This window comes from Streptomyces sp. NPDC007917, from assembly GCF_042959105.1.
In the GTDB taxonomy this organism is placed as follows: Bacteria; Actinomycetota; Actinomycetes; order Streptomycetales; family Streptomycetaceae; genus Streptomyces.
The window spans coordinates 284,151-340,843 of sequence record NZ_JBIBKK010000010.1 but is presented as its reverse complement, the minus strand read 5'-3'; the positions used below and the strand labels follow the sequence as shown (position 1 = coordinate 340,843).

The following is a 56,693-nucleotide window of genomic DNA, read 5'->3' as shown; positions in this document are numbered from 1 at the left end:
GACGGCCCGGCGGCCGTGCGCCCTGCGGTCACGCTCCACGGGCTCAGCCTGGCCTAGACGGTCACACGTCGCGCCGCCCGGTGCCGCGACGTCACTTCATATACGCCAGAACGGCGAGGACCCGCCGGTTGTCGTCGTCCGAGACCGGCAGGTCCAGTTTGGCGAAGATGTTGGAGGTGTGTTTGATGACGGCCCGTTCGGTGATGACCAGCCGCTCGGCGATCGCGGCGTTGGACCGGCCCTCGGCCATGATGCTGAGGACTTCGCGCTCCCGGGCGGTCAGCCGGGCCAGGGGGTCGGCGGCGGAGGACGTGGTGCCGGCGAAGAGGCGGGCGATGACGTCGGGGTCCATGGCGGTGCCCCCGGCGGCCACCCGGCGGACCGCGTCGACGAACTCGTCCGGGTCGAACACGCGGTCCTTGAGCAGATAGCCGATACCGCCGGTGCCGTCGGCCAGCAGCTCCTTGGCGTACAGCTGCTCCACGTACTGGGACAGGACCAGCACCGGGAGGCCGGGGATCTGGCGGCGGGCCTCCAAAGCGGCCTGCAGGCCCTCGTCGGTGAACGTCGGGGGGAGTCGTACATCGACGACTGCCACGTCCGGACGTTTCTCGACGAGGGCCTGCAGGAGATCGGGGCCGGTGTCCACAGCGGCGACGATTTCGAAGTCGTATGCCTCCAGAAGCCTGACTAACCCGTCCCTCAGGAGGAAGAGGTCTTCGGCGAGGACAACACGCACGGCAGCTCCATGGTCAGTGTCGTCGGACCGCCCTGGGGGCTGGTCACGGCAAGGACACCGTCGAAAGTAGCAAGCCGGCGCTCCATTCCGCGCAGTCCCGTGCCCCGGGAGGGGTCCGCGCCGCCCACCCCGTCGTCGGTGACCTGGGCGCGCAGCCGGCCCGTCTCGTACCACAGGTCGACCGTGACCCGCTGGGCCTCGCCGTGCTTGGCCGCGTTGGTCAGGGCCTCGGAGACCGCGAAGTACAGGGCGGACTCGACCGGGGCCTCGGGGCGGCCGGGCAGCTCGGCGTTGACCTCGACCTCCAGGGGGCTGTCCATGCCCAGGGCACGGACGGCGTCGGCCAGGCCGCGGTCGGCGAGCACCGGCGGGTGGATGCCGCGGACCAGGTCGCGCAGCTCGTTCAGGGCGGTGGCGGAGGCCTGGCGGGTGTCGGCGAGGATGGCGCGGGCCGCCTCCGGGTCCTTGGCCAGCAGCCGCTCGGCCACCCCCAGGTTCATGCCCATCGCGACCAGCCGGGCCTGGGCGCCGTCGTGCAGGTCGCGCTCGATGCGGCGCAGCTCGGCGGCCGAGGTGTTGACGGCGTCGCTGCGGGTCTCGGTGAGGTGGCGCACCTGGCGGGACATCTCGGTGGGGGCGAGCAGCGACTTGGCGAACTGGGCGTGCAGCCGGATCAGGTGCGGGCCCGCGGCCAGACCGGCCAGCGCGACGGGGACGCCGAGGGCGGCGGCCATCAGGGCGGAGCCGTCACTGGTCACCTTGATCATCGCGTACCAGTTGTTGCCGCCCGCGTCGGCGATGTCCTCCCAGATCAGCGGCATGATCATCCCGAAGACCCCATAGCCGACCAGCGCCAGCGGCAGCACCGCGATCACCAGCCCGACCACCGGGTTGACCAGGGTCCAGGCAAGGTCCCGCCAGGTCGCCGGGTCGGTGAGAATCCACTGGTTGCGCTGCATTAAGCCCTTGAAGCCCGGCTCGGGGGCCGGCTGCGGCCGGTACGGGGCCTCGATCTCGACCCCCGACCACTGCCCGGCCAGCCGCCGGGTGATCGCCGTGGTCCCCCGCAGGGCCACCGCCAGGGCGGGCACCAGGAACACCCCGAGGCCGACACCCAGCAGCGAGATCGCGGTCACCATCAGGCAGAAGAGCACCACCTCCCACGGGGCGAGGGCGGCCAGCGCAAGACCGCGGCCCATGGCGCGCACTCCGCGGACGGGCCAAGGGCCGCTGCCGCCGACCTGTCGTCCGTCGGTCCTCTCGTCCATCATGATGCTCATCTCGTAACCCCCTCCTCGGGACGGCCCTTCCGCCGCTGTGTGCCATTCAGTCTGCCCGTGGCGAGCCCCTGGGAGCACTGGACTCGGGTGGCGTTTCGGGGGGTGTAGTCAGGTCCCCCACAAGACGCCACACAAGGCCCTCGGCCTCCGCGGACGAACTGAGTTGACTTGTGGTCATACGACGCAAGCCCTCTGTGAGCGAAGGAGCCGGTAAATGAGTGCTCGACGCAGCGTTACCGCGGCGGTGTCCCTGCTGCTCGCCGTCCTCATGACCGTGCTGGCGACGGCCGCCTCGGCCTCCGCCACGCCCGGCTCCCCGCGCCCGCGGAGCCTTGAGGCCCTGATCGACGGCCTCGTCAAGAAGCAGCTGGACGAGTACCGGATTCCGGGGGCCGCGGTGGTCATGGTCTCCGGCGGGCGGCAGGTGCTGGCCAAGGGGTACGGGGTGGCCGACATCGACCGCGGCACCCGGGTGGACGCCCGCCGTACGGGTTTCTTCATGGGCTCGGACGCCAAGGTGTTCACCGCCATGGCGGTGCTCCAGCAGGTCGAGCGGAAGAAGCTGGACCTACGGTCCGACGTCAACCGCTATCTCACCCGCCACAAGGCCCGCTTCACCATCAAGGACAGCTATCCGGGGCGCCCGGTCACCGTACGCGACCTGCTGACGCACACCGCCGGGTTCGACAACAGCATCATCGGCCGCGCCACCGCCCACCCCGAGGACGCCGAACGGCTCGGCGACAGCCTGGCCGAACACCAGCCGAAGCGGGTGCGCCCGCCGGGGAAGGTGTCCAGCTACGACAACTACGGCGTGGCGCTGGCCGGATACCTGGTCGAGCTGGTCTCGGGCGAGTCCTTCGACACATACGTGGGCCGCCACATCCTGCGGCCGCTCGGCATGACCCGCACCTCCTTCGCCCAGCCGCACCCCGCCGCCATCGCCACCGAACGGGCCGGCGGCTACCGCCCCGACGGCAAGCGGCAGGTGCCCGCTGAGGGCCAGTACGGCGCCTGGACCCCGACCGGCGCCGCGGCCGTGACCACCGCCACCGACATGGGGCGGCTGATGCTCGCCCAGCTCGCGGGCGGCAGCCTCGACGGCCACCGGGTGCTCGGCGAGCGGCTGACCCGGGCCATGCAGCACCGCCAGTTCGGCAACGACCCACGGCTGCCCGGGATCGGCTACATCCTGGAGGAGCGCGGTCGGGACGGCCACCGCATGCTCGTCAAGGACGGCGACGTCCCCGGCTTCCACGACAACCTCGCGCTGCTGCCCGACCGGGACACCGGCGTGTACGTCGCGTACAACGGCGACGGCGAGGACGGCAGCGCCTCCTGGGCCGGCCAGGAACTCGTGGGCCGCGTCGCCGACCACATCTTCGGCACCCCGCGCCGCGCCGCCGCCGCCCGCATGGGCGAGACCGGCAAGTTCGCCGGCTTCTACCGCTCCACCCGCACCAGCCACTCCGACCTCACCCGCGCCGCGGCGCTGACCAGCTCGGTCCAGGTCACCGCCGGACCGGACTCCACCCTCACCACCACCGGCCCGCTCAGCCGCGACCCGGGGGTCACCAAACAGCACTGGGTGCGCATCGGCGACGGACTCTTCCAGGAGAAGGGCGGCCAGGAACGGCTCGCCTTCAAGGACGGCAAGCTCTTCCTCGCCTCCGACCCGACCGTCGCCTACGAGCGGCTGCCCTGGTACGAGTCGCCCGTCCTGCACCAGCAACTCCTCCTCGGCTCCCTCGGCGTACTGCTGCTGTCCGTCACCGCCTGGACCATCGGCGCCCTCATCGGCCGCCGCCGCGGCTCCGCCACCGCCGCCCCGGCCGGCGCCCAGCTGGCCCGCCTGCTCGCCTGGACCACCGGCGTCCTCCTCACCGTGGCCACCGCCTGCTTCGCCCTCCTGGTCGCCGACCCCAACTCGCTCAACCAGACGGTGTTCCTCGGCGACTCGCCCATGCTCAAGCTGGTCCCGGTGCTGGTGAAGGCGGCGCTGGCCACCACGGCGGCCGTGCTGGTGTGCGCCGTGATCGCCTGGTGGCGCCGCTGGTGGGGCTGGGCGGCCCGGATCCACTACAGCGCGGTGGCGCTGGCCGCGGTGCTCTTCCTGGCGGTCGCGGGCAACTACCACCTGGTGAGCTGACGCACTCCCCTTCCTTCCGGCGCCTCGTTCCTTCGGATGACGGCCCGCCCGGACCGCCGCGATGAGCGGCGGTCCGGGCGGGCCGTTGCCGACTCCGTTGCCGACCTGCCTTTTCAAGGTTTGCGCAAGCTTTGCGCACGCCTCGTTCGGCACTGTTTCCCGCAGTGCGTTCGGTCCGGAAACGTGCCGGCACTGAATTCGGCTCATGCACCACTGAACAAAGGGGAGACACCCATGAGCATCGGAGCAAAGATCGCCGCGACTCTCGCGGGAAGTGTCCTGGCCCTGAGCGCGGCGGTCGTTCCCGCCGCCGCCTCGTCGTCGACGGCAGCCGCCGCGTCGGCCGGAACGTCGGCCGGTCCGGTGCAGGGTGCCTGGCTCACCGGGCTGCCCGGCACGGCAGTCGAAGCCGACACGCCTGTTTGCTGCTGAAGGCGCGTCGGGGAGCCGATGAGCAGCATCCCTTCGGACGCTTGGCGCGGACGGCGGTACCGGCACGCCTGCCGGTACCGCCTGCCGTCAGGGCCGGACGGGCTTGCCGCGTCCCCAGCCCCAGGCGAGCCGGTCGGCGCCGGACTGGTTGGTGGTGGCCAGCGAGGGCCGGGCGGGGTCGCCGGTCAGGGTCTGCAGCGTGTACGTGTCGTCGGTGCGCAGGCCGGGCCAGTAGACGGACCCCATCTTGAGCTCGCGGAAGGTGTCCGTGACGGCCTGGACGTAGTTGATGTAGTTGTTGGACGGAGCCGGCTTGTTGTAGTTGAGGCCGGTGGTCATCGGCGCGCCGAACTCGTCGGCGACGGTCCGGTTGGCGCAGTCGCCGATGCGCGCCTTGAGGTCGGCCACCCACTGGTCGTAGGTGGCGTAGTCCTTCCAGAACCCGTAGTGGTGCAGCGACAGGTACGTGCCGTCCAGACGCGGGTCGGCGCAGACCGAGGTGACATGGTCGTTGTAGCCGGCGCCGCTGACGAACACCCGGTTGCGCGGGACCGAGGGGTAGGTGGCCAGCCACTTCGCCGCGATGTCGGCCCACTCGGTGTCGGTGTAGCCGTGGGGCTCGTTCATCGGCTCGAAGTAGACCTGCTTGTCGTCCTTGTACGCGTCGACCACGGTGTTCCACATGGGCCAGAAGGTGGCGGGGTCGTCGATGAAGCCGTCCTTGCGGGGGCCCGTGCCCTCCCAGTAGGAGAGGATGACCTTGAAGCCCTTGTCCGAGGCCGCGTCGATGACCCCGCGGTAGGACTTCCAGTAGGCGCCGCCCACCGTGTACGGGTTGATCGGCAGCCGGACGGTGTTGGCGCCGAGGTTCGCGCGGAACCCGGAGATGATCCGGCTCGCCTTGGCGTAGGTCTGGTCATAGCTGTCGGAGGTCGACAGGCCGGACAGCACGACCGGGTCGTCGGCGAAGTTGTCGCGGGGATCGGCCCAGTTCACGCCCCGGAACTGGGTGGTGTCTCCGCTGGGCGCGGCGGAGGCGGCGGAGGCGGGGCTGCCGGCGAGGGTGGTGCCGCCGGCCGCGGCGACCAGGATCGCGACGAAGGCGGCGCGCAGCCGGGGGGTGAAGCGGGCTCTGGAAGGGCTGGCGGGGGATTGGCGCATCGCTTGCTCTTTCGGGGGAGGGCGGCTCAGCGCAGGGCGGAGCCTGCGCGTGGTCGAGCGGCCGTCGGAAGATGTGGTTGGCGCGGCTGCCGTCCCGCTCGTGGGCGGCGGGGCGAGGCGTCGGCGCTGGTGGTGGCGGTGGCGGTGATGTACTCAGCGAAGCCGTAAGGCGTTCGCCCGCGGTGCTGAGCCCACCGTTCCGCTCCTCCCTGCCCCACCAACGAGGCGTTGGCGGGAGCTCACGGCCCGGGCTGACCCGAGGCGATGTTTACGCAAACATGGCGGCGCCCGAATCGTGACACCCGGCACAGCGGCCGTCAAGGTTTCCGTCAGCCAGGACACCCGCGCCGCCGTGCGGCGACTCGGCAGCGCGGGCCCGGGCGGCGACCGGGCCGGCGGGACCTAGGCTGGGCGGCATGTCAGACGCCATTGACGCCCTCATACGGGATCTCTCGGACCGGGACCGCGCGGTGCGCGGGGCCGCGGAGGACGGCCTCGTCGCGTACGGAACGCAGAGCATCGACCGGCTCCTGCCGTACGTCCGCGACACGCGCCGGGGAAGCCCGCGATTCAGCGCCGAGTCCGTGCTGAAGCGGCTGGGTGACCAGGCGCTGCCGCGCCTTCGGGAGATTCGGCGCCATGGCCCCGGGCGGCTGCGCGGAAAGGCCCTGGAGGCGCTGGCCGAGCTGGGTGGCGCGGAGGTGCTCGACGACGCCGACCGGCGTGCCCTGGAACGCCTCGTGCGGATCAAGCTCCTGGACGAACTCCCGGTGGAGCTCCCCTTGGACGCCGGCCGCTGGCTGGCCTTCCCGGCGGACCGGCTCGACGACGCCGTATCCGCCCTCGGCCTGCACGACCTCCGGCCCGTCACCACCGTGCTGGGCGTGGACGCCACCACCCGAGCCGACGACGCCATGGAGTTCGAGGATTCCCAGGGGGAGAAGCAGAAGGGCTACCGGGTCTTCATCACCCCGGAGTTCGAGAGCTGGTACCAGGACCCGCCGATCAAGAACTGGCGCATGGTGTGGGGAAATTCGTTCGTGGACGAATGCGATGGGTTCACCCTCGCCGACACGCTCAGCGAGCGCTGCGGGGAGGCCCACTTCTACGTCATCGACCCCTACCACTCCAGCTCGGTCTGGTATGTCGCGCGCGATGGCCGCAGGGTGCGGAGCTACGGCACCTATGACTACCCGGAGTTCCGGGGCGAGCCACTGCCCTTCGAGATGAGCTTCATCGAAGACGCGGAAAACGGGATCGAAGACGAGGAATACGCCAAGGGTGTGCCTGACGCGGGCACGGCGGCCGACAACCTCTCGGTCCAACCCGGCCCCATGTCCGCGGAGAACACCCACGGCCACGGCTGGCTCGCCACGACCCACCCCGACCTGCCCAACTCCCGCTTCAAGGGCGCCCTGCCGATCTGAACCGGATCGGTCACCGAACGTGAGGCCAACTAAGCTCACGCCCCATGTCCTCGCCGCACACGCCCTCCCCCGCGCCGAACGCCACGGTCATACGCGTTGGCCGCCGCAGCGCCATGACCGGGCTCCCCTGTTCCGTCGCCCTCATGGTGCTCGGCGCCGTCGGCGTCTTCGGCGTCATCCTGGTCGCCACCGGGAAACAGAAGGGAGAGGCCACCGTCACCGGGTTCGTGGGACTCGGGTTCACGGTGGCCCTCGGTGTGCTCGGCGTCATTCTCTTCGTCCCCCTGTGGGCGAACCGCCGCAACAGGATCCTCATCGACCACACGGGCCTGTGGCTCGAAAAGGGAAACCTCCGGAACGTCATCCCCTGGCACTCGCTCGCCGGAGTCGCCCTGTACTGGAGCGAATTCGGGCGCAACGGGAAGATCTACTCCCTGGAGCTGTACCCCAGCGGCCCCATCGACCGGGACGACCCGATCCTGTGGGGCCTGGTCCGCGACGAGGAGCCGGTCCACCCCGGCCTGCCACGCGTACGCCACCGCATCGTCCTGACCGCTCCCCACCAGCGGCCGGTGGTCGAGGCGGTTCACGGTCACGTCCCGCAGATCTGGCTCGGCGAGTACCAGCGCCCGGCGGGCCACATCGGCCGCCCCGACCTCAGGGGCCACCGGGCGCGCACGCGGGGCCGTATCTGAAGAAGCGGCCGGGCAACAGCGGCCATGAGGCGTCCGGCCTCAGCCGGGAAAGGCGCGGGCGAGACCTGCCAGATTGCGCGGGCAGGTCCATATCTCCCGCGTCATCCGCCCCTCGTACCAGGACTGCGCCCCTTCCTCGTCGGGCCAGATCTCCTCATCGGCCAAGGCCGCCTCGTGGTCGGCGTCCCGCTCCGGATGCGCCAGCATCTCCAGGACGTACCGGAAGTTGTCCAGCCCCATCTCGAGCAGCGCGTCGTCACAAGGATGCGCCTCATGCTCACAGGAGGCCTGTCCCAGGGCCCGTTCGACCGCGCCCATCGCCGCCATCACCCGGGCCTCCGCCGCCGCGTCCGGGCGGGCGTAGATCACATAAGGGCCGATCAGCACCAGCCCCAGCGTCCACAGCGCCGTCTCCGACCCCGCGCCGCCGGCCGCCACGCTCGCCTCGAGATGCTTCGCGCACGTCAGCACCGTGCGTCGCGCATCGCCGAGGAAGTAGCCATGGCGCATCTCGTCCCAGTCGGCGATCAGATCGTCCCACTCGGCAGGGGTGGTCGGCCCCGGGGGGAGGGGCATCTCGTCGTCGCGCCGGTCGTCGGCCGTCTCCGCATTGGTCACGGTCCGAGGATGACATGGGGGCCTGACACCGAGGACGCGGGGGCCGCGGCCCGTGCGCGGTGGCGGCGTACCGCGTCGCGGTTGGCGCACCGCTGGGAGCAGTAGCGCTGCCGTCCGGTGCGGGAGGTGTCGGCGAAGATCGTGGTGCACTCCGTCACGGCGCACCGCCGGAGCCGATGCATACCGCGTCCCGCCAGGTGGAGCGCGGTGCCCACGGAGATCAGCGAGAACAGCAGGGAGCCGAGCGGCTGGTGGTCGTCGCGGTAGTGCAGGTGCCAGCCGTCGCCGGCGTGGTCGGTCAGCCGCGGGTGGGCGGCCGCCGCCGCCAGCATCCGGTTGACCAGCTCGGCGCGTGTGCGTTCGTCGGTGGCGTCGACGACCTCCTCCCACGCTTCCACCGCCGCCAGCGCGCGCTCCAGGTCCTGCGGCGTGGCCGGACGTTCCAGCGCCAGCCCGGCGGCGCGGCAGCGGTCCGCCAGCTCCTCGGCGCTCGTCGGGCGCCGGTTGGCCAGATCCGCGGCGAGGTTCACGGCGTCCTCGCCGTAAGGGTTGAGATGCATCAGTCCATTACAGCAGTCTGGTCGGCATGAGACACGACGCCGGACACCCCACCGCCGCACGGCAGGCGACGGAGGACGACATCCCGGAGCTCGTACGCCTGCGGCATCGGCACCCTCGAGCAGCGGCTGCCCGGCCCGCACCTGAGGAACGGCCGGGTCGGACTGGTGCTCGGCGTCGTCACCGACCCGGCGTACCGGCGGCGCGGCCACAGCCGCGCGATCATGCGCGGCCTGCTCGACTGGTTCCGGGAACGTGGGGTCGCCCGGGTGGATCTGCACGCCTCTGCCGAGGGCGAGCCGCTCTACCGCGAACTCGGCTTCGTCAAACACCCCGACCCCGCCCTGTACTGGCGCCCCTGACGGGCACCGGACCCCGGGTACCACGGCTCGCGACGCCGCGGTGAACTCGCCGATGCCCCGAGCAGTGCCGCTATTCCCTGGCCCACGCAGATGTGTCTACCGCACCTGCCTGCGGCCGGATATGCGCGGTCACTCACGGCTGCGCTGCGCTTCGCTGCGCGTTGGCTGCGCAGCGCTGCGCGTGGGCGGCGCTTCGCTTCGCCTGCGCCTGTGCGCCGTCTCGCGGCATTCGGCTTGTGCGGGTGCGGGTTTCGTCTCGGACCCTTCGGGTCCAAAGCGCTGGCGAGAAGGGGGGAGGGGGGCGGCGGGCCCGGTGTCCCGATTCCTGGGCCCGGCGGGTGGCTGGGCTCAAAGAGGCTCCGCTGCGCTCCGCCGCAGCTGCTGCCGCGCGGTGGTTGAGCGAGGAGTCCAGCGGTGCGCTGGGCCGGGGCGCGCGAGCGCGACGGATGGGCGGGCGCCGGGGGACGGGATCGGCTCTCCCTCCACCTGCTCGACGTTTGTAGTGAGTATGGGACAGCGACACGCCGTACCGTCGGCGTGTCGCTGTCCCATACTCACTACGAACCCAGAGCAGGTGGGGGAGAGCCCAACCGGACCGGCGTCCACCGTTTCGGGCGACCATCCGCCGTCCCCCGCCCATAAGCCGGTGACGACCCCTTGGGCAGGACGGCGGCGATGCCCCCGGCCCGCCCCTCTCCTTCCCGCTGTTGGCCGCTGTGCGCCGAAGGCGCGAGACGATGCCCGCACGCGGCAATCGGACCATGCCGTCCAACGACGCTGGCCCGTACGTCACGCTCCCGCGCCCCGGACCAGCGCACCGCTGCTCCCCTCCATCGGCCACCGCGCGGCAGCAGTCGCAGCGGAGCCTCTTTGAGTCCAGCCACCCGCCGGGCCAACGAATCGGAACGCCGGGGCAGCCGACCTCGCCTCGGGCTCACCGGCCCTCGGCGCCGAGGGGATGCGCGGCGGAGGGGCCCACGGGACCATTCAGCGGGCTGGCGCGCCGGGTTCGCCACCAGGGCAGAAGCTGGGCGACACCCCATGCCACCTCCACCACCAAGAAAGCCCACAGGACCCGCGTGACACCGTCGGCCAACGCGTACGCGAGCCACATGGAGAACAGCGTGCGGGCGGCGCCGTCGAACAACCCGTGAATCGGCAGCGGCTTGACGATGCGGAGTAGCGCCCAGACGACCACGACCGAGCCCATCAGATTCGCGTAGAGGGTCTGTACGGGGTCGCCGGCGGGCAGGGCGCCCAGGGAGAGGGCGTCGCCCAGCGAGTTGAGCGCGTCGTGGATCAGCGCATACGTCCACGGCGTCGCGAATCCCGCCGTGACCACGAGGTCGTACCAGGCGCTTGCGCGGACGACGCGGAGATAGGTGTGGCGGGAAGGGGTGAAGAGGCGGTTCATGGTGAGGCTCCTGCTGGGATTTCGGCAGCGACGTGCAGCGACGTGCAGCTACGAGCGGCGACATTCGGCTGCGCGCGGCTGCGGCCTCACGCTAAACAGTGGAGTACGCTCCAAGGTCAAGTCCACCATCGGGCGGGGAGCCATGCGCATCGGGGAGCTGGCCGCGCAAGCGGGCATGAGCAAGGACACCATTCGCTTCTACGAGAAGATCGGTCTCGTCACGGGGCGACGCCTGCCCAACGGCTATCGAGACTTCTCACCGGAGACCGTGACCTGGCTGCATTACGTCCGCACCGCGCAAACACTCGGCTTCTCGCTGGCCGAGATCGGGCGGAACTTCGAGGAACTGCGCGATGCCCCCGACTCCGCCGAGGCGCTGTCCGCGTTGTTCGAGGAGAAGATCCGGGTGATCGACGCGCGGATGGCCGAGCTCGCGGCCCTGCGGGCGGACCTCGGCGCGCGGGTCGGTACGGGGTGTCCGTTGCGTGTGTCGTAAGTCCGGGGCCGCCCATACGTGCCCCTGCGGCGGCACAGCATGAACACGACTGCTGCCACCAGCAGATAGGCGGGCACGAGCAGTACCGCGTCGGGGGACGTCTGGGCCGCCGACCAGCCCGCGTCGCGCCGGTCGCCCTCCAGCGCGACGCGGTTGACGGTGAGAAAGGTCAGGTGGGTGCCGATGGCGGCCCAGAGCGGGGCCTGGCCGACCGCGGTTCGGGCCGCGACGAGGGTCAGCCCGAAGATGGGGAGCAGGATCAGATAGGAGGCGGTGTCCTGTCCCGGTGGCACGATGCCGATGGGGGCGGGCTCGGCGCCGGTCAAGCGTGCGGTGGCTGCGTACGCCACGGTCGACGCACCCGGTACGAGCAGGAAGACGGCGGTCGTGCCGAGTGCCGAGGCGGTGCCGCCGAACCGTTCGCGCAGGGCGGTCCAGGCGTAGCCGCGCAGCGTGGTCTCTTCGGGCAGGGCTTCGAGCAGAAGCGCGATCACCGCGTTGGTTATCAGGAAGCCGGCAAGGGGCAACGGGTCCGGGCGCGACCAGCGCAGCAGGCCCCCGGCCGTCCCGGCGCCGAGGACGAGCACCGCCGACGCCGCCGTCACGCCCACACCGGTGAGGAACGCCCGCAGGCCGGCCCCGGCACCGCCGAGGCCCAGGGCCTTGAGCGATGCGCCGCGCCGCCGTACCGCGAGAGTTACGGGGACGAGGGCCAGCGCGCTGACCAGAACGGCCGGGACCAGCCGGGCCGCCGTCCCGGTGAGGCCGACCCTCTCCGCGGCGGCCGAGCCCGCCGCCGTGCCGATGCCCAGCGCGGCGGCCATGATCAGGCCGCCGGCGAGCGCCCTGACCAGGGCGTTGGGTCGGGAAGTGGCGGATTTCCCGCCCGGGTGCTGCATCGTCATGTGCCCGTCCTGGCTGAGCTGGTGATCGGTCCGCCGTGCTGCTGCCAGTCTCGGTTCCGTTTCGGCCGCGAACCTCGTGACCGCTGATGAGACGCGCGTACATCCTTCGAGGTACTCCGGATGAGCGGTGTTCCGGGTCGGCGGTGTTCCGGGTCGGCGGTGTCCCGGGTCAGCGGACCCCGGGTCAGCGGACCTTGTCGAAGAAGGCGCGCATGTCGGCGGCCATGGCGTCGGGCTGCTCCATGGCCAGGAAGTGGTGGTTGCTGGGGTTGCCCGAGGGCCAGTGGACGATGGTGTTGTGCCGCTCCGCGAGCCGCCGGATTCCGGGAGGGCCGCTGTAGACGCCGGTCGGCACGGCCTTCTGGCCCTCCGGCCAGCCGAAGCCCGTGCTGTCGTACATGGGCCAGGAGGAGGATCCGAAGGTGTCGGTGAGCCAGTAGAGGGTCGTGTTGGTGAGGATCAGATCGCGGTCGATCAGCTCGTCGGGGAGTTTGTCGACGACGGCGAACTCCTTGAACTTCTGGATCATCCAGGCCAGCGCGGCGACGGGGGAGTCGTGCCAGCCGTAGGCGAAGGTCTGCGCGGCGGCGCGCAGCAGGGCGTGGTGGGGGACGCCGTTCATCCAGTCGGCTTGCTGGAGCTGTTCGTAGACCGCGCGTTCGTCGTCGGTCAGCTCGGGCAGGTCGGCTTCGGTGGGGAAGCCGAGCCCGGCGATGACGTAGACGCCGGCCACGTGGTCCGGTGCCGCCTTGGCCATTTCGGGGGCGATGTACGCGCCGAGGTCCCCGCCCTGGACGCCGTAGCGGTCGTAGCCCAGGCGGTGCATCAGCCGCACCCACAGCCCGGCCACCCGGGCGGTGTTCCAGTCGGTTTCGCGGGGCGGCGCGGAGAATCCGTAACCGGGCGGGGACGGGACGACGACGTGGAAGGCCTGGGACGGGTCGCCGCCGTGTGAACGGGGGTCGGTGAGGCGGCCGATGAGGTCGGTGAACTCGATGAAGGAGTTCGGCCAGCCGTGGTTGAGGAGCAGCGGCAGGGCGCCGGGTTCGGCTGAGCGCACGTGCAGGAAGTGGATGTCCTGTCCGTCGATCTCGGTCATGAACTGGGGGAATTCATTCAGGCGCGCCTCCTGCCGGCGCCAGTCGTAGCCTCCCTGCCAGTAGTCGGCCAGCTCCTTGAGGTGGGCCGGCGGCACACCACGGCTCCAGCCCTCGCCGGGGAGCTGCCTCGGCCAGCGGGCGCGGACCAGTCGGTCGTGGAGGTCGTCCAGGTCGGACTGGGGGATGTCGATGCGGAAAGGGCGAATGGGGCAGTTGTCGTCGCTCATGGGGCGCTGGTTCCTCTACTCGGAGGGTCTTGCGGTCGCTGCGACGACAGTAGAGGCCATCTAGGTCGGATCCTGGCCTAGATGGCCGGGCATCATGGACGCCATGAACACCCCATCGGCCCGGCTCCTGACCCTGTTGTCCCTGCTGCAGACCCCGCGCGAATGGCCCGGCAGCGAGCTCGCCGACCGACTGGGGGTGAGCCCGCGCACGGTCCGCCGGGACGTCGACCGGCTGCGCGAGCTGGGGTATCCGGTGGAGGCGACCATGGGGGCCGCCGGGGGATACCGGCTCGCCGCGGGCAAGGCCATGCCGCCGCTGCTGCTCGACGACGAGGAGGCGGTGGCCATCGCGATCGCGCTCAGCACGGCGGTCGGCAAGCCGGTGAGCGGTATCGAGCAGGCGTCCCTGCGCGCCCTGGCCAAGCTGGAGCAGGTGTTGCCGTCCCGGCTGAGGCACCGGGTCGGGGCCTTCCGGGCCGCGACGGAGTCGCTGTTCACCGGGAGCGCCACGCCCGTCGATCCGCATGAGCTCGCAGTGGCCGCCGCGGCCGTGGCCGGCCATGAACGGCTGCGGTTCTCCTACCGGTCGGGGGACGGCAGCACGACCCGCCGGCTGGTCGAGCCGCACCGGCTGGTGCTGGCGCGGCACCGCTGGTACCTGCTGGCGTACGACACCGAGCGCGACGACTGGCGGATCTTCCGCGTCGACCGGATGGCCCGCCTCCAGCCCACCGGCGTACGCGTCCCGCCCCGCGAACTGCCCGAGAAGGACGCGGCCGCCTTCGTCACCCGCAGGATGTACTCACTCGCGCCCACCTACGAGGTGCGGGCGACGCTGTGTCTTCCGGCCGGCCAGGCGGCGCAGCGGCTCGGCGCGGCGCCCGGCGAGGTGCGGCCGATCGACGAGAACAGCTGTGAGCTGCACGGACACGCCGACACCTTGGAGTGGCTTGCGTCCCGGCTGCTCATGCTGGGCTGCGAGTTCCAGGTGCATGAGCCCCCGGAGCTACTGGCCCATCTGCGGACGGTCGGGGCCCGCGCCCTCCGGGCCGCGGCCGTGAACCCGTGACGTTGCGGTGAGTATGGGACAGCGATACGCCAATGCCACGGCGTGTCGCTGTCCCATACTCACCGCGAACTCACGGGGGAGGGGAGAGAGGTGCTCCCCGGCGCGCGGGGTCACGCCGGGGAGCGGGGAGGTGGCTGCCGGGGCAGGGGGGTGGCTACGGGGTGATCAGGAACGGCGGGCGAGCAGCACCCGGTGCATCGGGGTGTCGAGCAGACCGATGCGGCGCAGCCCCGCGTCGGCCAGCCACTGGTCGTAGTCGTGGACGGTGAAGGCGTCGCCGCCGCCGGTGGCCAGCATCGAGGCGGCGAACAGCCGGAAGAACTTGTTCTGGACCGAGCCCTCGCCGCCGTCCTCGTCGACGATGTGGTCGGCGATCGCGATCACCCCGTCCTCGGTAAGCCCCTTGACCGCCTTCAGCAGCAGCTCACGGGCCGACTCGGGGGTCTGCAGGTGGAAGATGTTGACGAACAGCGCGAGGTCGGTGCCGCTGCCCCAGTCCTCGCTCCAGAAGTCCATGGCCTCGCCCTGGAACCGCTCGGCGACCCCCAGCTGCGCGGCCTGCCGGGTGGCGATCGGGATGATCCGCTCGGCGTCCAGGCCGCGGGCGGTCAGCTCCGGGAACTCGCGCAGCAGCAGGTGGCTGTAGATGCCGGTGCCGCAGCCGACGTCCAGGAGGGTCGCGGAGCGGCCGGTGGTCCAGCCGAGTTCGCGCAGGGCGCCGGCGAGCGAGCGGGTGATCGGCGGCGCCCAGAAGTTGATGCCGCGGACCAGCGAGGTGTAGTCCTCCTCCGAGATCTGGTTGAGCTGCTGCGCGCCCTCGGCGGTGCGGGCGCCGGAGCGGACGTTCTCGGCGAGCCGGCGCCAGGCGTTCCAGGCGACGTTGCGATCATGGCCGATCTTCCCGGCGAGGCTGAAGATCCCGTCGGGGGCGAACACGCCGTGCAGCTCGGCCGGGAGGGTGTAGACGGCCTGGCCGTCCTCCCCTCTGGTGCGCTCGACGACGTCGTAGGCGTACAGGCCGTCCAGCAGGACCCGGGTGGCCCGCAGATCGGTGTCCAGGACGTCGGCGAGCTGCGCGGCGGTGGCCGGGCCGACGGTGAGGGCGGCGAAGGCGCCGAGGTCCTGGGCGGCCTCGATGACGCCTGGAGCCCATATGCCGATCAGGTGCTCGTACAGCCGGTGGGCGGCGCGGACCTCGCCGTCCACGGCCTCCGGGAAGGCGGTGGTGTCGACGAGCGGGGTGAGGTTGGCGGAGGCGGTGGTGGCGGGAGTGGTCATGAGGCGTGCTCCTTGGTGAGTCGCGGGGCGGGGACGGGTCTGTGGTGGACGAGGCTGTGCAGGGCGGAGCTGTCGTGGGCCAGGCTGTGGTGGGCGGGGCAGGGACGGACCGGGCCGAGTGCCGTGGGCGGCGGCGGGGGCGTCACAGGACGATTCCGCCGTCGATCTGCAGCACGGAGCCAGTGATGTACGAGGACTTGTCGGAGGCCAGGAAGGACACGGCCTCCGCGACCTCCTCCGCGGTGCCGAACCGGCCCAGCGGGATGGCCGCCACGGCGCGGTCGCGCTGGCCGCCGCTGAGGGCGCCGGTCATATCGGTGTCGATCATTCCGGGGGCCACGGCGTTGGCGCGGATGCCGTACCGGCCGACCTCCTTGGCCAGCGCCCGGGTCATGGCGACCATCCCGGCCTTGGAGGCCGAGTAGTTGCCCTGCCCCGGGTTGCCGTAGACCCCGGACACCGACGAGAGGGTGATGATCGAGCCCGCCTTGCGCTTGACCATCGGGAACAGCACGGCCCGGCAGACGTGGGCCGCCCCGTCCAGGTTGGTGGACACGACCGACCGCCAGTCCTGGTCGGACATCATCAGCATCGGCTTGTCGCGGGTGATGCCCGCGCTGGCCACGGCGACGGCGACGGGCCCCAGGTCGCGTTCGGTGCGCGCGACCCATGCGCGTACGGCCTCGCCGTCGCTGATGTCCAGGCGCTGGGCGAGGGAGCCGACCCCCAGCTCGGCCAGTTCCTTGCCGAGCTGCCGGGCCGCCTCCTCGTCCGAGCGGTAGCAGAAGCTGATCGCGTAGCCGTCCTGGGCCAGCCGCAGCGCGGCCGCCCGGCCGATGCCCCGGGAGCCGCCGCTGACCAGCGCGACCGGCGGGGGCGCGGGGCTCATCGCGCACCGCCCAGCAGCCGCAGCACCCCACAGGCCACCAGGCCCTCGCGGTCCACCGAGGTGATCACGGCGGCCCGCCCGGCCGAGGCCGGGTCGGCGGCCGCCGCGGCCAGGACCGCGGCGAGTTGGAAAGCGGCCTGGGCCGAGGCGGTGTCCCCGATCAGCTCGTGGCACACCGACCGGGTGGCGGCCTCGCGCCCGAACACCTCGGTGAGCAGGGCCTGTTCCCGGTCGCCCGCGTCGCCGCCCAGCCCGCCCCCGGACGCGGCCCACACCTCGTCCGGGCCGACGCCGGACTCGCCGAGGGCGTGGCGCACGCTCTCCCGCAGGGTGCCGGGCAGATCGCCGGTGACGTCCACCCGTACGTCGATCGCCAGGAGTTCGGCGAGCGCCGGCCGGTCCTCGGGGAGGGTGTCGGCGGGTTCGATCAGCAGCACCGCGCAGCCCTCCCCGAGCGGCGCGGTCTGCTCCTCGTCCGCGCCACGGCTGTGGCGCTCCAGCCAGGAACGGGCCCCGGAGTACTCCTCCACCGCCCCCACCAGCGCCCGCTCGGCCCGGCCCGCGGCCAGCAGCCGGCGGGCGTAGGCGAGGGCGAGCAGCGCGGTCGGACGGCCGCCGGCCACGGTGGTGTTGGGGCCCTTGAGGCCGAAGCGGATGGCGCTGGCCCCGGCCGGGCTGTTCATCAGGGTGTTGGGCATCAGCTGGGCCGGCACGTCGTACGGCTTCTCGCCGAGATACGAGGCCCGGCTGAAGTTCTGCTGACTGGCCGCGCTGCCCAAGGTGGTGCCGAGCACGAGCGCGGTCCCGGCCCCGCGGGTCACCGGGCGCTCGTCGGCCTCGGCCTCCTCGATCAGCTCGCGTACGGCGGTGACCGCGAGCCCCATGGCCCGGTCCATGGTGCGGGTGCCCGCCCGGCCGAGGATCTGGCGGATGTCGAAGCCGGGCACCAGGCAGGCGGCGGCGTCCGGTGTCTGCCAGGCCGCCGGGTCCGGTACGGACTCGGTGGGGCGGCGCCCGGTGATCCCCTCGGCGTACGCCGCACGGCCCAGGCCGTACGGGGAGACGGCCGACCAGGCGGTGATGACGGCGCGGTCGGTACGGGCGGGCGGCCGGGCCCCGGTGGTGACCTCCTCGGTGGGTACGGGGGTCATCGCTGGTCCTCCTCGTAGCGGCCGAGGACGACGGAGGCGTTGTTGCCGCCGAAGGCCAGGCCGTTGTTGACCACGATCCGCAGCGGCGCCTGGACGGCGTGGTTGGGCACGCAGTCGATGCCGCACTCGGGATCGGTGGAGCGGTGGTTGACGGTGGGCGGGATGAAGCCGTGGGCCAGGGCGACGGCCGAGGCCGCGGCGCCCAGGGCGCTGGCCGCGCCCATGGAGTGGCCGAGCATGGACTTCAGGGCCACGGTGCGCGGCGGCCGGTCGCCGAACAGCTCGCGGATCGCGCGCGTCTCGGTGATGTCGTTGGTCCTGGTGCCCGTGCCGTGCGCGGACACCAGGTCGACCTCTTCCGGTTTGATCCCGGCGTCGGCGAGCGCGAGGCCCATGCAGCGGGCGACGCTCTCCTGGTCGGGGGCGGTCGGGTGGTGGGCGTCGCAGTTGAGGCCGTAGCCCAGCAGCTCGGCGTAGATCCGGGCGCCGCGCGCCCGCGCCGACTCCAGGGTCTCCAGCAGCAGGACCCCGGCGCCCTCCGCGGTCAGCAGCCCCTCCCGCTCGGCGTCGAACGGCCGGCACCGGTCGGAGGCGACCAGTCCGAGCCGGGAGAAGCCGGCGAAGGTGCGGCGGGCCAGCGCGTCCGACCCGCCGACCAGCGCGTAGTCGGCCTCGCCGAACCGTACGGCGTCGAAGCCGTCGCCGATGGCGTAGTTGCCCGCCGCGCAGGCGGTGCCGAGCACGGAGGGCACCGCCTGCGGGAGCCGCAGTTCCCGGACGACGGCCAGCGCCAGCCGGTGGGCCGGCAGCCGCCGTACCGCGGTCGGGTCCAGGCCCGCCATGCCCACCGTCAGCTCGGACTCGACGAGCTGGTCGAGCTCCCTGGCCTCGCCGTCGGTGGTGCCGATGGTGACCAGGCCGCGCCGGCCGCGCAGCTCGTCCAGGTCGAGCCCCGCGTCCCGGACCGCCAGCCGGGTGGCGGCCACGGAGAACTGGCTGGCCCGGCCGAGCTCGTCGAGCGGGGTGTGGTGGATCCACTCGGCCGCGTCGAAGTCCTTGACCTCGTGGGCCAGTTGGCGGCGGAAGCCGGTGGCGTCGAAGAGAGTGATCTCCCCGGCGCCGCACCGGCCCTCGCGCAGCCCCCTGGTGAACTCGGTGACGCCATTGCCGATGCTGGACAGGACGCCGAGTCCGGTCAGCACCACTCGCTGGGCGGTCATCGCGATTCGGCCCGGGAGAGCACCTCGAGGACGGCCTCGAAGTGGACCATGTTCTCCAGCTCGTCCTGCTCGATGGTGACGCCGAAGGCCACCTCGAGGGCGGACAGCATCTCGATCGCGCACAGCGAGTCGGCCCCGTACTCGTCCACGAACAGCCCGGTGCGGGTCAGCTCCTCGCCGTCCAGATCGAGGGAGTTGGCGAGGATGTCGCGGACCTTGGCCTCGGCCGCGGTGTCGATGGTGATGGCGCTCATTGCGAATTCCTCCGTCGGGAAAGTGATGTGCGATGGGGTGGGGGGTTGGGTGGTGCCCTCGGGCGGACCGGCCCGGGCGGGACCGGTCCGCGTCGGTCGGGTGTCGGTCGGGTGTCGGTCGGGAGTTGGGCGGCCTGGTTCAGGCCGCGTCGATCAGGCTCTTCGGGCGCAGATCGGTCCAGGTGCGCTCGACATAGGCCAGGGCCTCCTCACGGCTGGTTTCGGCGAGTACCGCCGTCCAGCCGGCCGGGACCTCGGCGAACGCGGGCCACAGGGAGTGCTGGCCCTCGTGGTTGACCAGGACCAGAAAGGTTCCGGTCTCGTCGTCGAAGGGGTTTGTCATATCCGGATGCTTTCCTCTCTCGCTGTCTTGTTTCTGGCATGGGCATCCCTCGGAAGAAATTCACCATTCTCTTCGGGAAGTCTTCTCGGCTAGCCGCCGAGCGCTTCGGAAATGACTTTGGCGATATGGGAGGCGGGCTCCGGGCCCAGCATTCCGTCGTGGTCGGCGTCGACCTCGTGGCGGACGATGGCGCCCTCGATGTGCGCCGACCAGAGGTCCTCGGTCGGTGCGGACGGGGCGAGCCCCCGGGTGGCCGCGAAGAAGAGCAGGTCTCCGCGGTAGCGGCGCGGCCGGTGGGCCGAGCCCAGGCCGCTGAGGTGACGGATCACCTCGATGAGATGGCCCAGCTGTGCCTCGTCGAGCTCGGCGAGGGGATTGCCGTCCCGGGCGAGCAGTGCCAGCACCCCGGCGGCGTCCAGCTCGTCCCCGCCCTCGGCGCCGCCCCGCGGATCGAGGCCGCAGCGCAGCAGGATCTGGGCCAGCAGGGCCTGATCGCTCAGGTCCTCCTCCGGGTCGGACTCCGTCGCCGGGAAGCCGTCCAGGTCGGCCAGCAGCGCCACTTCGCGCCCCTGCTCCTGCAATTGGACGGCCATTTCATGGGCGACCAGCGCTCCGAAAGACCATCCAACAATATGGTAAGGGCCGTCCGGTTGGATTTCCAGCAGACTCCGGATGTAATCCGCAGCCATTTCCCTCACGGAGGCGGGCTGCTGAGCCGGTGACAGAATTCCACCCGCCTGGAATCCGTACACGGGAAATTCGGTGAGCGCGCCGGCCAGCTCCAGGAACGGCCAGGAGAGCCCGACCCCGCCGTGTACGCAGAACAGCGGCGGACGCGTCCCCTGGGAGCGGATCGGCAGCACCCGCGCGAACGCGTCGGGCACATCCGGCGCCGAGCCCGCCGCGGTGGCCGCCGTGGCCAGGCCCGCCACCGTCCGGTGCAGGAACACATCGGCGGGGGTGAGCCCGACGCCCAGTTCACGGGCGCGGCCGACCAGCCGGATGGAGCGGATGGAGTCGCCGCCCAGCTCGAAGAAGCTGTCCTCGGCGCCGACCCGGTCCAGGCCCAGTACCTCGGCGAAGGCCTGGCACAGCGTCTGTTCCAGCGGGGTGCGCGGCCCGCGGCCGGTGGCCGCGCGGGGCAGCCCCGGGGCCGGCAGGGCCTTGCGGTCCACCTTCGCGTTGGGCGTCAGCGGCATCCGCTCCAGCTCGGTGAGGAACGCCGGGACCATGTAGTCGGGCAACGCGCCCGCCAGATGGGCCCGCAGCTCCGCGAGGTCCAGACCGGACTCGCCGCGCGGCACGACGTACGCCGAAAGCCGCGGCTGACCAGGCTCGTCCTCGCGGACCGCGACCACCGCTTGTGCCACCCGCGGATGGCTCAGCAGCGTGGCCTCGATCTCGCCCAGCTCGATGCGGAAGCCACGCACCTTGACCTGGTGGTCCGCCCGGCCCAGATAGTCGAGCGTGCCGTCCGGCCGCCGGCGCACCAGGTCGCCGGTGCGGTACATCCGGGCGCCGGGCACCGGGGAGTTGGGGTCGGCGAGGAACCGCTGCGCGGTCAGGCCCGGCCGGTCGTGGTAGCCGCGGGCCGGGGAGGCCCCGCCGAGGTACAGCTCGCCGGTCACCCCGGCCGGCACCGGCCGCAGCGCCGCGTCCAGGACATACGCCCGGTTGCCGGCCAGCGGGCGGCCGATGGGCGGGGTGCCGGTGCCGTCCAGCTCGGCGGCGGTCGACCAGATGGTGGTCTCCGTCGGTCCGTACAGATTGGTCACCTTGCGCGCCGCGCCGTGCAGCGCGGTGGCCAGGTCCTGGCCGATCGCCTCGCCGCCGGTCAGCGCGTGCACCTCGCGCAGCGCCTCCGGGTGCCCGCCGACCAGGGCGTGCCACAGCGTCGGGGTGGCCTGCATCACGGTCGCGCGGGTCTCGACCAGCAGCGCGGCCAGCGCCCGCGGGTCCCGTACGGCCGCGGGCGGGGCCAGCACCAGGGTGGCGCCGGACAGCAGCGGGACGAACAGCTCCAGGTTGGCGATGTCGAAGCCGAAGGTGGTCACCGACACCAGCCGGTCGTCCGGGCCGAGGTCCAGCAGACGCGAGGTCTCGGCCAGGAAGTTGGCGAACGCGCCGAGCGGCACGATCACGCCCTTGGGGCGGCCGGTGGAGCCCGAGGTGTAGATGACGTACGCGGTGTGGCCGGCGGCGGGCGCGGCAAGCCGCTCCTGGGGCCGCAGATCCTCCCCCGGGAGGGCGGCGATCTCCGCCCGTGCCGACGGGTCGTCAAGCAGCAGGTGCGGCGTGGCGGCCGGCCCGGGCACCGCCCGCGCCACCTCGCGGTCGGTCAGGGTGAGCACCGGCCGGGCGTCCTCGACCATGGAGCGGATCCGGTCCGCCGGGTACGCGGGGTCGAGGGGCAGATACGCGGCGCCCGACTTGAGCACCGCGAGCGCCGCCACGACCATCTCGGGGGAGCGCGGCAGCGCGATGGCGACCAGCCGGTCGGGGCCCGCGCCCCGCGCGACCAGGGCCCGCGCCAGCCGGTTGGCCCGCTCGTTCAGCTCGCGGTAGCTCGTGGCCCGCCCCTCGAAGAGCAGCGCGGCATGGTCGGGCGCGGCCGCGGCCCGCGCCTGGAACCGCTCGTACAGCGGAGGCTCGGCGTCGTGGGCGGGCGCGCCGTTCCAGTCCACCAGCAGCCGCTCCCGCTCGCCCGGCAGCAGCGCGTCCGTCTCGGCGAGGCGGCCGTCGGGGGAGGCGGTGAGCCGGTCCAGCAGATGGGCCAGGCGGGCGGCCAGGGTGCGCGCGGTCTCCTCGGTGAACAGATCGGCGCTGTACTCCAGGCGCCCGGCGATCCCGCCCGGCGCCCCGGACCCGGTGTGCTCCTCGGCCAGGTCGAAGGCCAGGTCGAACCGGGCGCTGCCGGTGCGCGCCACCCCGGCCTTCCCCTCCAGACCGGGCAGTTCCAGCTTCGCCGCCGCGTTGTTCTGGAACGCCAGCATCGTCTGGAACAGCGGGTGCCGGGCCATCGACCGGGCCGGGGACAGGGCGTCCACCAGCCGCTCGAACGGCAGGTCCTGGTGGGCGAAGGCGGCCAGCGACGCCGAGCGCACCCGGCCCACCAGCTCCCGGAAGGTCGGATCGCCCGACAGGTCGCCGCGCAGCACCAGGGTGTTGACGAAGAAGCCGACCAGGTCGTCCAGCGCGTCGTCGGTGCGCCCGGCCACCGGCGTGCCGACCGGGATGTCCTCCCCGGCGCCCAGCTTGGACAGCAGCGTGGCCAGCGCGGCCTGCACCACCATGAACAGGCTCGCCCCGCACTCCCTGGCCAGCGCGGCGGCGCGGGCGTGGGTGGCGGCCGGGACGGTGAACTCCACCGTGCCGCCCCGGTAGGAGGGCAGCGCGGGGCGCGGGAAGTCGGTGGGCAGCTCCAGCTCGTCCGGCAGCCCGTCCAGCGTCTCGCGCCAGTAGGCCAGTTGCCTGGCGGCCAGGGACTGGGGGTCGCTCTCCTCGCCCAGCAGCTCGCGCTGCCACAGCGCGTAGTCCGCGTACTGCACCGGCAGCCGGCTCCACCTCGGCTCCTCGCCGCGCAGCCGGGCCGCGTAGGCGCGGCTGAGGTCCCGGGCCAGCGGGGCGTTGGACCAGCCGTCGCCCGCGATGTGGTGGATGACCGTGACCAGTACGTGGTCCTGCTTGCCCAGTGCGAACAGCGCGGCGCGGATGGGGAGTTCCCGCGACAGATCGAAGCCGCGCGAGGCGAACTCGGCGAGAGCGTCGTCCAGTTCGGATTCCGAGACATGGTGCACCGGCAGGGTGATCCGGACCCGGCGGCGGATGCGCTGGTACGGGCCGTCGGCCGCTTCGGGGAAGACCGTGCGCAGCGCCTCGTGGCGCATCACCACATCGCCGAGGGCGGCGCGCAGCGCGGGCCGGTCCAGCTTTCCGGTCAGCCGCAGCGTCCACGGCAGGTTGTAGGTGCCGGACGGGCCCTCGAGCCGCCCCAGGAACCACATGCGCCGCTGGGCGAACGACAGCGGCAGCCGCTTCGGGCGCTTCGCCGGGGTCAGCGCCGGCCGGGCCGCGTCCGCGCCGGTCAGCCGGGCGGCGAGCGCGGCGGGGGTCGGCGCCTCGAAGACCGTACGCAGCGGGACCTCCGCGTCCAGCAGCGACCGCACCCGGCTGATCAGCCGGGTCGCGAGCAGCGAGTGTCCGCCGAGGTCGAAGAAGTCCTCGTCGATGGAGACCCGGTCCAGGCCGAGCACCTCCGCGAAGGCCTGGCACAGCAGTTCCTCGCGCGGGGTGCGCGGGCCGCGCCCGGCCGAGGTGGTGATCTCGGGGGCGGGCAGCGCCTTGCGGTCCACCTTGCCGTTGGCGGTCAGCGGCAACGCGTCCAGCAGCACGAACGCGGACGGCACCATGTACTCCGGCAGCCGGTCGGCGGCCGACGCCCGCGCCGCCGCCGGGTCCGCCGCGCCCGCCAGATAGCCGACCAGCCGGCCCTCGCCCCGGGTGTCCTTCGCGACGTCGACCACCGCGTCGGTGACCTGGGGCACGGTGCGCAGCACGGCCTCGATCTCGCCGAGCTCGATGCGATGGCCGCGGATCTTGACCTGGTGGTCGCGCCGCTCCAGGAATTCGAGCCGCCCGTCGGCCCGCCGCACGACCCGGTCGCCGGTGCGGTACATCCGGGCGCCGGGCACCGGCGAGTACGGGTCGGCGATGAACACGGCGGCGGTGCGCCGCGGGTCGCGCAGATAGCCGCGGCCGACCCCGATCCCGCCGACGTACAGCTCACCGGGCACCCCGGCGGGCACCGGGCGCAGCCCGTCGTCCAGGACGTACAGGCCGGTGTTGCGGACCGCGGACCCGATGGGGGCCCGCACCCCGGGCACCTCGTCGGCGTCCCGGATCACCGCGTGGGTCACATCGTCCGAGCACTCGGTGGGCCCGTACGCGTTGACCAGCGGCACGCCGGGGAAGTACCCGAACCAGCGGCGGCACAGCTCGGCGGGCAGCGCCTCGCCGGTGACCACCAGCCGGCGCAGCCGCGTCAGATCGGGCACCGCCGCGCCCGCGTCCCAGCTGTCCAGGGCCGCCCGCAGCAGCGAGGGCACGACCTCCAGGATGGTGATCCGCTCCGGGCCGACCATCCCGAACAGCTCGGCCGGGTCGGCCGCCGTCCGCTTGGGCACCACCCGCAGCAGACCGCCCACGACCAGGGGGGACAGCATCTGCCACACCGAGATGTCGAAGGTGACGGGCGCGTTGTGCACGACCGTGTCACACGCGGTCAGATCCAGGTCCTCGACCTTGGCCAGCAGGTGGTTGACCATGCCGCGGCGGTGGACCATCGCGCCCTTGGGGCGGCCGGTGGAGCCCGAGGTGAAGATGACATACGCCAGGTCGTCGCCCGCCCCGGCCACCGGTGCCAGGTCGTCGGGCGCGTCGCGGTGGCCGTTCACCGTCAGGGCGGGCAGCGCGCCGCCCACCTCGGCGGCGAGCGCGGAGTGTTCGGCGTCGGTCAGCAGCAGGGCCACCCCCGCGTCCGCGACCAGCGCGGCCGTACGGGCCACCGGCGCCGTGACGTCCAGCGGCACCCACGCCGCGCCCGCGCCCAGCGTGCCGAGCACCGCCGTGACGAACCGGGCCCCGGGCGCGGCGAGCACGCCCACGAGCGAGCCGGGGCCGATGCCCCGCCCGGTCAGCTCCCGGGACAGGGCGCTGCCCCGGCCCACCAGCTCGCGGTAGTTCAGGGTCTCCCGGCCGTCGGTGACCGCCGGCGCCTCCGCCTGCTCTCGGGCCAGCGCCCGCACCCGCTCGACCACGTCCGCGAACGGGTCCTTCGGCGCCGGGTCGGCGGGCAGGTCGAGGACCCGCTCGCGCTCCCCGGGCAGCAGCGCGTCGAGCTGTCCGAAGGGCCGGTCGGGGTGGTCGAGGAGGGTGCGCAGCAGCCCCGTGAGCCGGTGCGACACCGCGGCCGCGTCCTCGGCCGTGTACAGGTCGGGGGCGTAGCCGACGTCCAGCCGCAGCCGCTCGCCGGGCAGCGCCATCAGGCTCAGCGGGTAGTGCGTGGCGTCCTTGGCCTCGAGCCCGGTGACGCGCAGCCCGGGGGCGGGCTCCGCCATCTGCGAGGGGTCCAGCGGATAGTTCTCGAAGACCAGCACGGTGTCGAAGAGTTCCCCGGCGCCGACGGCCTGCTGGATACGGGTGAGGCTCAGGTGCTGGTGCGGCAGCAGGGCGGTCTGCCGGTCCTGGAGCGCGGTGAGGATCTCGGCGAAGGAGCGGGCCGGGTCCAGGTCGACCCGGACCGGCAGGGTGTTGATGAACAGGCCGACCATCGTCTCGACCCCGGGCAGCCCCGGCGGCCGGCCGGAGACCGTGCCGCCGAAGACCACGTCGCGCAGCCCGGTCAGCGTGGAGAGGGTGGCCGCCCAGGCGCCCTGCACCACGGTGTTCAGGGTCAGGCCCCGGCCGCGCGCCCAGGCGGTGAGCTCGGCGGTGAACGCCTGGGGCAGCTCCACCGCGTGGTGTCCGGGCAGCGCCGCCTCACGCCCGGTCGCCGCCGGGGCCACCAGGGTCGGCTCGTCGAGCCCGGCCAGCGCCCCGCGCCACGCCTCCTCGGCCGCGGCCCGGTCCTGCCCGGCCAGATGCGCCAGATACGACTTGTACGGGGCGATGGGGGCGAGAGCCGCCGTGTCCTCGCCGTACAGCGTGAACAGCTCGCGCACGATCAGCGGCATGGACCAGCCGTCGAACAGCATCTGGTGTGCCGTCAGCACCACCCGGTACGACCCCCCGCCCAGGTTCATCACGATGAACCGCAGCAGCGGCGGGCGGTGTACGTCGAACCGCCGCACCCGGTCCTCGTCGGTGAGGCGCCGCGCCTCGGCGGCCCGCTCCTCGGGGGCGAGCGAGCGCAGATCGGTCTCTGTCCACGGCACCTCGACGGTGCGCGGGATCAGCTGCACCGGGTCGCCGTTCTTGCGGTAGCGGAACGCCGCCCGCAGATTCGGGTGGCGCCGCAGCAGGGCGGCGGCCGCGGCCTTGAGGCGGCCCGCGTCCAGCGGGCCCTCCAGGTCCAGCACCAGCTGGATGGCGTACACGTCGAGATCGGCCTGCTGCTCGTACACCGCGTGGAAGAGCAGCCCTTCCTGAAGCGGGGTCAGCGGCAGGACATCACTGAAGTTGGACCGCTTGGCGGTGCGCGCCGGTGCTCGTAGCGCGCCTTCCGGTTGACTCAGGGTTCCGCTCACAGGGACCACTCATCCATCTCGTCTTCGAACTCGTCGATCTCGTCCTGGCTCAGCTCCACCAGGTCGACATCGGAAGGGGTGTGCCCGCCCGAATCCGGGCTCTGGGCGTGCAGGGCCAGGGCCCTCAGCGCGCGGAACCAGCCCTCGGCGACGGCTCGCGCGTCGTCCTCCGCCAGGAGCTCGGCGGCCCACGTCCAGGCGGCCACCAGCCGCGGCCCGTCCGGGCCGTCCTCGGTGAGGGCGTTGAGCCCGAGTACGTGCGGCAGCGGCAGGTCCGGGTCCGCGCCGGCCGCGACCAGCGCCGCCTCCGGGGCGACGGACCAGTCCTCGGCCACCGGGGCGGGCAGCCGCCCCAGGTAGTTGAAGCCCAGCTGCGGCGGGTCGGCCGCGACCAGCTCGGGCGCGGTGTCCGGGGCGAGGCGCCGCAGCAGACCGTGGCCCAGGCCGTGGTCGGGCAGGGCGCGCAGCTGCTCCTTGACCGCCTTGAGGACGAGTCCGGCCGCGGGCCCGCCCGACCAGGCCTCGGCCCAGTCCGAGTTGTGCACGAGGTGCGAGCCCACCTCCAGCCGGACCGGGCAGGTGGTGGTGAACCAGCCGACGGTCCGGCTCAGGTCCACCCCCTCAGCGAACTCCTCCCGCCCGTGGCCCTCCAGCTCCACCAGCACGGCCGAGCTCTCCTCGCCCCTGCGCCGCCGCCAGTCGGCCACGGCCAGCGCCAGACCGGCCAGCAGCACGTCGTTGGCCTCGGTGTGGAAGGCGGCCGGCACCTCGGTCAGCAGCGCCGCCGTGGTGTCGGTGTCCAGGGACAGCCGCAGGGTGCGGGCGGTGGCCGTGGTGTCCCGGGCGCGGTCGAGCGGCCGGGTGCCCAGCGGCGGGTCGCAGGTGGCCGCCACCTCGCGCCAGTAGGGCAGTTCGGCGCCGCGGCGCACCGTGCGCGCCTCGGCCGCCAGCAGCCCCGACCAGTGGCGCAGCGAGGTGCCGACCGGCTGCAGCGCCACCGGTGTGCGGTGGGCGACCGCCTCGTACGCCTGGGCCAGGTCGGGCAGCAGGATGCGCCAGGACACCCCGTCGACGACCAGGTGGTGCATCGTCAGCAGCAGCCGCCCGGTGCGTCCGGGGCCCGCGTCGAACCACACGGCCTGGACCATGGCGCCGGCGCTCGGGTCGAGCCGGGCCTGGGCCGCGGCGGCCGAGCCGGTCACCGCCTCGGCCCAGGACTCCTCGGGCAGCGAGGCGATGCCGACGCGGCTCAGCAGGTCCTTGGCGCGCACCGCGCCCGGCTCGGCGATCCGCAGCGTCCAGCGTCCATCGGCTTCATCCAGCCGCATCCGCAGCGCGTCATGGTGGTCGAGCAGGGCCTGCAGCGCCGCGGCCAGGGTGGCCTGGGTGGCGCCGGCCGGGGTGTGTACGACGACCGCCTGGTGGAACCCGGCGAACTCCGCTCCCCGGGACAGCTCCTGGAGCCAGTGCACGATCGGGGTGGGCGTCAGGGTGCCGACGCCGTCGTCCGTGCCGAGGACCACCTGTTCGGCGGCCGGCTTGGCCGCGGCCGCGAGCGCCGCCGGGGTGCGGTGGGTGAACACGTCCTGGGCGGTGATCAGCAGCCCGGCCTTGCGGGCACGGCCCACCAGCTGGATCGAGACGATCGAGTCGCCGCCCAGGTCGAAGAAGCTGTCGTCGGCGCCCACCCGCTCCAGGCCCAGGACGTCGCCGAAGACCTGGCACAGCGTCTCCTCCTGCGCGGTGACCGGCGCCCGGCCGGTGGCGCGGGCCGTGAAGTCGGGCGCGGGCAGCGCCTTGCGGTCCAGCTTTCCGTTGCCGGTCAGCGGCAGGGCGTCGAGCGTGACGAAGGCGGCGGGGACCATGTAGTCGGGCAGCCGGTCGGCCAGCCGCTCCCGCAGCCGGGCCGCGTCCGGCGCCTCGTCCCCGGCCGGTACGACATATCCGACCAGGCGCTTGTCCCCGGGGCGGTCCGAGCGCACGATGACCGCGGCCTGCGCGATGCCGGGGTCCGCGAGCAGGGCGCTCTCGATCTCCCCGGGCTCGATCCGGAAGCCGCGCAGCTTGACCTGGTCGTCCGAGCGGCCGACGTAGTCCAGCGTCCCGTCGGGCAGCCAGCGCACCAGGTCCCCGGTGCGGTACATCCGCGCCCCCGGCTCCCCGTAGGGGTCGGCGACGAACCGCTCGGCGGTCAGCCGCGCCCGCCCCAGATAGCCGCGGGCAAGGCCGGCGCCCGCCACGTACAGCTCCCCGGTCACCCCGACCGGCACCGGCCGCAGCGCCGAGTCCAGCACCCGCACATGGGTGCCGGCCAGCGGGCGGCCCACGGGCGGCTTGACCGCCCCGGAGAGCGGTTCGCTGAGGGTGGCGCACACGGTGGTCTCGGTGGGCCCGTACGCGTTGATCATCCGGCGCCCGGCCGACCAGCGCTCCACCAGCTCGGGCGGGCAGGCCTCGCCCGCCGTGATGACCGTGATCCCCTCCGGCATGGGCAGGTCCTCGGGCCAGGCGGAGAGCACGGTCGGCGGCAGGCAGACCACGTCGATCCGGGCCTCGGCGATCAGCGCGGCGAGCGGTTCGCCGGGCGCCCGGTCCTCCTCGCCGGCCAGCACCAGCACCGCGCCGGTCAGCAGCGAGGTGCAGACCTCCCAGGCGGCGGCGTCGAAGCTGAACGAGGCGAACTGCAGCACCCGGACGCCCTCCCGCACCCCGAACGGCTCGCCTTGCGCGGCCAGCACCGCCACATTGGCGTGCGGTACGACCACGCCCTTGGGGCGGCCGGTGGAGCCCGAGGTGTAGATGACGTACGCCGGGTGCTGCGGGGTCAGCCGCGACCGCCGGTCGGTGTCCGTCGGGTCGTGCGCGGGGGCCGCGGCAAGCCGGGCGGCGGTCTGAGGCGAGTCCAGCGCGACGATGCCCTCCGTCCGCTGGAACGTTCCCGCTCGCTCCGCCGTGGTGAGCACCGCGGCCGGCCGGGCGTCGTCGACCACATAGTCGACGCGGTCCTGCGGATACGCCGGGTCGACGGGCAGATACGCCGCGCCCGCCTTGAGCACCGCCAGCACCGCCGCCACCGCCTCCACGGTGCGGGGCAGGACCAGCGCGACGGTGTCCTCGGGACCCACGCCGAGCGAGATCAGATGGTGGGCGAGCCGGTTGGCCCGCTCGTCCAGCTCCCCGTACGTGACCGGGCCCACGCCCGTGGCCAGTAGCGCCGTACGGTCCGGGTCCCGCGCCACCCGGGCGGCGAACAGCTCGGGGAGCGTGCCCGCTTCGGGGGCCTGGGCGCCGCCGCCGTCCCAGGTGCCGAGGATGCGCGCGGCCTCCTCGGGCAGCAGGGCGTCCAGCCGGCCCAGCGGCCGGTCCGGCTCGGCGGTGGCCTTGCGCAACAGCTCCACCAGCCGCTCGGCGATCACCGCCGCGCTCGCCTCGGTGAACAGGTCCGCGCTGTACTCCAGCTGTCCGCTGATGCCGCCGGGCGCGCCGGGCGCGTCGTCGGGGGAGCGCTCCTCGGTGAGCTCGAAGGCCAGGTCGAAGCGGGCGGTGCCGGTGGGCACCGGGGCCATCGTGGTGACCAGGCCCGGCAGTCCGAAGTCGGCGGGCGCGGTGTTCTGGAAGGCCAGCATCACCTGGAACAGCGGCTGCCGCGACAGCGAACGGGCCGGGCTGACCGCGTCCACCAGCGCCTCGAAGGGCACGTCCTGGTGGTCGAACGCCGCCAGGTCCGCGGCGCGCGCCCGCCCCACCAGCTCCCGGAACGTCGGGTCGCCGGACACATCGGTGCGCAGCACCAGCGTGTTGACGAGGAAGCCGACAAGACCCTCGAGCGCGGCCTCGCCTCGGCCCGCGACGGGCGTGCCCAGCGGGATGTCCTCCCCGGCGCCCAGCTTGGTCAGCAGCGCCGCCAGCGCGGCCTGCAGCACCATGAACACACTGGCCCCGGACGAGCGGGCCAGCGCCACCACGGCCGCGTGCAGCTCGGGCTCCAGGCGGAAGTCCACCATGCCGCCCCGGTAGGAGGGCAGCGCGGGGCGCGGGAAGTCGGTGGGCAGCTCCAGCTCGTCCGGCAGCCCCTCCAGCGCCTCGCGCCAGTACGCCAGCTGCCGCGCGGCCAGGCTGTCCGGGTCCTTCTCGTCGCCCAGCAGCTCGCGCTGCCACAGCGTGTAGTCCGCGTACTGGACCGGCAGCGGCCGGAACGCGGGCGCCCGGCCGCGCAGCCGCGCCGCGTACGCCTCGCGCAGGTCCTGGGCCAGCGGCAGCACCGACCAGCCGTCCCCGGCGATGTGGTGCAGCACGACCAGGAGTACGTGTTCCTCGTCGGACACCCTGAACAGCTCGGCGCGCAGCGGCAGTTCCGCCGCCAGGTCGAACGGGCGCGCCGCCCGCTCGGCCAGCAGCGACTCCAGCTCGTCCTCGGCAGCCTCGGTCACCGGCAGGCCGGGGCGCGCCACCTCGGCGGCCAGGACGAGCTGCGTGGCGCGCCCGTCCACCTCGGGGAAGACGGTACGCAGGCTCTCGTGCCGGGCGACCACGTCGGCCAGCGCCTCGGCCAGCGCCGCCGGGTCCAGCTCGCCGGACAGCCGCAGCGCGCGGGGCAGGTGGTAGGTGGCGCTGCGGTTGTCCAGGTGGCCGAGGAACCACAGCCGCTGCTGCGCGAAGGACAGCGGCAGTTCGGCGGGGCGGTCCGCCGCGACGAGCGCGGGCCGCGCCACTCCCGCGCCGTCCAGCGCGGCGGCCAGCCGCTCGACGGTGGGCGCGTCGAACAGGGCCTTGATGGGCAGTTCGATGCCGAGCAGCACGCGCAGCCGGCTGACCACCTTGGTGGCGAGCAGCGAGTGGCCGCCGAGCCCGAAGAAGTCGTCGTCGATCGACACCCGCTCCAGGTGCAGCACATCCGCGAACAGCTGGCACAGCACCTCCTCGCGCGGACCCCGCGGGGCGCGGCCCGAACCCGCCGCGGCGGCGGCGAAGTCCGGTTCCGGCAGCGCCTTGCGGTCCACCTTGCCGTTGACGGTCAGCGGCAGGGCGTCCAGCACCACGAACGCCGCGGGCACCATGTAGTCGGGCAGCGCGCCCGCCACCTTGTCGCGCGCGGCGACCACGTCGGCGGTGCCGGACAGGAAGGCCGCCAGCCGGGAGTTGCCCTCGCGGTCCACGGCCACGGTCACCACGGCGTCGACGACGCCGGGCACCTCGCGCAGCACGGCCTCGATCTCGCCGAGCTCGATGCGATGGCCGCGGATCTTGACCTGGTGGTCGACCCGCTCCAGGAACTCCAGCTGCCCGTCCGGCCGGTGCACCACCCGGTCCCCGGTGCGGTACATCCGGGCACCGGCCACCGGCGAGTACGGGTCGGCGACGAACACGGAGGCGGTGCGGCGCGAGTCGTCCAGATAGCCGCGGCCGACCCCGAACCCGCCGACGTACAGCTCACCGGGCACCCCGGCGGGCACCGGGCGCAGCCCGTCGCCGAGGACGTACAGGCTGGTGTTGCGCACCGCCGAGCCGATCGGCGCCCGCACCGGGCCCAGGTCGTCCTCGGAGCGGATGAACGCGTGGGTGACGTCGTCCGAGCACTCGGTGGGTCCGTACGCGTTGACCAGCGGCACACCGGGGTAGTGCGCGAGCCAGCGGCGGCACAGGTCGACCGGCAGGGTCTCCCCGGTGACCACCAGGTGGCGCAGCGCGGACAGTTCGGGCCGGGCCGCCCCGGTGTCCCACTCGTCCAGGGCCACCCGCAGCAGCGAGGGCACCACTTCGAGCACGGTGATCCGCTCGGCGTCGGCCAGCGCGAACAGCGTCTGCGGATCGCCGGCCACCTCGCGGGAGACCACCCGGGTGCGGCCGCCCACGACGAGCGCGGACAGCATCTGCCAGATGGAGATGTCGAAGGTCACGGGCGCGTTGTGGATCACCGAGTCGGCGGCGGTCAGATCCAGGTCCTCGACCTTGGCGAGGAGGTGGTTGACCATGCCGTGGCGGTGGACCATCGCGCCCTTGGGGCGGCCGGTGGAGCCCGAGGTGAAGATCACGTAAGCCAGGTCGTCGCCCTTGCCCGCAACCGGTAGAAGATCCGCCGCAGCATTCCCGGGGCCCTCCGCGCTCGGTTCGGTCGCGTCCAGCTCGATCACCTGCGGCCAGCCGCCGCACGCGGCCAGCACCTGATGGGCGAACTCCTCCTGGTCCCGGCCGAACAGCAGCGCCTGCGCCTCGCTGTCGGCCAGCAGGGCGGCCCCGCGGGCGACGGGGGCCCGTACGTCCAGCGGCACCCACGCGGCCCCCGCGCCCAGCACGCCGAGCACCGCGGTCACGAACGCCGCGCTGGGCCCCGCGGCCAGCGCGACCAGCGAGCCGGTGGTGAGCCCGGAGGCGGTCAGGGTGCGGGAGAGGGCGTCGGCGCGGGCGACCAGCTCGGCGTAGCCCAGCCGGGTCGCGCCGTCGTCGACGGCCACCGCGTGCGGCGCCAGCTCGGCCAGCTCCCGTACCCGCTCCACCACGTCCGTGAAGCCGCCGCCGCGCTCGGTGGCGTTCCAGTCGACCAGCAGCCGCTCCCGCTCCGCGGGCAGTGTGACGTCGACACGGCCCAGCGGAAGGTCGTCGGCGCCGTGGGCGAAGGCCTCGATGGCGGCGAGCAGCCGGTCCTGGTGGGCGGTCAGCTCGGCGTCGGTGTACAGGCTGGGGTTGGCGTCCAGGCGCAGCGTCCAGCCGTCGCCCGGTGCGTCCAGATAGATGATCTGCAGATCGGGCACCGGACCGGTGGACAGGTTGTGCAGCCGGCCGGTGCACCCGGCGCCGAAGGTGAAGTCCGCCCCGGACTCCAGCACATTGACCGTGGGCCCGTAGGTGGTGTCGGCGTCGCCCGTGAAGCCCAGCTCGCGCCGCAGCTCATCGCCCCGGTACCGCTGGTGGCGGACGGTCGCGCGCAGTTCGGCGGCCGTGTGCCGCAGCAGGTCGGCGCGGGTCATCGAGGGGCGCACCGACAGGGCCAGGGGCAGGAAGTTGGCGCGCATCCCGGGCACGGCCCGGGCGGTGGCCCCGGTCCTCGCGGGCACCGGGAGGGTCAGCAGCACCTCCCCGTCGCCACTGGCCCGGGCGGCCCACGCGGCGGTGGCCGCGATCAGCGTGGTGGGCCATGTCACCCGCGCCTCCCAGGCCAGCTCGCCCAGGCGCGCCACGGTGGCCGCGGGCAGCGGGGCGGTGCGGCGCAGGGTGTGGCGGGCGTGCGCCGGGCGCCGCCGGGACAGCCGGGTGGGCTCGGGGGCGGTGTCGGCGTTGAACCGTCCGGCCCAGTACCGGGCGTCGCGGGCGTGGGCCGGCGAGGCGAGGTACGCCTCCTCGTCGGCGAGCAGTTCGGCCAGCGGGGGCAGCGCGTCGGCGGCCGCCGCCTCGCCGTCCTCGTACAGCGCGGCCAGCCGCTGGTAGAACACCGAGCGGCTGTAGCCGTCCATCTGGATGTGGTTGGCCCGGGCGTAGAGCCGGGTGCGCCGCGGGCCGAGCAGATGCAGCTCGCTGTGGAACGCCTCGGGGCCCAGGGACGAGGGGAGCCGCAGGTCCTCGTGCATCCGGTGGCGGGAGGCCGCGTCGGGGTCGGGGGCGGCGCGGAAGTCCCGTACCGCGAGCGTCCGCTCCCCGAGCGGATGGACGCTCTGCACGGGCTCCCCGTCGCGCTCGGTGAACCGGGCCCGCACACACTCCGTTTCGCGGATCAGCTGCCACCAGGCGCGCTCGAACCGCGCCAGGTCCAGCGGCCCGTCCAGGTCGAGATGGTCGGCCATGGTGTAGACGGGGTTGTGGGGGTCGAGCGCTTGCGCGTACCACATCTCCCGTTGCGCACCGGAGAGCGGCAGCTCGAAAAGGTCGGTCTCTCTCATCGTCAGTGCACTCCTGATGTGACGGCGCCCGGACGGGGAGCCGGCTCCAGCGCGTCCAGGCCGTAGACGTCCCTGACCCAGGTGGGCCGGTAGATGGTGTCCAGGTAGCGGTCGCCGAGATCGGGCGAGATGGCCACGGCGGTGACGTCCTGACCGGGGCGGTGCTCGGCCAGCCACTTCACGGCGCCGTTGACGACGGTGCCGGTGGAGCCGCCGAACAGAAAGCCGCCGCGGGCCAGGGTGTGACAGGTGCGGATGGTCTCGATCTCCGGGACCAGCACCATGTCGTCGATGTACCGCTGGTCGAACAGGGCGGGCCGCACTCCGGCGCCGAGCCCCGGGATCATGCGGGGGCCGGCCGGGGCTCCGAAGGTGACCGAGCCGACGCTGTCGATGCCGACGACGGTGACGGGGGAGTTCGGCTGCGCCTTGAAGTAGCGCGCGCAGCCCATCAGGGTGCCCGTGGTGCCCGCCCCGACGAACAGCACTTCCAGGTTGGGGAACTGCTTTTCGATGGCGGGCGCGGTAGTGCGGTAGTGCGCCTTCCAGTTGTTCTGGTTGGCGTGCTGGTTCAGCCAGACGTAACGCGGATCGGTGGTGCAAAGACCGCGTACGAAATCGAGGCGGGCGCCGAGAAAACCGCCGGTGACGGACGGCTCGGTGATGACGTGCACCTCGCTGCCGAGTGATTCGATGACCTGCCGGGTCGACAGGTTGGTCCGTGAGTCCACCACACAGATGAACCGGTAGCCCTTGGCGGCGGCGATCACGCTGAGCGCCATACCGAGGTTTCCCGAAGAGGACTCGACCAGGATCGATTCGGGGCCCAGGAGCCCGCCGCGTTCCGCTGCTTCGATCATGGAAGCGGCGGCCTTGAGCTTCACTGAGCCGGCGAAGTTGAACCCCTCGCACTTCAGGTAGAGCGGATAACCGAACATCTCCCGCAGGTCCACGAAGAGGTCCTCTTCGTTGAACTCCTGCGGCGTCGTGATGATGGGCACGAGACCTTCCCCCTGATCGCCGTATCCGTCCCGCTACTCAGTCCCAGCCCACGTCGCCCGCGTTGTCGGTCTGGGGCTTGCGGTCCCAGCCGACGTCGGGCTTGCCGGCGCCCGGGCTGTCCCAGCCGACGTCCGGGGCGCCGGCCGCCACGTTGTCCCAGCCCACGCCGGGGCCGTGGGCGGGCGCCAGGTCCCAGCCGACCTCGGGGGAGGCGAGGACTTTGTCCCAGCCGACCTCCGGTCCGAACGCGGAGGCTCTGTCCCAGCCGACGCCGCCCGCGGCCCCCGCCGCGGTCGGCGAGGTGGCGAGAATTACGGCTCCGAAAGCGAGCGAGATGAACGCATTCATGCGGGCGGAGGAGTTGTTGAGGGCAGACATGAGTATTCCCTTTTCTCTGGGGATTCGTTACTCTCGAGTTTCGGAACCGGGAATTCCAGAATGGTTTGAATTCCCGTCCGGTGTTATGAGTCTGTACCGCCGTAGACCCGGTGTCATGTGTTTACGCTGTCAGGGTCCTGCGATGGCCGGAGAATGCCAGGGATTATTTGGGATCTCCCTAGACTTCGCCTCGACGGCCTTCCCATTCCCAGCCCCGGAGTTCATCCTGGGCGAGCAGACGGTCCACGATACGGACGGCGGTGGCCTCAGCTCGTTCCGCGGAAGTGGCACACAGAAAGAGGACGGTGCCGGCGCCCTCCAGATCGGTCTCGGCATAGACGTGCTCGAGACCGTCCTCCGGCTCGGCGGCGGCGTACACCAGAGCTCGTAGCTGCCCTGCGTCGACGATCGTACGGCCGCGCAGCATGCGTCCCATGACGATGTACATGGCCACCTCTCACGGTTCGATGCCGGACTGCCGAAGGACAGGTGAATTAATCAACTACCGCGCGGTCGGACCCCGTTCGTGCCGTAACATGCAGTGATCGGGACGTAGGGGTGGGTTTCGATCACGCGCGGGGGCGCGCGGGGGGACGAGGGAGTACACACGTGCTGGAGATCCTCGGTGTCAGTTCCGCGGCCGAGAGCGTCTACCGAGCGATGTTGGGCCGGCCAGAACTGGGCATATCGGGCCTGGCCGGACAACTCGGCTGGAGTGAAGAGCAGGTCAGGAGCGCCCTGGACGAACTGGCCGGGCTCTCCTTGGTGCGCGAGTCCGATCAGCGGCCCGGCGGGCTCTTATTGATCAATCCCGAGATCAGCCTGGTGTCTCTGCTGGCGCGCCAGGAGGTCGAACTGACCCAGCGGCAGCAGGAGATCACCTCCGGCCGGCTCGCGATCAGCAAGATCGTCGCCGAGTACGTCGACTCCGTCCAGAACAAGCGCCGGGTGGACGTCGAGGAGCTGAACGGCATCGACATGGTCCGGGTCCGGCTCGAGGAGCTGGCCCATGACTGCGCCTCCGAGATCATGGAATTCACCACCGGCGGGGGGCAGTCGGCCGAGTCCCGGCAGGCCAGCAGGCCGATCGACCAGGCGCTCCTGGAGCGCGGCGTACGGATGCGCTGCGTCTACCTGGAGAGCGTGATCAACCACCCGCAGACCGTGTCCTACCTGGACTGGCTGACCGGGCTCGGCTGCCAGGTCCGGGTGGTCCCCTCGCTGCCGCTGCGCATGGTCATCTTCGACCGTCAGGCGGCCGTCGTGCCCAGCAACCCCGACGACACCGCCGTCGGGGCGCTGCTGCTGCGCGGCACCGGGCTGGTCTCCGCCCTGTGCGCCCTGTTCGAACACATCTGGGAAGAGGCCCCGCCGTTCGGCTCCACGCGGCGGCGCGACGAGGACACCGGGCTCACCAGCCAGGCCCGCGCCGTGCTGAGCCTGCTGGCCCAGGGCCACACCGACGAGGTGGTGGCCCGCAAGATGGGCATCTCGGTGCGGACCGCCCGCCGGATCACCGCGGAACTGATGACCCAGCTCGGCGCCCGCAGCCGCTTCCAGGCCGGTGTGATCGCCGGCGAGCGGGGCTGGCTGCAGGGCAGCGCGTACGGGGCCTCGGAACCGGACTGACCGGCGAGCGGCCGCCATCGTCAGCGCACGGCGGCCGTGCGGAAGGTCCGCAGGGCCACCGGGATCAGTACGGCGATCAGCGCACCCACCGTGATGACCGAGACCAGCACCGGATGCTCCATCGGCAGGCTCCCGCCCGAAGAGGCGGGGGCGTTGCCCCACAGCACCCGGCAGGCCTCGGACACCGAGCTGACCGGATTCCACTCCACCGCCGTGCGCAGCCAGCCGGGCAGCCCGGACAGCGGCATGAAGGAGTTGGACATGAACGAGAGGATGACCAGGGCCAGGGCCGAGATGCCGTTGATGGCCTCCATGTTGCGCAGCACCATCCCCAGCAGCGCGCCCAGCCACAGCATCGCGTACGCGAAGGCCAGCAGCAGCGCGAAGCCGCCCGCGACGGACAGCGGCCCCGCGTCGGTGCGCCAGCCCACCAGCAGACCGATCCCGCCCACCGCGACCATGCTGATCGCCACCGGGACGAGATCCGCCGCGGTGTGGCTGACCAGCACCGACGACCGGGCCATCGGCAGTGAGCGGAACCGGTCGATCAGGCCCTTGCCCAGGTCCGAGGCCACCCCCAGCGCGGTGATGCCGATGCAGGTGAGCCCGATCTGGGCGAAGACCCCGGCCATGACGTAGTCGTGGTACTCGACCCCGCCGTTGTCCTTGATCGTGATGACGCTGGCGAACAGATAGCCCAGGATCACCACCATGGCCACCGGGGTCAGGGCCACCGCGATCAGCTTCTCGGGTGTTCTGCGCAGATGCCGCAGATGGCGGCCGGTCAGGGCCAGTACGTCTCCGACCGCCGCGAACCGGCCCCCGGCCTGCCCGGCAGCGAGCTCCGCCGGTCCCGTCACGCCGCTCATGACCCGTCCTCCGCCGTGGTTGTGGGGTTCTCACCAGAGGAGTTCCCACCCGGCTTGCTCTCCCCGGTGAGGTGGAAGAACACGTCGTCGAGCGAGGGGCGGCGCAGCGCGAAGTCGACGACATCGGCCCCGCAGCCCTCCAGCGCCGCCGCGGCGGCCGCGATGGAGCCCATCCTGTCCGCCAGTTGGACGGAAATCCGGTGACCCGTCTCGTCCACGGTGGGACTGGCGACGGCCACCGGACCCAGCGCGGCCAGCGCGGCGGGCAGGTCCTCGGCGGTGGCCACGGCCACCTCCAGCCACTCCTCGCCGACCTTCTGCTTGAGCTCGTCCGGAGTGCCCTCGGCCAGGGTGCGGCCGGCGGCGAAGACCATGATCCGGTCGGCCAGGAAGTCTGCCTCCTCCAGGTACTGCGTGGTCAGCAGCACGGTCACCCCCTGGGCGACCTGCTCCCGCACCATCTGCCACAGCACCATCCGGCTGGCCGGGTCGAGCCCGGTCGTCGGCTCGTCGAGGAACAGCACCGTCGGCGAGGCGATCAGACAGGCCGCCAGGTCCAGCCGGCGCCGCATCCCGCCCGAGTACGTGCGCACCGGACGGTCGGCCGCCCCGGTGAGCTCGAACGCCGTCAGCAGCTCCTCGGCCCGCTGTCTGGCCCGGCGCCGGCCAAGACGCAGCAGGGTGCCCAGCAGGGCCAGGTTCTCCCGGCCGGTCAGCAGCTCGTCGACCGCGGCGTACTGGCCCGCCAGGCCGATCCTGCGGCGCACCTCGCGCTGTTCGCGTACGACGTCGAAGCCCGCGACCCGGGCGCTGCCGGAGTCCGGTTCCAGCAGCGTGGCCAGCATGCGGATGGTGGTGGTCTTGCCCGCGCCGTTGTGCCCGAGCAGTCCGAGCACGGTTCCGGCCCGTACTTCGAGATCCACTCCGGCGAGCGCCTGGTGATTTCCATAGCGCTTTCCAAGATTCTCTGCCGCGATGGCGATATCCACGAATCCCCCTCTCCCAGCTTTCCCTTTCGATGGAAATCCGAATTCCCTTCGAAACATGGGAGTTCGGGTATCAAGCTGCTGGGAAATGTAGCAGCGGAATCGCACGCCTGGTGCCCGATATGTCCGGATTCGGGTGGCAGTACTCTGCAGGCGCAGCTTGCTGCAAGCTCCACGGGCTCCATGGCCTCCGCACAGCGCCTAGCGTTTTGGTTAATCCCCCACGGCCTCCGCGGCTACGGGGCAAACGCCGCTGACCGCAGGAGAGGTAATGGCACGTCATCGAAATTTCGCCGCCGCGCTCGGTGACTGGAGCGCCCGCCATCGGAAGACAGCCGTCTTCGGCTGGCTGATCCTGGTCGTCCTGGTCACCGTCGTGGGCGGCGCCGCAGGACAGAAGACCCTGACCAACGCCGACTACGGGACCGGGGACTCCGGCCGGGCCGAGCGTATCCTCCAGGACGCCGATCTGGCGCCGCTCGCCGCGGAGCTGGTCCTGGTCCACAGCGATCGACTCACCGCCGACGACGCCCAGTTCAAGAGCGCCGTCACCGCCACGGTGTCCGCGCTCAAGGGAACCGGGCTGGTCACGAACCTGCACGACCCGAACACCACGCATGTGGTCTCGCAGGACAAGCACTCGGCCCTCATCCAGTACGACGTCAAGGGCGACCCGGACACCGCGGCCGACCGCATCCAGCCCGTCATCGACGCCGTTGAGAAGACCGACAAGGCCCATGAAGCGGTGACGCTCGGCCAGTACGGCGCCGCCACCGGCCTCAAGGGCATCAACGACAGCCTCGGCGAGGACTTCGCACGGGCCGAGATGACCGCGCTCCCGGTCGCCCTCGGCATCCTGCTGGTCGTCTTCGGCGCCTTCGTGGCCGCCGTGCTGCCGGTGCTGCTCGCCGCCACCGCCTGCGTCGGCGCCATGGGCCTGCTGGCCCTGACCAGCCAGGTGGTGCCGGTCGACGGCATGACCAGCTCCGTGATGTTCCTCATGGGCCTGGCCGTCGGCGTCGACTACTGCCTGTTCTATCTGCGCCGGGAGCGGGAGGAGCGGGCCGCCGGGCGGGACAGGGAATCCGCCCTGCACATCGCCGCCGCCACCTCCGGGCACTCGGTGCTGATCTCCGGCATCACCGTGGTGGTCGCCATGGCCGGCATGTTCCTGTCCGGGCTGACCGTGTTCAAGGGCTTCGCCTTCGCCACCATCGAGGTCGTCCTGATCGCGGTCATCGGCTCCATGACCGTACTGCCCGCCATGATGGCGATGCTCGGCGACCGGGTCGAGAAGGGCCGCGTCCCCTTCATCGCCCGCCGCCGCCAGGCCCGCGCCGCGGCCGCCGCGGCCGTCGGCGGCCGCCGCACCAACGCCCTGCTGCGCGGGGTGCTCGCCCGGCCCGGTGTGTTCGCCGTCCTGGGCGCCGCGCTGCTGCTCGCCCTGGCCGCGCCGGCCCTGGGCATGAAGACCGAGAAGCTGGGCACCGACAAGCTGCTGCCCGCCGACAACCCGATGGTGTCCGTTTCGACCCGGATCGGAAAGGAGTTCCCCGGCGCCCCGGCCCCGGCCGGAGTGGTGATCAAGTCCAAGGACATCGACTCCCCGCAGGTCACCCAGGCCATCGCCGACTTCAAGAAGGCGGCGCTCGCCTCCGGACAGACCGGCAGGCAGATCGACGTCACGGTGCACGCCAAGCAGAACATCGCCGAGATCAGCGTCCCGCTGATCGGCAACGGCACCGACGCCACCTCCAAGAAGGCCCTCAAGGAACTGCGCGACACCCTGATCCCCGACACCCTCGGCAAGGTCTCGGACACCACCGCGCTCGTCCGCGGCGACCTGGCCTTCTCCGAGGACTACAACGACCAGCTCAAGTCCAGCATCGTCCCGGTCTTCGCCTTCGTGATGGGCGTGACCTTCCTCCTGATGCTGGTGTCCTTCCGGTCCCCGGTCATCGCGCTGACCTCGATCGTCCTGAACCTGCTGTCGGTGGGTGCCGCGTACGGCGTGATGACCGCCGTCTTCCAGCACGGCTGGGGCGCCTCCCTGGTCGGCACCGAGGCGCCGGGCGCCCTGGAGTCCTGGATGCCGCTGTTCGTCTTCGTGGTGCTCTTCGGACTCTCGATGGACTACCACGTGTTCGTGGTCTCCCGGATCCGTGAGGCCTACGACCGCGGCGCCACCACCCGGGACGCCATCGCCCACGGCATTCGCTCCACCGCCGGGGTGGTCACCAGCGCCGGTCTGATCATGGTCGCCGTGTTCGCGGTCTTCGGCACCCTGGCCATGCAGGACTTCAAGCAGCTGGGCGTGGGCCTGGCGGTGGCCGTCCTGCTCGACGCCACGGTCGTCCGGGCGATCCTGCTGCCCTCCGTGATGGCCCTGCTGGGCCGGGCGAACTGGGCCGCACCCGGCTTCCTCCGCAAGTCCCGCCCCGCCGGGGCCGACCACAGCGGTCCGAGCCATGTGGCGGCGCGGGGGACCCAGGGCGTGCCTGTCACACACTGAGCCACACCCTGCGCGACAGTGACATCGACACATTCGCCACGAGGAAACGTACTGAGGTAACGACAGCGGGCGGGGCCGGCGACACGCCGACCCCGCCCGCCCCCCACGGAGAAACCCGACGCAGCGCAACCATCAGCCCGCTCAACGACCAGCCCGCTCAATGACCGGAAGGACACCCGTGTTCGAGTTCAGCGTGATCGGCGGCAAGACGGCCCGCGACATCATCGGCCGCAGCCGCCGGGAGATCGTGCGGGAGGTGAAGGAAACCTATCTGACCCACGGCGACGGCGACTCCGTCAACCCGGACAGCTACTTCCTGCGCTTCCCCGAGAAGCCGGACAGCCGGATCATCGCGCTCCCCGCCTACCTGGGCGGCAAGCACGACGTCGCCGGCATCAAATGGATCGGCAGCTTCCCCGGCAACATCCAGAACGGCATCCCGCGCGCCTCCGCCGCCCTGCTGCTCAATGACTACGCCACCGGCTACCCCTTCGCCCTCCTGGAGGCCTCCCAGATCAGCGCGGCCCGCACCGCGGCCTCCGCCGTCCTCGCCGCCGAGCAGCTGACCGGCGGCCGCACCGCCCGCCGGCTGGCCGTGATCGGCGCGGGCATCATCGCCCGCAACATCCTGGAGTTCTTCGCCGCCCAGGAGTGGGACATCGAAACCCTGGTCGTCCACGACCAGCACCCCGAGTACGGCCAGGCCCTCGCCGGATACGCCACCGACACCCTCAACTACCGCGCCGAGACCACCGACGACCTGCGCACCGCGCTGGACGTGGCCGACGTCATCGTCTTCGCCACCACCGCCGGCGAGCCCTACGTCCTCGACCCGCGCGCCTTCGCCCCCGGCCAGGTGGTCCTCAACATCTCGCTGCGCGACATCGGCCCCGAGATCATCCACGACGCCTACAACATCGTCGACGACGTCGACCACTGCCTCAAGGCCAACACCTCCCCGCACCTGGCCGAGCAGAAATACGGCAACCGCGACTTCGTCACCGGCACCCTCGCCCAGCACATCCGCGGCGAGATCACCACGGGCCAGGACAAGCCCGTGATCTTCTCCCCCTTCGGCCTCGGCGTCCTCGACCTCGCGGTCGGCGCCCACGTCTACCGCGTCGCGACCGAGGCGGGGGAGGCCATCGCCATCGACGACTTCTTCGGCGAGACCACCCGCTGGTAACCCGCCCCCGCTTTTCGGCCCACCGGCCGCCCCGTCAGCTCACCGCCACCCACGAGTAGCGGTGCTCGGGGCGGCCGGTGTCGCCGTATTTGAGGGTGAGGCTGATGCGGCCCGCGTGTTCCAGGTACTTGAGATAGCGCTGGGCGGTGGAGCGGCTGATGCCGGTGCGCTCGGCGACCTCATGCGCGGACAGCGGGTGGTCGGCCTGGTCCAGGGCGCGGCGGATGAGGTCGACGGTCGGCGCGGAGTGGCCCTTGGGGAGGGCGGAGCGGGCGGTCGCGTCGGCGGTCCGGAACGCGCCGAAGATACGGTCCACCCGCTCCTGGCCGGTCTCACCGCGCCCGCCGACACCCTCGAGCGTATGGCGCAGCGTCATATAGCCCTCGAGCTTGGCCCGCAGCCCGGCGAAGTTGAACGGCTTGACCAGGTACTGCAGCGCGCCGTACCGCATGGCGGCCTGGACGGTGGCGACGTCGCAGGCCGCCGTCACCATGATCACATCCGCGTGGTGGCCGAGCTGCCGCATCCGGCGGACGAGGGTCAGCCCGGTCTCGTCGGGCAGGTAGTGGTCGAGCAGGACGAGATCGACGTGGGTGCGCTCCAGTGTGGCCAGGGCCTGCGCGGCGGTATGGGCGCGGGCGGCGACCCGGAAGCCAGGCACCTGGGCCACATACGCGGAGTTGATCTCGGCGACGTGGAAGTCGTCGTCCACGACGAGGACGTCGATCATCGTGACTCTCCCGCTGTGGTGAGCTGCTGGATGGGAATGGTGTCCTCGCGGACGTTGCCGTCGTCGCCCACGACGACGGCCGGCCCCGGGTCCGGGGCAGGCGCTCCGTCCAGGTCGAGCGCCTCGGGGAGGATGACGGTGAACACCGCGCCCCCGCCCGCCCGGGCGGTGACCCGGGCCATCCCGCCGTACCGCTCGGCGAGCCGCCGCACCAGGGCCAGACCGATGCCCCGCCCGCGCGGTGAGGGCGCAGGGGCGTCCTGCTTGGTGGACCAGCCCTCGGCGAAGATCTGTTCGCGCATCTCGGGCGGCACCCCCGGGCCGTTGTCGCTGACGCGCAGTACGGCGGTGGTGCCCTCGGCGCGCAGCTCGACCTCGATGAACGGGTCGGGGCGTGGCCGCGCGGCCACGGCGTCCAGCGCGTTGTCGATCAGATTGCCGAGCACGGTCACCAGGTCGCGCGGGTCGACCACCCGCTCGGACAGCAGCGTCTGGGGTGAGACGCGCAGCGCCACCCCGCGCTCCGCCACGATGGCGGCCTTCCCGACGAGCAGCGCCGAGAGCAGCGGGTCGCGCACCCGCTCGGAGATCTGCTCGGCGGAGGCCCGGTGGGTGTTGGTGAGGCCGGAGATGAATTCCGCCGCCCGCTGGTACAGCCCCAGTTCCAGCAGCCCGAGCAGGGTGTGCAGCCGGTTGGCGTGCTCGTGGCCCTGGGCGCGCAGCGCGTCCAGCAGCCCGCGGGTGGAGTCCAGCTCCCGGCCCAGCAGCTCGAGTTCCGTACGGTCGCGCAGCGTGGCCACCGCACCGCCGTCCTTGGTCGGCATGCGGTTGGCCACCAGGACCCGGCCACCGCTGACGGTCAGCAGATCGGCCCCGTCGGCCCGCCCGGCCAGCACCTCCGTGGTACGGCCCGGGGGCAGCGCCTCCTCCAGGGTGCGGCCGGTGGCGTCCGCGCCGACGCCGAGCAGCCGCCGCGCCTCGTCGTTGATCAGCCGTATCCGGCCCTCCCGGTCGAAGGCGACGACGCCCTCGCGGATGCCGTGCAGCATCGCCTCGCGCTCGTCGAGCAGCGCCGAGATATCGGCGAACGCGACCCCGTGCGTCCGGCGGTGCAGTCTGCGCGAGACGACGATCGCGGCCAGCACGCCGACACCGAGCGCCAGGCCGGCGTACAGCAGCAGCCGGGGGAGAGTGGCGAGCAGCTGGTCATGGACGCTGCCGTAGCCGATGCCGACGGAGACCGCGCCGACGATCTTCCCGTCGGCGGTGCGCAGCGGCACCTTGGCGCGGGCCGAGCGGCCCAGCGTGCCGACGTCGATCTGCATGACCTGCTGCCCGGAGAGCGCCGCCTCCGGATCGGTCGAGACATGTCCTCCGATGCGCTCGGTGTTGGTGTGCGACCAGCGCACACCGCGCCGGTCGAGCACCACGACGTACAGCGCCCCGGTGGCCCGGCGAATCCGCTCCGCCGCCTGCTGCACCGGCCCGTGCGCGCTGGGCTCGGTGGTCAGCAGATCCTCGGCGAGGCCGGGGTCGGCGGCGGTGGCCTGGGCGATGGAGAGCGCCTTGTGCATCGCCTGATCGTCGATCTCGGAACTGAGCGGGGCGAGGAAAAGCCCGGTGGCGAGCACCATCACCCCGGCGGTGAGGGTCAGCTGCACGGCCAGCACCTGGGCGGAGACGCGTCTGGGCCAGCGGATGCGCATCTCGGTCACCCCCGTCTCCAGGTCCTCCGCGTATGCGGTAGGAGCTATTCCGTTTACGTCGCTGCAATCGCACGGTAAGGGCGCTCTGTGCTGGTTGCCCAGGGTCCGTAGCGGATTCGTTGCCGTAGCGCGAGCTAAACGAGCAGAACGGGGTTTGTGCTCACAAGAACGCGTTGTGCCCAGAAGGCTGCCGGTGTGGCCCGCGCCACTCCTAGCCTCCTCGGCCATGAGCAGACAAACGAGCCCTGCCATCGAGTTGCGGGGCGCTAGCAAGGTGTTCCGGACTCCGTCCGGGGGCCTCCACACCGCCGTCAGGGATCTGGACCTGACCGTCGGGCGGGGCGAGTTCGTCGCCGTGGTCGGCCCCACCGGATGCGGGAAGTCCACGACCCTGACGCTGGTCAGCGGCCTGGAGGAGCCCACGGAAGGCGAGGTGCTGGTGACCGGTGAGCCGGTCCGCGGCATCGGGTCCAAGGTCGGCTTCGTCTTCCAGCAGGACGCCGTCTTCCCCTGGCGCAGCGTGCTGTCCAACGTGATGGCCGGACCCCGCTTCCGCGGCGTCCCCAAGGCCGAGGCCAGGGAACGGGCGCGCGAGTGGCTCGCCCGGGTCGGGCTCGCGTCCTTCGAGGACCGCTACCCGCACCAGCTGTCCGGCGGCCAGCGCAAGCGCGTCGCGCTCGCGGCCACCTTCGTCAACGACCCCGAGATCCTGCTCATGGACGAGCCGTTCTCGGCCCTCGACGTCCAGACCCGGGCGCTGATGTCCGACGAACTGCTCGAGCTGTGGTCCGGGACCGGCGCCTCCGTCGTCTTCGTCACCCACGACCTGGAGGAGTCCATCGCCCTCGCCGACAAGGTCGTGGTCATGACCGCAGGCCCGGCCACCGTCAAGGAAGTGTTCGAGATCGATCTGCCACGGCCCCGCAAGGTCGAGTCGGTGCGGCTGGAGCCCCGGTTCATCGAGATCTACCGCGAAATCTGGTCCTCGCTCGGCGAAGAGGTGCGGATCACCCGTGAGAGAGGAGCCTCCCATGCCTGAGGCCACGGCTGCCGCGCCCACCCCCGTCACCCACGGGATCGGCAAGAACCCCGGCACGGACCGTACGACGGCCAGAGCACGGGCCGCCCGCAAACGCGCGATCCTCGTCCAGAGCACCCGCGCGCTGGTGCTCATCGCGGTCATCGGACTGTGGGAATGGCTCGCCCGGACCTCCGTCATCGACCCGTTCAACTTCTCGATGCCCTCGAAGATCTGGGACCAGCTGAAGGACTGGATCCTGCACGGCACCGCGCAGGGCCCGCTGTGGGAACAGGTCTGGACAACGCTCCAGGAAGCGCTCATCGGATGGGCCATCGGCGTGGCCGCGGGCGTCATCCTGGGCATCGGACTCGGCCGCGCCCCCTTCCTCGCCGACGTACTCGGCCCCTACATCAAGGTGCTCAACGCCCTGCCCCGGATCGTCCTCGCCCCGATCTTCCTCATCTGGTTCGGCCTCGGACCGGCCTCGAAGATCGCCTCGGCGGTCGTGCTGGTCTTCTTCCCCGTCTTCTTCAACGCCTTCCAGGGCGCACGGGAGGTCGACCGCAACCTGGTGGCCAACTCCCGCATCCTCGGCGCGAGCAACCGCCAGGTCACCCTGCAGGTCGTGATCCCCGCCGCCACCTCGTGGATCTTCACCAGCCTCCATGTCAGCTTCGGCTTCGCACTGATCGGCGCGATCGTCGGCGAGTACATCGGCGCCACCAAGGGGATCGGGCTGCTCGTCGCGACCTCGCAGTCCACCTTCAACGCGGCCGGGGTGTACGCGGCGATGGTCATCCTCGCCGTGGTGGCCCTGCTGGCCGAGGGCCTGCTCACCTTCCTCGAGCGGCGGCTGTTCCGCTGGAAGCCGGCCCAGCCGGGCACCGACCACTGACGCGACCTCCTCCCCTCCCCTCTGAATTCCTCTTCTCTTCCAAGGACATGACATGCGCAGCTACGCCAAGATCTCCGCGGCGGCGGTCGCCGCGGCGCTCTCCCTGACCACCCTCACCGCATGCGGCAGCGACTCCGGCGGGGACGGCAAGGACGGCAAGGTCAAGATCATGGTCGGTGGCCTGGACAAGGTCATCTACCTGCCCGCGATGCTCACCCAGCGGCTCGGCTACTTCAAGGACGAAGGCCTCGACGTCCAGCTCCTCACCGAGCCCGCCGGCGTCCAGGCCGAGACCTCACTGGTCTCCGGCGAGGTGCAGGGCGCGGTCGGCTTCTACGACCACACCCTGGACCTCCAGGTCAAGGGCAAGCAGGTGGAGTCGGTCGTGCAGTTCTCCCACGCGCCCGGCGAGGTCGAGATCGTCTCCAACAAGGCGGCGGGCGAGATCACCTCGCCCAAGGACTTCAAGGGCAAGAAGCTCGGCGTCACCGGCCTCGGCTCATCCACCGACTTCCTCACCAAGTACCTGGCCGTGAACAGCGGCGTGCAGACCAGCGAATTCACCCCGGTCGCGGTCGGCGCGGGCCAGACGTTCATCGCGGCCCTGAAGCAGGGCTCGATCCAGGGCGGCATGACCACCGACCCCACCGTCGCGCAGATCATGGACCAGAAGCTCGGCAAGATCCTCCTTGACATGCGCACCCCCGAGGGCTCCAAGGCCGCTCTCGGCGGTCCGTACCCCTCCTCCAGCCTCTACATGAACACGTCCTGGGTGAACAGCCACAAGGACACCGTCCAGAAGCTGGCCAACGCCTTCGTGAAGACCCTCAAGTGGATGTCCACCCACACCCCCGAGGAAATCGCCGCCAAGATGCCGGCCGACTACGCCCAGGGCGGCAAGGCGCTCTACGCCCAGGCGATCAAGTCCACCCTGCCCATGTTCACCAAGGACGGCGTCATGCCGGCGGACGGCCCGGCGACGGTCGAGCGCGTCCTGAAGTCCTTCAACCCGAACCTGAAGAACGCCAAGGTCGACCTGGACAAGACCTACACCACGGAGTTCGTGAAGAAGGCGGGCTGAGCCCGGGCCCCGGCCGGTCGGACAGCCGACCGGCCGGGACGTCCCTTGTGGGAGCGGTTCAACGCACGTAGTTCTTCAGGACATCCGTGTCGAGCGTGATGCCGACCGGCTCGGGGAGCGTGACCTGTTCCCCGAAGCCCGCCTGGTGGATGTCGCGGTAGCGACCACTCTCCGGGTCGGGGTTGGTGTGCACGATGACCTCGCAGGCGTCACGGTCCACGAGGAGGTAGACGGGGATGCCAGCAGCCGCGTAGCCCGCTGGCTTCTCGATGCGGTCCCGGCGGTCGGTGTCCCCGTCGTGCGACGTGACCTCGACGGTCATGAGGACCCCATCCGGGTCGGACCATTCACCGTCTCCCGCGAAGCGCCCGTCCGGCGCCAGGACCCCGTCCGGGCGGGCGCGTCCCTTGCGGTACGTCTCGACCTTCAGGCCACGTTCCCCGGCGTAGAGCCAGAGGTCGGGACGGTGCTGCATGCAGCGCTTCTGCAGCCACTTGACGATTTCGTCGTGATCCCCGTCCGGCACGCACTTCTCCTCGATCCGCCCGTTGATGAACTCCAACGTGACGGTTTCGGGCGCGGCGGAGGCGATCTCCTCGAACTCCTCCACCAGCATGTGTGATGTGCGCTCGGTCATAACCGTCATGTTGCACCCCTTTCCTGGTGGAAGCCAGTGTTTCCGGATGTATGCACGACGGGGGCCCGTTCCGTGGTGGATCACTCCTGTGAGTGATTGTTCGATATCACGTGGTGACGTCTCACGTGGACCGGACCCTCTGGCGGTCCGCGGCGTCGAACACCGCCAGGGACCGTGCCCCGGGCCGGACGGCCTGGTCCAAGCAGCGCAGGAGCGAGTCCTCCAGTCCCCCCACCGCTTCGGCGATCTCCTCCGCGACGTCCCGTGTGATTTCTTCCGCCACGTCGTCCACCGAAGCGCGAGGCCCGAGCTTGCTCACCGCGGCAGCCGCACGGGCTGGGGTCAGGAGCGCCGAGGCCTGGACCAGAAGCCAGGCGGGAACCCCGGCCGCACCCTGCGGCGGTGCCAGATAGGGGCGTGAGCCGTCGAAGCGCTCGTCCTCGGCGAAGGCATTCTGCTTCACCTTGGCCATCGGACGCCCGCGAGCGCCCGAAGGGCCCGACTCCCACCATTCCCCACCCGGCTTGAGGACATAGCCCTCGGCGAGGTTGTCGGCCAGCTCGGGAAGGCCGAAGAGAGCAGGCACCCTGGTGGGAAAGGCGCAGGGCAGGTCCTGGAGCCTGTTCAGCGGGCCCTGGCCGAGAGCGGGTACGCAGGTGAGCTCGGCGGCAGCGGCGGCATCGCGCAGCGCGCGGTCGGAGATCCAGCAGCGGCCTTCCGCGGTGTCGACCGAGGCGTCGAACAGCAGCCAGTGCAGGCCCGGCGCGTACCACACACCGGTCTGCACCGGCTCGACGCCGGGAGCAGCGGGAACATCCGGGTGTGGATAGCACCCGCCGGCCAGTTCCCCGTAGACCGTCACCACCGCGGCAGCACCCCACGCACCCCGCAGCACCGAGGCCAAGCGGGCCGCCGCCACCGACAGTGCCGGCCAGACCCTGCTGACGCCGAAGAAACCGTCCAGCCCGTCATCGCCCAGCAGCTCACGCCGCTTCGCCGGACGGACACCCGTGCCCTCACAGACCACCGCGAAGTGCGCCCCGTGCACCTTCTCCGCCGCGATCCATTCCCGCACCCCGGGCATGCCGGGCCGCCCTCTCGACGAGATTTTGGGATACGGCCTCAGCGCGGAGCCTTCAGACGCGATGTCGGACATAAACGGGGATCATCGCCGTGCCCCAAGCCTGAGGCAACAGAGATTCGCCACCATGGCCGTAAACGAGACTGGGGTTTCTCGGAGAACCGAGAAACCCCAGGTCAGTGACTCTAAGAGCCAAGGTGCGCCGCCAGGGACTCGAACCCCGGACCCGCTGATTAAGAGTCAGCTGCTCTAACCAACTGAGCTAGCGGCGCCTGCTGACGTGGTAAATACTACCTGGCCCCAAGGGGTGCTCCTGACCATCCGGTCCTCGCTCCCCGGCCCTCAGATCGTGAGGGACAGCAGCACCGGAGCCGCTTCCCGGTTCAGGGTGTACGCGGCCTGGCGCAGGCGGTGGGCATGTTCCAGGGGGAGGGAGAGGGCCAGGCAGCCGGCGGCGCGGCCGGCGGTTATGGGGACGGCGGCGCAGACGGTGCCGACGGCGTATTCCTGCAGGTCGAGGACGGGGACCGTGGCGGGTTGGCTCTCCAGTTTGCGGAAGAGGACCTTTTCGTTGGTGGTGGTGCGGGAGGTGAACCGCACGGTCTTGTGGCGGGAGAAGTGGTCGCGGCGGCCGTCGTGGTCGAGCTGGGTCAGCAGGCATTTGCCGGCGGCCATGGCGTGGGCCGCGGAGCGGAAGTCGACCCACTCGTTGACCTTGGGGGTGCGGGGGCTGTCGGCGTACTGGGTGATCCGGACCTCGCCGTCGATATAGCGGCTGAGGTAGATCGCCGCGCCGACCGAGTCGCGCAGGGCGGCGAGTGACTTCTGGAGCTTGTGCTCGACCGCGGTCTGGCGGTCGGGGCCGGAGGAGCCCAGGAGGGACAGGGAGGCGCCGGCGACATAGGCGCCGTCCGCGACCTGCTCCACATAGCCCTCGCGGCGCAGCATCCGCAGCAACTGGGTGAGGTGGGCCGGCGGCAGGCCGGTTTCGCGGGCGATGCCGGCGTCGGTCACGCCGTCCGTGTGGTGGGAGACGACTTCGAGGACCCGGAGGGCGTGCCGTACCGAGTGGAACGGCGCGGTCGACTCGGGCTTGAGCGCCACGGTTTCCCCCCTAGCAGGTTGTGACCGCTTGCGTCGGCGCCGTCGCCGCAGGTCATGGCCATGGGATTACCCACGGCAGCGTCGGCGCGGCGCGGCTTCGTACCACGATAGCCGCCAAGCGGGCGATTTTGTGTGGGTGTTGAGCATATTGATGGAGTGCGGCGGGCCGCTCAGCAGCGGCGCATCACTCTGGCATATGCCATAGGCATGCTCTGCGGGGAGCGGGCCGAGGGTGGCTCCCCCGGCCCGCCGCCACCGCGTCCGTCAGAGCACCGCGCTCAGAAACTCGCGGGTACGCTCGTGCTCCGGCTCGGTGAAGATCTTCTCCGGCGGCCCGGACTCGATCACCCGGCCCGAGTCGAACATCAGCACATCGTCGGAGATGTCCCGGGCGAAGTTCATCTCGTGGGTGACGCACAGCATCGTGATGTCCGTCGTGTGAGCGATATCACGCAGTACATCCAGCACCCCGGCCACCAGCTCCGGGTCGAGCGCCGAGGTCACCTCGTCCAGCAGCATCACCTGCGGCCGCATCGCCAGCGCCCGCGCGATCGCCACCCGCTGCTGCTGTCCGCCCGACAACTGCGTCGGGTAGGCGTCGCACTTGTCGCCGAGCCCGACCAGGTCCAGCAGCTCGCGGGCACGAGCCTCGGCCTCGTCCTTGCTGAGGCCCAGGACGTGCACCGGGGCCTCGGTGATGTTCCGCAGCACCCGCATGTTCGGGAAGAGGTTGAACTGCTGGAAGACCATCCCGATCTTCTTGCGCACCTCGCGGGTGTGCTTCTCGCCCGCCTCGACCAGCTTTCCGCCGCGGTCCTCATGGGTGAGGTAGTCACCGTCGACCTTGATCGTGCCCTGGTCCGGCTTGATCAGCGTCATCAGCAGCCGCAGGATCGTGGTCTTGCCGGACCCGGAGGGGCCGATGAGGGTCACGTGCTTCCCGGAGGACACCGAGAAGTCGAGGTCGTCGAGGACCGTGTTGTCGCCGAAGCGCTTGGTCACCCGGTCGAAGCGGATCAGTTCGCTGCCGTCCACGGCAGGGTTGGTGCGTTCGGTTTCAGTGGCCAAGGCGACGCTCCAGAGCTCGCATGAGAAGGGATGCCGGGTAGGCGATGAGGATGAAGGCGATGCCGACCATCGTGTAGGGCTCGATGTACTCGAAGGACGTGGCGCCGTGCGCCCGCGCCTTCTGCAGCATGTCGACGACCCCGATGAGGGCGAGCATCGGCGAGTCCTTCAGCATCGCGATCACGTAGTTGCCGAGGGCCGGCACCACGCGGCGGATCGCCTGCGGCAGGATCACCGCGATCCAGGTGCGGCCGCGCGAGAGGCTGAGCGCGGTGGCCGCCTCCCACTGACCCCTGGGCACCCCGTCGATGCCGGCCCGGTACACCTCGGCGGTGTACGTCGAGTAGTGCAGGCCGAGCGCGATCACCCCGGTGGTCAGCGCCGAGAACTTGATGTCCCAGGTCGGCAGCACGTAGTAGAAGAAGAACAGCTGGACCAGCAGCGGGGTGTTGCGGATGAACTCCACCACCGCGGCCACCGGCCAGCGCACGAAGCGCGTGGGCGAGCGGAAGGCCAGCGCCCACACCAGGCCCAGGGCGAAGGAGAGCACCGAGCCCAGGGCGGTCGCCTCGAGGGTGATCAGCAGCCCGTCGCCCAGCTCGGGGAGGAAGTCCTTGGCGACGTCCCAGTTCCAGTTCACTTGGGGCCTCCCGCCGTGATCAGGTTGGAGGACTGCTCGGTCTCCTGGGCGGCGGACAGCTTCCGGGTCACCAGCGGGCCCTTCCGCCGCCGGTCCGGCGCCTGCCCGATGCCCGCCTTGGCCCGCCGCTCCAGCAGCCGCATCAGCCGGGTGAGGACGAAGGCCAGCACGAAGTAGAGGACGAGGATGATCGAGTAGATCTCCAGGCTGTCACCGGTCGCCAGCCGCGAGAGCTGGGCGGCGAAGGTGATGTCCGCGACGCTCACCGCGGAGACCAGTGCCGTCGCCTTCAGCAGCTCGATCAGAAGGTTGTTGAACGGCGGGATCATCTCGGGGATCGCCTGCGGCAGGATCACCCGCCGCATCCGCTGCGCGGGCGTGAAGCTGAGCGCGATCGCCGCCTCGCGCTGCGCCGGGGCCACGGCGGCGAGCGCGCCGCGCACGATCTCGGAGCCGTACGCGCCGTACGTCAGGCCCAGGGCAAGCACCGCCGCCCACATCGGCAACAGCTGGAACTGGAACCCCAGCGGCATCACGAAGAACAGCCAGAACATCAGCACCAGGGCCGAGGTGCCGCGGAAGACCTCGACGTAGAAGCCCGTGAGGAAGCGGACGATCCACAGCCTGGAGGTACGGGCCATGCCGACGCCGAAGGCGACGACGGTGGCGAAGAGCGCGCTGTAGAGGGTGAGCTGAATGGTGATCCAGATCCCCGGAAGGAGCCATTTCTCCCACAGTCCGGTCGTCATCGGCACAGCTCCTTGGCGGTCAGATCCGTCATCTCGGCCTTGGTGAAGCCGAACGGCCGCACGATCCGCAGGAGTTCGCCGCTCTTCTTCATCTTGTGCAGCTCGACGTTGAAGGCGTCCCGGAGCTTGGTCTCCTCGGGGCGGAAGGCGAAACCGCCCGCGCCGATGTCGGGCTTGCCGTCGAGCAGCGCCTGGAACGGCTCGGTCGACTCGACCCGGCGGCCCCCGCTCTGCCGGATCACATTGCGCACCGTCACCGCCGTACCCGCGAAGGCGTCCGCGCGGCCCTGTTCGACCGCCAGCAGCCCGGCCAGCTGGTCGGGGAGCACCATGATGTCGCTCTCCTTGACCCCGGCGTTGACCGCGTAGCCGATCTGGGCGTACGCGGAGCCGCTGGCGAGCTTCGCACCCGTCTTGACGATGTCCTTGTAGGTGTGGAGGTTCTTCGGGTTGCCCTTGCGCACGATGAACGCGTCACGGACGCGGTAGTCGGGATCCGAGAAGATCACCTGTTGGCAGCGGTCCGGATTGATGTACATACCGGCGGAGACCACGTCGAACTGCTGCGAGCGCAGCCCTGGTATGAGCGACGCGAACTCGGTCGGAACCGGCTGGACGCGGGGCACCCCCAGCCGTTTGAAGATCACCTTCGCGATTTCCGGCGCCTCGCCGGTGAACTCGCCGTTCTTGTCGATGTAGCCGAACGGGATCTCACCCGCGATGCCCAGCCGTACCGTCCCCTGCGACCGCAGGCGTTCCAGCAGGTTACCCCCGTCCTTGGAATCGGCGCTGGACACCCGGCTGCAGGCCGTGGCGCCCAGCAGACCCATGGCCGCCCCGCCCGCCAGAAGCGCGCGGCGGTTCAGCCGTCTTCCGCTGATGTCCTTGTGTGTCCGTCGTGGTGGAGCCATGGGCGCGCGGCTACCCGACCCCACGGAAAATATGCAGATCCTTTTCGGCCCTTGACGCTTGGCCCGGATGGGTAGGCGCTCCCGGCAACAGGTCCGGAAACGAGTGGGAGGAATGTCATGGCTGACCGGTTTATCGAGGTATCGCTCGCCAAGAGGGGCGTGACCTGCACGGCGAAGCTCCTCGACGACCGCGCGCCCATCACCTGCGAGGCGGTGTGGAACGCGCTGCCGCTGGGCGGCGACGTCTACCACGCCAAGTACGCGCGCAACGAGATCTACGCGCTGCTGCCCCCCTTCGCCCCCGAGGAGCCGCCCCTGGAGAACCCGACCATCACCCCCATCCCCGGCGACCTGTGCTACTTCAGCTTCACCGACACCCAGCTGGGCACCGCCTCCTACGGCTATGAGCAGCAGGCCAAGCACCAGGGGCAGCAGCAGGTGGTCGATCTCGCGCTCTTCTACGAGCGCAACAACCTGCTGATCAACGGTGACGCCGGGTGGGTGCCTGGCATCGTCTGGGGCGCGGTCGTCGACGGCCTCGACCGGATGGCCGACGCCTGCCAGGACCTGTGGCGGGCCGGGGCGCTGGGGGAGACGCTGAGCTTCCGCCGGGCGTAGGCGGCCGACCCGTCCCATCCGGGCTGTTTACGGCCCGGATGGGACGGGGTGGCCCGGCCTCGCCGGGACGGTGGGGGCCGTCGCCAGCCGACGGCGACCGTCAGCCGGCCGCCACCGTCAGCCTGCCGCCACTGTCAGCCTGCAGCTGTCGGCGGCCTGACGCCGTCCGCCAGCCCCGCCTCGTACAGCGCGTGCGCCGCACGCAGCACCACCGCGTCCGCGTGGCGGGCGGCCACCAGCTGCACCCCGATCGGCAGCCCGTCGGCCGACAGTCCGCAGGGCAGGCTCGCCGCGGGCTGCTGGGTCATGTTGAAGGGGTAGGTGAAGGGCGTCCAGCCCGTCCACCGCGTGTGATCGGACCCCTTCGGCACCTCCACCCCCGCCTCGAAGGCGGTGATCGGCAGCGTCGGGGTGACCAGCAGGTCGTACGCGGAGTGGAACCGCCCCATGGCGTGCCCGAGCGCCATGCGCACATCCACGGCGGCCAGATAGTCCAGCGCGCTGTACGAGGCGCCCTGGGCGCAGATCTCGCGCAGCCCCGGGTCAAGCAGCTCCCACTTGTCCTGACCGAGCGGCTGCACCACCCGCGCCGCCCCGCTGAACCACAGCGTGTGGAACGCCTCGACCGGGTCCGCGATCCCCGGATCGATCTCCTCCACGGACGCGCCCAGGCCGGCCAGCAGGTCCACCGCCCGCCGTACCGCCGCCGCCACCTCCGGGTCGACCGCCGCCGATCCGCCGAGCGCCGGGCTGTAGGCGACGCGCAGCCCGTCCACACCGCCCCCGCCCGCCGTGACCGCCTCGCGGAAGCTCCCTTCCGGGGCCCCGAGCTGAGACCAGTCACGCCAGTCCGCGCCGGAGATCACATCCATCAGGAGAGCCGCGTCGGCCGCGTCGCGGGTCATCGGACCCACATGAGCGAGCGTGCCGAACGCGCTCGCCGGATACAGCGGAACCCTCCCATAGGTGGGTTTCAACGCGAAGATGCCGCAGAAGGACGCCGGAATG

At 71.7% G+C, this 56,693-nt stretch carries 45 protein-coding genes, 1 tRNA gene and 1 pseudogene (2 of these 47 cut by a window edge); 15 read left to right on the top strand and 32 right to left on the bottom strand.

Annotation, left to right across the window (positions count from 1 at the left end):
* Positions 1-57, top strand: partial view of a 4'-phosphopantetheinyl transferase superfamily protein gene (locus tag ACFZDL_RS22655; protein ID WP_353593726.1) — the final stretch only. The gene continues 798 nt to the left of window position 1, outside the view; the window shows 57 of its 855 coding nt (coding positions 799-855); the start codon falls outside the window, past its left edge; its stop codon occupies positions 55-57.
* 34 nt (positions 58-91) lie between these two features.
* Here the strand turns inward: ACFZDL_RS22655 and ACFZDL_RS22650 are convergent, their stop codons facing one another.
* Entirely contained in the window at positions 92-739 is a 648-nt protein-coding gene (locus ACFZDL_RS22650; protein ID WP_353593725.1) for a response regulator transcription factor, read from the bottom strand.
* Positions 703-2,019, bottom strand: coding sequence for a sensor histidine kinase (locus tag ACFZDL_RS22645; RefSeq protein ID WP_353593724.1), 1,317 nt, complete (start codon positions 2,017-2,019; stop codon positions 703-705). Before ACFZDL_RS22645 ends, ACFZDL_RS22650 begins: the two co-directional genes overlap by 37 nt.
* A 214-nt stretch (positions 2,020-2,233) precedes the next feature.
* On the opposite strand from ACFZDL_RS22645, the gene ACFZDL_RS22640 reads away from it, so the two are divergent.
* Entirely contained in the window at positions 2,234-4,168 is a 1,935-nt protein-coding gene (locus ACFZDL_RS22640; RefSeq protein WP_353593723.1) for a serine hydrolase domain-containing protein, read from the top strand.
* A gap of 234 nt (positions 4,169-4,402) precedes the next feature.
* Positions 4,403-4,600, top strand: a complete 198-nt coding sequence (locus tag ACFZDL_RS22635; RefSeq protein WP_353593722.1) for a hypothetical protein — start codon at positions 4,403-4,405, stop codon at positions 4,598-4,600.
* An 87-nt stretch (positions 4,601-4,687) separates the two neighbouring features.
* Here ACFZDL_RS22635 and ACFZDL_RS22630 read toward each other — a convergent pair whose 3' ends face one another.
* Positions 4,688-5,761 carry a cellulase family glycosylhydrolase gene (locus tag ACFZDL_RS22630; RefSeq protein ID WP_353593721.1) on the bottom strand — a complete coding sequence of 358 codons (1,074 nt, stop codon included), beginning with the start codon at positions 5,759-5,761 and terminating at the stop codon, positions 4,688-4,690.
* A 416-nt stretch (positions 5,762-6,177) separates the two neighbouring features.
* Here ACFZDL_RS22630 and ACFZDL_RS22625 point away from each other — a divergent pair, with 416 nt between their 5' ends.
* Entirely contained in the window at positions 6,178-7,188 is a 1,011-nt protein-coding gene (locus ACFZDL_RS22625) for a hypothetical protein (protein WP_353593720.1), read from the top strand.
* A gap of 44 nt (positions 7,189-7,232) precedes the next feature.
* Positions 7,233-7,883 (top strand): hypothetical protein, encoded by a 651-nt coding sequence (locus tag ACFZDL_RS22620; protein WP_353593719.1) that lies wholly within the window; start codon positions 7,233-7,235, stop codon positions 7,881-7,883.
* Positions 7,884-7,922: 39 nt separating this feature from the next.
* Here the strand turns inward: ACFZDL_RS22620 and ACFZDL_RS22615 are convergent, their stop codons facing one another.
* Both ACFZDL_RS22615 and ACFZDL_RS22610 read right to left on the bottom strand, forming a co-directional pair.
* Positions 7,923-8,501, bottom strand: a complete 579-nt coding sequence (locus tag ACFZDL_RS22615; protein ID WP_353593718.1) for a hypothetical protein — start codon at positions 8,499-8,501, stop codon at positions 7,923-7,925.
* Entirely contained in the window at positions 8,498-9,061 is a 564-nt protein-coding gene (locus ACFZDL_RS22610) for a CGNR zinc finger domain-containing protein (protein ID WP_353593717.1), read from the bottom strand. The genes ACFZDL_RS22615 and ACFZDL_RS22610 overlap by 4 nt, the downstream gene beginning before the upstream one ends.
* Before the next feature lie 105 nt (positions 9,062-9,166).
* Between ACFZDL_RS22610 and ACFZDL_RS22605 the strand changes: the two genes are divergently transcribed.
* Entirely contained in the window at positions 9,167-9,421 is a 255-nt protein-coding gene (locus ACFZDL_RS22605; RefSeq protein WP_353593736.1) for a GNAT family N-acetyltransferase, read from the top strand.
* 934 nt (positions 9,422-10,355) lie between these two features.
* Here the strand turns inward: ACFZDL_RS22605 and ACFZDL_RS22600 are convergent.
* The gene (locus tag ACFZDL_RS22600; RefSeq protein ID WP_353593716.1) at positions 10,356-10,835 is read right to left on the bottom strand and encodes a hypothetical protein; all 480 of its coding nucleotides are present in this window, start codon (positions 10,833-10,835) and stop codon (positions 10,356-10,358) included.
* A gap of 142 nt (positions 10,836-10,977) precedes the next feature.
* Between ACFZDL_RS22600 and ACFZDL_RS22595 the strand changes: the two genes are divergently transcribed.
* The gene (locus ACFZDL_RS22595; protein ID WP_353593735.1) at positions 10,978-11,331 is read left to right on the top strand and encodes a MerR family transcriptional regulator; all 354 of its coding nucleotides are present in this window, start codon (positions 10,978-10,980) and stop codon (positions 11,329-11,331) included.
* 176 nt (positions 11,332-11,507) lie between these two features.
* Here ACFZDL_RS22595 and ACFZDL_RS22590 read toward each other — a convergent pair.
* Positions 11,508-12,155: pseudogene (locus ACFZDL_RS22590) on the bottom strand (type II CAAX prenyl endopeptidase Rce1 family protein); the annotation flags it as partial.
* Between the two features lie 265 nt (positions 12,156-12,420).
* Entirely contained in the window at positions 12,421-13,563 is a 1,143-nt protein-coding gene (locus tag ACFZDL_RS22585) for an epoxide hydrolase (protein ID WP_353593715.1), read from the bottom strand.
* A gap of 103 nt (positions 13,564-13,666) precedes the next feature.
* Between ACFZDL_RS22585 and ACFZDL_RS22580 the strand changes: the two genes are divergently transcribed.
* Positions 13,667-14,632, top strand: coding sequence for a YafY family protein (locus ACFZDL_RS22580; protein ID WP_353593714.1), 966 nt, complete (start codon positions 13,667-13,669; stop codon positions 14,630-14,632).
* A 165-nt stretch (positions 14,633-14,797) separates the two neighbouring features.
* On the opposite strand, the gene ACFZDL_RS22575 is transcribed toward ACFZDL_RS22580, so the two are convergent.
* The 11 genes from ACFZDL_RS22575 to ACFZDL_RS22525 all read right to left on the bottom strand — a co-directional run bounded on the left by ACFZDL_RS22575 (position 14,798) and on the right by ACFZDL_RS22525 (position 36,710).
* Complete coding sequence (locus ACFZDL_RS22575; RefSeq protein ID WP_353593713.1) at positions 14,798-15,910, bottom strand: class I SAM-dependent methyltransferase; 1,113 nt, start codon at positions 15,908-15,910, stop codon at positions 14,798-14,800.
* Positions 15,911-16,052: 142 nt separating this feature from the next.
* The gene (gene fabG, locus ACFZDL_RS22570; protein WP_353593712.1) at positions 16,053-16,799 is read right to left on the bottom strand and encodes a 3-oxoacyl-ACP reductase FabG; all 747 of its coding nucleotides are present in this window, start codon (positions 16,797-16,799) and stop codon (positions 16,053-16,055) included.
* Positions 16,796-17,950, bottom strand: a complete 1,155-nt coding sequence (locus ACFZDL_RS22565; RefSeq protein WP_353593711.1) for a beta-ketoacyl synthase N-terminal-like domain-containing protein — start codon at positions 17,948-17,950, stop codon at positions 16,796-16,798. The genes fabG and ACFZDL_RS22565 overlap by 4 nt, the downstream gene beginning before the upstream one ends.
* Entirely contained in the window at positions 17,947-19,170 is a 1,224-nt protein-coding gene (locus tag ACFZDL_RS22560) for a beta-ketoacyl-[acyl-carrier-protein] synthase family protein (RefSeq protein WP_353593710.1), read from the bottom strand. Before ACFZDL_RS22560 ends, ACFZDL_RS22565 begins: the two co-directional genes overlap by 4 nt.
* Positions 19,167-19,424, bottom strand: coding sequence for an acyl carrier protein (locus ACFZDL_RS22555; protein WP_353593709.1), 258 nt, complete (start codon positions 19,422-19,424; stop codon positions 19,167-19,169). Before ACFZDL_RS22555 ends, ACFZDL_RS22560 begins: the two co-directional genes overlap by 4 nt.
* Before the next feature lie 139 nt (positions 19,425-19,563).
* Positions 19,564-19,767 carry an MbtH family protein gene (locus ACFZDL_RS22550; protein ID WP_014179368.1) on the bottom strand — a complete coding sequence of 68 codons (204 nt, stop codon included), beginning with the start codon at positions 19,765-19,767 and terminating at the stop codon, positions 19,564-19,566.
* Positions 19,768-19,856: 89 nt separating this feature from the next.
* A complete protein-coding gene (locus ACFZDL_RS22545) occupies positions 19,857-27,011 on the bottom strand; it encodes an amino acid adenylation domain-containing protein (protein WP_353593708.1) in 7,155 nt (2,384 codons plus the stop codon).
* Positions 27,008-34,882 carry an amino acid adenylation domain-containing protein gene (locus tag ACFZDL_RS22540; protein ID WP_353593707.1) on the bottom strand — a complete coding sequence of 2,625 codons (7,875 nt, stop codon included), beginning with the start codon at positions 34,880-34,882 and terminating at the stop codon, positions 27,008-27,010. The genes ACFZDL_RS22545 and ACFZDL_RS22540 overlap by 4 nt, the downstream gene beginning before the upstream one ends.
* Before the next feature lie 2 nt (positions 34,883-34,884).
* Complete coding sequence (gene sbnA, locus ACFZDL_RS22535) at positions 34,885-35,883, bottom strand: 2,3-diaminopropionate biosynthesis protein SbnA (protein ID WP_353593706.1); 999 nt, start codon at positions 35,881-35,883, stop codon at positions 34,885-34,887.
* Between the two features lie 37 nt (positions 35,884-35,920).
* Positions 35,921-36,262 carry a hypothetical protein gene (locus tag ACFZDL_RS22530; RefSeq protein ID WP_353593705.1) on the bottom strand — a complete coding sequence of 114 codons (342 nt, stop codon included), beginning with the start codon at positions 36,260-36,262 and terminating at the stop codon, positions 35,921-35,923.
* Between the two features lie 178 nt (positions 36,263-36,440).
* Complete coding sequence (locus ACFZDL_RS22525) at positions 36,441-36,710, bottom strand: hypothetical protein (protein WP_089512914.1); 270 nt, start codon at positions 36,708-36,710, stop codon at positions 36,441-36,443.
* A 161-nt stretch (positions 36,711-36,871) separates the two neighbouring features.
* Here ACFZDL_RS22525 and ACFZDL_RS22520 point away from each other — a divergent pair, with 161 nt between their 5' ends.
* Positions 36,872-37,891 (top strand): helix-turn-helix transcriptional regulator, encoded by a 1,020-nt coding sequence (locus tag ACFZDL_RS22520; RefSeq protein ID WP_353593704.1) that lies wholly within the window; start codon positions 36,872-36,874, stop codon positions 37,889-37,891.
* A 20-nt stretch (positions 37,892-37,911) separates the two neighbouring features.
* Here ACFZDL_RS22520 and ACFZDL_RS22515 read toward each other — a convergent pair whose 3' ends face one another.
* The gene (locus tag ACFZDL_RS22515; RefSeq protein WP_353593703.1) at positions 37,912-38,760 is read right to left on the bottom strand and encodes an ABC transporter permease; all 849 of its coding nucleotides are present in this window, start codon (positions 38,758-38,760) and stop codon (positions 37,912-37,914) included.
* Entirely contained in the window at positions 38,757-39,749 is a 993-nt protein-coding gene (locus ACFZDL_RS22510) for an ATP-binding cassette domain-containing protein (RefSeq protein WP_353593702.1), read from the bottom strand. Before ACFZDL_RS22510 ends, ACFZDL_RS22515 begins: the two co-directional genes overlap by 4 nt.
* A gap of 268 nt (positions 39,750-40,017) precedes the next feature.
* Between ACFZDL_RS22510 and ACFZDL_RS22505 the strand changes: the two genes are divergently transcribed.
* Both ACFZDL_RS22505 and sbnB read left to right on the top strand, forming a co-directional pair.
* On the top strand, positions 40,018-42,258 hold the full coding sequence (locus ACFZDL_RS22505; protein ID WP_353593701.1) for an MMPL family transporter: 2,241 nt from the start codon (positions 40,018-40,020) through the stop codon (positions 42,256-42,258).
* A gap of 178 nt (positions 42,259-42,436) precedes the next feature.
* Positions 42,437-43,444 (top strand): 2,3-diaminopropionate biosynthesis protein SbnB, encoded by a 1,008-nt coding sequence (gene sbnB / locus ACFZDL_RS22500; RefSeq protein ID WP_353593700.1) that lies wholly within the window; start codon positions 42,437-42,439, stop codon positions 43,442-43,444.
* 34 nt (positions 43,445-43,478) lie between these two features.
* Here sbnB and ACFZDL_RS22495 read toward each other — a convergent pair whose 3' ends face one another.
* A complete protein-coding gene (locus ACFZDL_RS22495; RefSeq protein ID WP_353593699.1) occupies positions 43,479-44,174 on the bottom strand; it encodes a response regulator in 696 nt (231 codons plus the stop codon).
* Positions 44,171-45,880, bottom strand: a complete 1,710-nt coding sequence (locus ACFZDL_RS22490) for a sensor histidine kinase (RefSeq protein ID WP_353593734.1) — start codon at positions 45,878-45,880, stop codon at positions 44,171-44,173. The genes ACFZDL_RS22495 and ACFZDL_RS22490 overlap by 4 nt, the downstream gene beginning before the upstream one ends.
* Before the next feature lie 226 nt (positions 45,881-46,106).
* Here ACFZDL_RS22490 and ACFZDL_RS22485 point away from each other — a divergent pair, with 226 nt between their 5' ends.
* From ACFZDL_RS22485 to ACFZDL_RS22475, 3 genes are read left to right on the top strand one after another with little or no spacing between them, the layout of a single operon-like run.
* A complete protein-coding gene (locus tag ACFZDL_RS22485; protein ID WP_353593698.1) occupies positions 46,107-46,919 on the top strand; it encodes an ABC transporter ATP-binding protein in 813 nt (270 codons plus the stop codon).
* Positions 46,912-47,796: an ABC transporter permease gene (locus ACFZDL_RS22480; protein ID WP_353593697.1), complete on the top strand. Its 885-nt coding sequence runs from the start codon at positions 46,912-46,914 to the stop codon at positions 47,794-47,796. Before ACFZDL_RS22485 ends, ACFZDL_RS22480 begins: the two co-directional genes overlap by 8 nt.
* A gap of 52 nt (positions 47,797-47,848) precedes the next feature.
* A complete protein-coding gene (locus ACFZDL_RS22475) occupies positions 47,849-48,877 on the top strand; it encodes an ABC transporter substrate-binding protein (protein ID WP_353593696.1) in 1,029 nt (342 codons plus the stop codon).
* Between the two features lie 58 nt (positions 48,878-48,935).
* Here the strand turns inward: ACFZDL_RS22475 and ACFZDL_RS22470 are convergent, their stop codons facing one another.
* From ACFZDL_RS22470 to ehuB, 8 genes are all read right to left on the bottom strand, one after another.
* A complete protein-coding gene (locus ACFZDL_RS22470) occupies positions 48,936-49,523 on the bottom strand; it encodes a Uma2 family endonuclease (protein WP_353593695.1) in 588 nt (195 codons plus the stop codon).
* Positions 49,524-49,635: 112 nt separating this feature from the next.
* On the bottom strand, positions 49,636-50,598 hold the full coding sequence (locus ACFZDL_RS22465) for an RNA ligase family protein (protein ID WP_353593694.1): 963 nt from the start codon (positions 50,596-50,598) through the stop codon (positions 49,636-49,638).
* A gap of 195 nt (positions 50,599-50,793) precedes the next feature.
* Positions 50,794-50,867 (bottom strand) — tRNA-Lys (locus tag ACFZDL_RS22460).
* 70 nt (positions 50,868-50,937) lie between these two features.
* Positions 50,938-51,699 carry an IclR family transcriptional regulator C-terminal domain-containing protein gene (locus tag ACFZDL_RS22455; protein ID WP_353593693.1) on the bottom strand — a complete coding sequence of 254 codons (762 nt, stop codon included), beginning with the start codon at positions 51,697-51,699 and terminating at the stop codon, positions 50,938-50,940.
* A 264-nt stretch (positions 51,700-51,963) separates the two neighbouring features.
* A complete protein-coding gene (gene ehuA, locus ACFZDL_RS22450; RefSeq protein WP_353593733.1) occupies positions 51,964-52,734 on the bottom strand; it encodes an ectoine/hydroxyectoine ABC transporter ATP-binding protein EhuA in 771 nt (256 codons plus the stop codon).
* Between the two features lie 22 nt (positions 52,735-52,756).
* Positions 52,757-53,407 carry an ectoine/hydroxyectoine ABC transporter permease subunit EhuD gene (ehuD, locus tag ACFZDL_RS22445; RefSeq protein ID WP_353593692.1) on the bottom strand — a complete coding sequence of 217 codons (651 nt, stop codon included), beginning with the start codon at positions 53,405-53,407 and terminating at the stop codon, positions 52,757-52,759.
* Complete coding sequence (gene ehuC, locus ACFZDL_RS22440; RefSeq protein WP_353593691.1) at positions 53,404-54,156, bottom strand: ectoine/hydroxyectoine ABC transporter permease subunit EhuC; 753 nt, start codon at positions 54,154-54,156, stop codon at positions 53,404-53,406. Before ehuC ends, ehuD begins: the two co-directional genes overlap by 4 nt.
* The gene (gene ehuB, locus ACFZDL_RS22435) at positions 54,153-55,067 is read right to left on the bottom strand and encodes an ectoine/hydroxyectoine ABC transporter substrate-binding protein EhuB (RefSeq protein ID WP_353593690.1); all 915 of its coding nucleotides are present in this window, start codon (positions 55,065-55,067) and stop codon (positions 54,153-54,155) included. The genes ehuC and ehuB overlap by 4 nt, the downstream gene beginning before the upstream one ends.
* A gap of 117 nt (positions 55,068-55,184) precedes the next feature.
* On the opposite strand from ehuB, the gene ACFZDL_RS22430 reads away from it, so the two are divergent.
* Entirely contained in the window at positions 55,185-55,685 is a 501-nt protein-coding gene (locus ACFZDL_RS22430; RefSeq protein WP_353593689.1) for a DUF3830 family protein, read from the top strand.
* A gap of 134 nt (positions 55,686-55,819) precedes the next feature.
* On the opposite strand, the gene ACFZDL_RS22425 is transcribed toward ACFZDL_RS22430, so the two are convergent.
* Positions 55,820-56,693, bottom strand: partial view of an amidase gene (locus tag ACFZDL_RS22425; protein WP_353593688.1) — the 3' portion only. Its footprint extends 548 nt past the window's final position; 874 of the gene's 1,422 nt are visible here — the last part of the coding sequence; its start codon lies off the right edge, out of view — the gene reads right to left on this strand; its stop codon occupies positions 55,820-55,822.

What these genes read in the sequence shown, in the direction of transcription:
- ACFZDL_RS22645 (WP_353593724.1), bottom strand. Translation starts at nt 2,019, where the DNA reads ATGAGCATCATGATGGACGAGAGGACCGACGGACGACAGGTCGGCGGC.
- ACFZDL_RS22640 (WP_353593723.1), top strand. Translation starts at nt 2,234, where the DNA reads ATGAGTGCTCGACGCAGCGTTACCGCGGCGGTGTCCCTGCTGCTCGCC.
- ACFZDL_RS22635 (WP_353593722.1), top strand. Translation starts at nt 4,403, where the DNA reads ATGAGCATCGGAGCAAAGATCGCCGCGACTCTCGCGGGAAGTGTCCTG.
- ACFZDL_RS22630 (WP_353593721.1), bottom strand. Translation starts at nt 5,761, where the DNA reads ATGCGCCAATCCCCCGCCAGCCCTTCCAGAGCCCGCTTCACCCCCCGG.
- ACFZDL_RS22625 (WP_353593720.1), top strand. Translation starts at nt 6,178, where the DNA reads ATGTCAGACGCCATTGACGCCCTCATACGGGATCTCTCGGACCGGGAC.
- ACFZDL_RS22620 (WP_353593719.1), top strand. Translation starts at nt 7,233, where the DNA reads ATGTCCTCGCCGCACACGCCCTCCCCCGCGCCGAACGCCACGGTCATA.
- ACFZDL_RS22610 (WP_353593717.1), bottom strand. Translation starts at nt 9,061, where the DNA reads ATGCATCTCAACCCTTACGGCGAGGACGCCGTGAACCTCGCCGCGGAT.
- ACFZDL_RS22600 (WP_353593716.1), bottom strand. Translation starts at nt 10,835, where the DNA reads ATGAACCGCCTCTTCACCCCTTCCCGCCACACCTATCTCCGCGTCGTC.
- ACFZDL_RS22595 (WP_353593735.1), top strand. Translation starts at nt 10,978, where the DNA reads ATGCGCATCGGGGAGCTGGCCGCGCAAGCGGGCATGAGCAAGGACACC.
- ACFZDL_RS22585 (WP_353593715.1), bottom strand. Translation starts at nt 13,563, where the DNA reads ATGAGCGACGACAACTGCCCCATTCGCCCTTTCCGCATCGACATCCCC.
- ACFZDL_RS22580 (WP_353593714.1), top strand. Translation starts at nt 13,667, where the DNA reads ATGAACACCCCATCGGCCCGGCTCCTGACCCTGTTGTCCCTGCTGCAG.
- ACFZDL_RS22575 (WP_353593713.1), bottom strand. Translation starts at nt 15,910, where the DNA reads ATGACCACTCCCGCCACCACCGCCTCCGCCAACCTCACCCCGCTCGTC.
- fabG (WP_353593712.1), bottom strand. Translation starts at nt 16,799, where the DNA reads ATGAGCCCCGCGCCCCCGCCGGTCGCGCTGGTCAGCGGCGGCTCCCGG.
- ACFZDL_RS22565 (WP_353593711.1), bottom strand. Translation starts at nt 17,950, where the DNA reads ATGACCCCCGTACCCACCGAGGAGGTCACCACCGGGGCCCGGCCGCCC.
- ACFZDL_RS22560 (WP_353593710.1), bottom strand. Translation starts at nt 19,170, where the DNA reads ATGACCGCCCAGCGAGTGGTGCTGACCGGACTCGGCGTCCTGTCCAGC.
- ACFZDL_RS22555 (WP_353593709.1), bottom strand. Translation starts at nt 19,424, where the DNA reads ATGAGCGCCATCACCATCGACACCGCGGCCGAGGCCAAGGTCCGCGAC.
- ACFZDL_RS22550 (WP_014179368.1), bottom strand. Translation starts at nt 19,767, where the DNA reads ATGACAAACCCCTTCGACGACGAGACCGGAACCTTTCTGGTCCTGGTC.
- ACFZDL_RS22540 (WP_353593707.1), bottom strand. Translation starts at nt 34,882, where the DNA reads ATGAGAGAGACCGACCTTTTCGAGCTGCCGCTCTCCGGTGCGCAACGG.
- ACFZDL_RS22530 (WP_353593705.1), bottom strand. Translation starts at nt 36,262, where the DNA reads ATGTCTGCCCTCAACAACTCCTCCGCCCGCATGAATGCGTTCATCTCG.
- ACFZDL_RS22525 (WP_089512914.1), bottom strand. Translation starts at nt 36,710, where the DNA reads ATGTACATCGTCATGGGACGCATGCTGCGCGGCCGTACGATCGTCGAC.
- ACFZDL_RS22515 (WP_353593703.1), bottom strand. Translation starts at nt 38,760, where the DNA reads ATGAGCGGCGTGACGGGACCGGCGGAGCTCGCTGCCGGGCAGGCCGGG.
- ACFZDL_RS22505 (WP_353593701.1), top strand. Translation starts at nt 40,018, where the DNA reads ATGGCACGTCATCGAAATTTCGCCGCCGCGCTCGGTGACTGGAGCGCC.
- ACFZDL_RS22495 (WP_353593699.1), bottom strand. Translation starts at nt 44,174, where the DNA reads ATGATCGACGTCCTCGTCGTGGACGACGACTTCCACGTCGCCGAGATC.
- ACFZDL_RS22490 (WP_353593734.1), bottom strand. Translation starts at nt 45,880, where the DNA reads ATGCGCATCCGCTGGCCCAGACGCGTCTCCGCCCAGGTGCTGGCCGTG.
- ACFZDL_RS22485 (WP_353593698.1), top strand. Translation starts at nt 46,107, where the DNA reads ATGAGCAGACAAACGAGCCCTGCCATCGAGTTGCGGGGCGCTAGCAAG.
- ACFZDL_RS22480 (WP_353593697.1), top strand. Translation starts at nt 46,912, where the DNA reads ATGCCTGAGGCCACGGCTGCCGCGCCCACCCCCGTCACCCACGGGATC.
- ACFZDL_RS22475 (WP_353593696.1), top strand. Translation starts at nt 47,849, where the DNA reads ATGCGCAGCTACGCCAAGATCTCCGCGGCGGCGGTCGCCGCGGCGCTC.
- ACFZDL_RS22470 (WP_353593695.1), bottom strand. Translation starts at nt 49,523, where the DNA reads ATGACGGTTATGACCGAGCGCACATCACACATGCTGGTGGAGGAGTTC.
- ACFZDL_RS22465 (WP_353593694.1), bottom strand. Translation starts at nt 50,598, where the DNA reads ATGCCCGGGGTGCGGGAATGGATCGCGGCGGAGAAGGTGCACGGGGCG.
- ehuC (WP_353593691.1), bottom strand. Translation starts at nt 54,156, where the DNA reads ATGACGACCGGACTGTGGGAGAAATGGCTCCTTCCGGGGATCTGGATC.
- ehuB (WP_353593690.1), bottom strand. Translation starts at nt 55,067, where the DNA reads ATGGCTCCACCACGACGGACACACAAGGACATCAGCGGAAGACGGCTG.
- ACFZDL_RS22430 (WP_353593689.1), top strand. Translation starts at nt 55,185, where the DNA reads ATGGCTGACCGGTTTATCGAGGTATCGCTCGCCAAGAGGGGCGTGACC.